52 protein-coding genes and 1 tRNA gene are annotated in these 46,988 nt (G+C 57.0%); 31 read left to right on the forward strand and 22 right to left on the reverse strand.

Features of this window, described 5'->3' with window-relative positions; translation table 11 throughout:
- From NP603_RS17425 to NP603_RS17450, 6 genes are all read right to left on the reverse strand, one after another.
- On the reverse strand, positions 1-181 hold a 181-nt coding region (locus NP603_RS17425), incomplete at its 3' end, for a hypothetical protein (protein WP_256612176.1).
- A 96-nt stretch (positions 182-277) separates the two neighbouring features.
- Positions 278-1,528 (reverse strand): tyrosine-type recombinase/integrase, encoded by a 1,251-nt coding sequence (locus NP603_RS17430; RefSeq protein ID WP_256612178.1) that lies wholly within the window; start codon positions 1,526-1,528, stop codon positions 278-280.
- 176 nt (positions 1,529-1,704) lie between these two features.
- Positions 1,705-1,780: transfer RNA gene (locus NP603_RS17435), tRNA-Thr, on the reverse strand.
- Positions 1,781-2,084: 304 nt separating this feature from the next.
- Positions 2,085-2,333: an EexN family lipoprotein gene (locus NP603_RS17440; protein WP_256612179.1), complete on the reverse strand. Its 249-nt coding sequence runs from the start codon at positions 2,331-2,333 to the stop codon at positions 2,085-2,087.
- A 310-nt stretch (positions 2,334-2,643) separates the two neighbouring features.
- Positions 2,644-3,096 carry a DNA polymerase III subunit chi gene (locus NP603_RS17445; protein WP_256612180.1) on the reverse strand — a complete coding sequence of 151 codons (453 nt, stop codon included), beginning with the start codon at positions 3,094-3,096 and terminating at the stop codon, positions 2,644-2,646.
- A 47-nt stretch (positions 3,097-3,143) separates the two neighbouring features.
- Positions 3,144-4,628, reverse strand: coding sequence for a leucyl aminopeptidase (locus NP603_RS17450; RefSeq protein WP_256612181.1), 1,485 nt, complete (start codon positions 4,626-4,628; stop codon positions 3,144-3,146).
- A gap of 96 nt (positions 4,629-4,724) precedes the next feature.
- Between NP603_RS17450 and lptF the strand changes: the two genes are divergently transcribed.
- Positions 4,725-5,861, forward strand: a complete 1,137-nt coding sequence (gene lptF, locus NP603_RS17455) for an LPS export ABC transporter permease LptF (RefSeq protein ID WP_256612183.1) — start codon at positions 4,725-4,727, stop codon at positions 5,859-5,861.
- Positions 5,858-6,925: an LPS export ABC transporter permease LptG gene (gene lptG / locus NP603_RS17460; protein ID WP_256612184.1), complete on the forward strand. Its 1,068-nt coding sequence runs from the start codon at positions 5,858-5,860 to the stop codon at positions 6,923-6,925. The genes lptF and lptG overlap by 4 nt, the downstream gene beginning before the upstream one ends.
- A 92-nt stretch (positions 6,926-7,017) precedes the next feature.
- Here the strand turns inward: lptG and NP603_RS17465 are convergent, their stop codons facing one another.
- The 3 genes from NP603_RS17465 to NP603_RS17475 are packed head-to-tail and all read right to left on the reverse strand — an operon-like array spanning position 7,018 to position 8,109.
- Positions 7,018-7,404, reverse strand: coding sequence for a hypothetical protein (locus NP603_RS17465; protein ID WP_256612185.1), 387 nt, complete (start codon positions 7,402-7,404; stop codon positions 7,018-7,020).
- 60 nt (positions 7,405-7,464) lie between these two features.
- Entirely contained in the window at positions 7,465-7,929 is a 465-nt protein-coding gene (locus NP603_RS17470) for an RDD family protein (protein WP_256612186.1), read from the reverse strand.
- Positions 7,930-8,109: a hypothetical protein gene (locus NP603_RS17475; protein ID WP_054762884.1), complete on the reverse strand. Its 180-nt coding sequence runs from the start codon at positions 8,107-8,109 to the stop codon at positions 7,930-7,932.
- A gap of 272 nt (positions 8,110-8,381) precedes the next feature.
- Between NP603_RS17475 and pcnB the strand changes: the two genes are divergently transcribed.
- From pcnB to panD, 5 genes are all read left to right on the forward strand, one after another.
- Entirely contained in the window at positions 8,382-9,734 is a 1,353-nt protein-coding gene (pcnB, locus tag NP603_RS17480; RefSeq protein WP_256612188.1) for a polynucleotide adenylyltransferase PcnB, read from the forward strand.
- Positions 9,731-10,234 (forward strand): 2-amino-4-hydroxy-6-hydroxymethyldihydropteridine diphosphokinase, encoded by a 504-nt coding sequence (gene folK, locus NP603_RS17485; RefSeq protein ID WP_256612189.1) that lies wholly within the window; start codon positions 9,731-9,733, stop codon positions 10,232-10,234. Before pcnB ends, folK begins: the two co-directional genes overlap by 4 nt.
- Positions 10,231-11,040, forward strand: coding sequence for a 3-methyl-2-oxobutanoate hydroxymethyltransferase (panB, locus tag NP603_RS17490; RefSeq protein WP_256612190.1), 810 nt, complete (start codon positions 10,231-10,233; stop codon positions 11,038-11,040). Before folK ends, panB begins: the two co-directional genes overlap by 4 nt.
- Before the next feature lie 3 nt (positions 11,041-11,043).
- Entirely contained in the window at positions 11,044-11,895 is an 852-nt protein-coding gene (panC, locus tag NP603_RS17495; RefSeq protein ID WP_256612191.1) for a pantoate--beta-alanine ligase, read from the forward strand.
- A gap of 98 nt (positions 11,896-11,993) precedes the next feature.
- On the forward strand, positions 11,994-12,374 hold the full coding sequence (gene panD, locus NP603_RS17500) for an aspartate 1-decarboxylase (RefSeq protein WP_256612192.1): 381 nt from the start codon (positions 11,994-11,996) through the stop codon (positions 12,372-12,374).
- A 42-nt stretch (positions 12,375-12,416) separates the two neighbouring features.
- Here the strand turns inward: panD and fliW are convergent, their stop codons facing one another.
- The 7 genes from fliW to NP603_RS17535 all read right to left on the reverse strand — a co-directional run bounded on the left by fliW (position 12,417) and on the right by NP603_RS17535 (position 18,328).
- Positions 12,417-12,875, reverse strand: coding sequence for a flagellar assembly protein FliW (fliW, locus tag NP603_RS17505; protein ID WP_256612193.1), 459 nt, complete (start codon positions 12,873-12,875; stop codon positions 12,417-12,419).
- Positions 12,876-12,972: 97 nt separating this feature from the next.
- The gene (locus tag NP603_RS17510) at positions 12,973-13,344 is read right to left on the reverse strand and encodes a hypothetical protein (protein WP_256612194.1); all 372 of its coding nucleotides are present in this window, start codon (positions 13,342-13,344) and stop codon (positions 12,973-12,975) included.
- Between the two features lie 231 nt (positions 13,345-13,575).
- Positions 13,576-14,781, reverse strand: coding sequence for a PepSY-associated TM helix domain-containing protein (locus NP603_RS17515; protein WP_256612195.1), 1,206 nt, complete (start codon positions 14,779-14,781; stop codon positions 13,576-13,578).
- A 188-nt stretch (positions 14,782-14,969) separates the two neighbouring features.
- Positions 14,970-15,944 carry a FecR family protein gene (locus NP603_RS17520; protein ID WP_256612196.1) on the reverse strand — a complete coding sequence of 325 codons (975 nt, stop codon included), beginning with the start codon at positions 15,942-15,944 and terminating at the stop codon, positions 14,970-14,972.
- Positions 15,945-15,997: 53 nt separating this feature from the next.
- Positions 15,998-16,513 carry an RNA polymerase sigma factor gene (locus NP603_RS17525; protein WP_256612197.1) on the reverse strand — a complete coding sequence of 172 codons (516 nt, stop codon included), beginning with the start codon at positions 16,511-16,513 and terminating at the stop codon, positions 15,998-16,000.
- Positions 16,514-16,658: 145 nt separating this feature from the next.
- Positions 16,659-17,891 carry a PepSY-associated TM helix domain-containing protein gene (locus NP603_RS17530; RefSeq protein ID WP_256612198.1) on the reverse strand — a complete coding sequence of 411 codons (1,233 nt, stop codon included), beginning with the start codon at positions 17,889-17,891 and terminating at the stop codon, positions 16,659-16,661.
- A gap of 215 nt (positions 17,892-18,106) precedes the next feature.
- Entirely contained in the window at positions 18,107-18,328 is a 222-nt protein-coding gene (locus tag NP603_RS17535) for a hypothetical protein (protein WP_256612199.1), read from the reverse strand.
- Positions 18,329-18,582: 254 nt separating this feature from the next.
- Here NP603_RS17535 and NP603_RS17540 point away from each other — a divergent pair, with 254 nt between their 5' ends.
- From NP603_RS17540 to NP603_RS17550, 3 genes are all read left to right on the forward strand, one after another.
- Complete coding sequence (locus NP603_RS17540) at positions 18,583-18,771, forward strand: hypothetical protein (protein ID WP_256612200.1); 189 nt, start codon at positions 18,583-18,585, stop codon at positions 18,769-18,771.
- Positions 18,768-19,073, forward strand: coding sequence for a type II toxin-antitoxin system RelE/ParE family toxin (locus tag NP603_RS17545; protein ID WP_256612201.1), 306 nt, complete (start codon positions 18,768-18,770; stop codon positions 19,071-19,073). Before NP603_RS17540 ends, NP603_RS17545 begins: the two co-directional genes overlap by 4 nt.
- Before the next feature lie 209 nt (positions 19,074-19,282).
- Entirely contained in the window at positions 19,283-19,426 is a 144-nt protein-coding gene (locus tag NP603_RS17550) for a hypothetical protein (protein ID WP_256612202.1), read from the forward strand.
- 1 nt (position 19,427) lies between these two features.
- Here the strand turns inward: NP603_RS17550 and NP603_RS17555 are convergent, their stop codons facing one another.
- Positions 19,428-19,598 carry a hypothetical protein gene (locus tag NP603_RS17555; RefSeq protein ID WP_256612203.1) on the reverse strand — a complete coding sequence of 57 codons (171 nt, stop codon included), beginning with the start codon at positions 19,596-19,598 and terminating at the stop codon, positions 19,428-19,430.
- Between the two features lie 340 nt (positions 19,599-19,938).
- On the opposite strand from NP603_RS17555, the gene NP603_RS17560 reads away from it, so the two are divergent.
- From NP603_RS17560 to NP603_RS17580, 5 genes are all read left to right on the forward strand, one after another.
- Complete coding sequence (locus tag NP603_RS17560; RefSeq protein WP_256612204.1) at positions 19,939-20,457, forward strand: RNA polymerase sigma factor; 519 nt, start codon at positions 19,939-19,941, stop codon at positions 20,455-20,457.
- Positions 20,458-20,519: 62 nt separating this feature from the next.
- Complete coding sequence (locus NP603_RS17565; RefSeq protein ID WP_256612205.1) at positions 20,520-21,485, forward strand: FecR family protein; 966 nt, start codon at positions 20,520-20,522, stop codon at positions 21,483-21,485.
- 166 nt (positions 21,486-21,651) lie between these two features.
- A complete protein-coding gene (locus tag NP603_RS17570) occupies positions 21,652-24,195 on the forward strand; it encodes a TonB-dependent siderophore receptor (RefSeq protein WP_256612207.1) in 2,544 nt (847 codons plus the stop codon).
- A 209-nt stretch (positions 24,196-24,404) separates the two neighbouring features.
- Complete coding sequence (locus tag NP603_RS17575; RefSeq protein ID WP_256612208.1) at positions 24,405-25,433, forward strand: GlxA family transcriptional regulator; 1,029 nt, start codon at positions 24,405-24,407, stop codon at positions 25,431-25,433.
- A 167-nt stretch (positions 25,434-25,600) separates the two neighbouring features.
- Positions 25,601-27,763 carry a hemerythrin domain-containing protein gene (locus NP603_RS17580; RefSeq protein ID WP_256612209.1) on the forward strand — a complete coding sequence of 721 codons (2,163 nt, stop codon included), beginning with the start codon at positions 25,601-25,603 and terminating at the stop codon, positions 27,761-27,763.
- Positions 27,764-27,788: 25 nt separating this feature from the next.
- Here the strand turns inward: NP603_RS17580 and NP603_RS17585 are convergent, their stop codons facing one another.
- Both NP603_RS17585 and NP603_RS17590 read right to left on the reverse strand, forming a co-directional pair.
- Complete coding sequence (locus NP603_RS17585; protein ID WP_256612210.1) at positions 27,789-28,784, reverse strand: Gfo/Idh/MocA family protein; 996 nt, start codon at positions 28,782-28,784, stop codon at positions 27,789-27,791.
- 25 nt (positions 28,785-28,809) lie between these two features.
- Entirely contained in the window at positions 28,810-29,223 is a 414-nt protein-coding gene (locus NP603_RS17590; protein ID WP_256612212.1) for a GFA family protein, read from the reverse strand.
- Between the two features lie 220 nt (positions 29,224-29,443).
- Between NP603_RS17590 and NP603_RS17595 the strand changes: the two genes are divergently transcribed.
- A complete protein-coding gene (locus NP603_RS17595) occupies positions 29,444-31,972 on the forward strand; it encodes a TonB-dependent siderophore receptor (protein WP_256612213.1) in 2,529 nt (842 codons plus the stop codon).
- Between the two features lie 27 nt (positions 31,973-31,999).
- Positions 32,000-33,223 carry an exo-alpha-sialidase gene (locus NP603_RS17600; RefSeq protein WP_256612214.1) on the forward strand — a complete coding sequence of 408 codons (1,224 nt, stop codon included), beginning with the start codon at positions 32,000-32,002 and terminating at the stop codon, positions 33,221-33,223.
- A 141-nt stretch (positions 33,224-33,364) separates the two neighbouring features.
- On the opposite strand, the gene NP603_RS17605 is transcribed toward NP603_RS17600, so the two are convergent.
- Positions 33,365-33,634: a hypothetical protein gene (locus NP603_RS17605; protein WP_256612215.1), complete on the reverse strand. Its 270-nt coding sequence runs from the start codon at positions 33,632-33,634 to the stop codon at positions 33,365-33,367.
- Between NP603_RS17605 and NP603_RS17610 the strand changes: the two genes are divergently transcribed.
- The 4 genes from NP603_RS17610 (at position 33,633) to NP603_RS17625 (ending at position 36,560) form a co-directional block, all read left to right on the forward strand.
- Positions 33,633-33,821 (forward strand): hypothetical protein, encoded by a 189-nt coding sequence (locus NP603_RS17610; protein ID WP_256612216.1) that lies wholly within the window; start codon positions 33,633-33,635, stop codon positions 33,819-33,821. The genes NP603_RS17605 and NP603_RS17610 overlap by 2 nt on opposite strands.
- 284 nt (positions 33,822-34,105) lie before the next feature.
- Complete coding sequence (locus tag NP603_RS17615) at positions 34,106-34,300, forward strand: hypothetical protein (protein ID WP_256612217.1); 195 nt, start codon at positions 34,106-34,108, stop codon at positions 34,298-34,300.
- A gap of 191 nt (positions 34,301-34,491) precedes the next feature.
- The gene (locus NP603_RS17620) at positions 34,492-35,640 is read left to right on the forward strand and encodes an acetyltransferase domain-containing protein (RefSeq protein WP_256612218.1); all 1,149 of its coding nucleotides are present in this window, start codon (positions 34,492-34,494) and stop codon (positions 35,638-35,640) included.
- A gap of 86 nt (positions 35,641-35,726) precedes the next feature.
- Positions 35,727-36,560: a thymidylate synthase gene (locus NP603_RS17625; protein WP_256612219.1), complete on the forward strand. Its 834-nt coding sequence runs from the start codon at positions 35,727-35,729 to the stop codon at positions 36,558-36,560.
- 90 nt (positions 36,561-36,650) lie between these two features.
- Here the strand turns inward: NP603_RS17625 and smbP are convergent, their stop codons facing one another.
- Entirely contained in the window at positions 36,651-36,986 is a 336-nt protein-coding gene (smbP, locus tag NP603_RS17630; protein ID WP_256612220.1) for a small metal-binding protein SmbP, read from the reverse strand.
- A gap of 202 nt (positions 36,987-37,188) precedes the next feature.
- On the opposite strand from smbP, the gene nth reads away from it, so the two are divergent.
- From nth to NP603_RS17655, 5 genes are all read left to right on the forward strand, one after another.
- Positions 37,189-37,824 (forward strand): endonuclease III, encoded by a 636-nt coding sequence (gene nth / locus NP603_RS17635; RefSeq protein ID WP_256612221.1) that lies wholly within the window; start codon positions 37,189-37,191, stop codon positions 37,822-37,824.
- 103 nt (positions 37,825-37,927) lie between these two features.
- Positions 37,928-38,482, forward strand: coding sequence for a hypothetical protein (locus NP603_RS17640; protein ID WP_256612222.1), 555 nt, complete (start codon positions 37,928-37,930; stop codon positions 38,480-38,482).
- A 31-nt stretch (positions 38,483-38,513) separates the two neighbouring features.
- Positions 38,514-39,077 carry a DedA family protein gene (locus NP603_RS17645; RefSeq protein WP_256612223.1) on the forward strand — a complete coding sequence of 188 codons (564 nt, stop codon included), beginning with the start codon at positions 38,514-38,516 and terminating at the stop codon, positions 39,075-39,077.
- Positions 39,078-39,080: 3 nt separating this feature from the next.
- The gene (locus tag NP603_RS17650) at positions 39,081-39,929 is read left to right on the forward strand and encodes an HvfB family MNIO-type RiPP peptide maturase (protein WP_256612224.1); all 849 of its coding nucleotides are present in this window, start codon (positions 39,081-39,083) and stop codon (positions 39,927-39,929) included.
- The gene (locus NP603_RS17655) at positions 39,929-40,687 is read left to right on the forward strand and encodes an HvfC family RiPP maturation protein (RefSeq protein ID WP_256612225.1); all 759 of its coding nucleotides are present in this window, start codon (positions 39,929-39,931) and stop codon (positions 40,685-40,687) included. The genes NP603_RS17650 and NP603_RS17655 overlap by 1 nt, the downstream gene beginning before the upstream one ends.
- Here the strand turns inward: NP603_RS17655 and NP603_RS17660 are convergent.
- Positions 40,665-41,000 carry an ASCH domain-containing protein gene (locus NP603_RS17660; RefSeq protein ID WP_256612226.1) on the reverse strand — a complete coding sequence of 112 codons (336 nt, stop codon included), beginning with the start codon at positions 40,998-41,000 and terminating at the stop codon, positions 40,665-40,667. The genes NP603_RS17655 and NP603_RS17660 overlap by 23 nt on opposite strands.
- Before the next feature lie 235 nt (positions 41,001-41,235).
- Here NP603_RS17660 and NP603_RS17665 point away from each other — a divergent pair, with 235 nt between their 5' ends.
- The 5 genes from NP603_RS17665 to NP603_RS17685 all read left to right on the forward strand — a co-directional run.
- Entirely contained in the window at positions 41,236-42,315 is a 1,080-nt protein-coding gene (locus NP603_RS17665; protein ID WP_256612227.1) for a methyl-accepting chemotaxis protein, read from the forward strand.
- A gap of 9 nt (positions 42,316-42,324) precedes the next feature.
- Positions 42,325-42,693, forward strand: coding sequence for a response regulator (locus NP603_RS17670; RefSeq protein WP_256612228.1), 369 nt, complete (start codon positions 42,325-42,327; stop codon positions 42,691-42,693).
- Positions 42,694-42,759: 66 nt separating this feature from the next.
- Positions 42,760-43,053 carry an STAS domain-containing protein gene (locus NP603_RS17675; RefSeq protein ID WP_256612229.1) on the forward strand — a complete coding sequence of 98 codons (294 nt, stop codon included), beginning with the start codon at positions 42,760-42,762 and terminating at the stop codon, positions 43,051-43,053.
- 3 nt (positions 43,054-43,056) lie between these two features.
- Positions 43,057-45,237, forward strand: coding sequence for a chemotaxis protein CheA (locus NP603_RS17680; RefSeq protein ID WP_256612230.1), 2,181 nt, complete (start codon positions 43,057-43,059; stop codon positions 45,235-45,237).
- 41 nt (positions 45,238-45,278) lie between these two features.
- Positions 45,279-46,988, forward strand: a 1,710-nt coding sequence (locus NP603_RS17685; RefSeq protein ID WP_256612231.1) for a PAS domain S-box protein, incomplete at its 3' end; no start/stop codon positions are given.

Raw genomic sequence — 46,988 nt, forward strand, 5'->3', positions numbered from 1 at the left:
TACAATCTGGAATTTGATTTTCATAGTACATTGCACGCGCATACAAAATACATTGGTCCCATAAGCAGATAAGAGGCAGGCTTCCCAATTGATCCCAACAATATTGCCAAAATTGTTCGTCATTATTCCGACTTCCTAAAGCAGTTTGAATAAGGTCAAAATTATGGCCTTCATATTCCATATATACACCACTAAATTAAAACCATTAAAAGAATACCAGCCCAAGCGGTTAATGATTCAGTTTCGCGCTCGCCGGCTTAGGCTGGTTCATAATGGTCTATAGACTGAAGTTTTGAGCTAACTCGTTGACGATCTGACGTTTTTGTTCACGCCCCTGATGAATATAGCGCATCGTAGTTTGAATGCTCTTATGGCCGGCCAGCTTGGCGATTTGATTGATTTCTTTGCCGGAGTCAGAAAGTGCAGAACAAAAGCCATGTCGCAGGCAATGAAAAGTGAACTTTTCCAGCTTGACACTACCATCTGAATTCAAAATATCCTTTTCGGAAATATCGGCCATTTTTAAAGCCTTACTCCACGCTTTGCGAAAATCCATTGGCTCTACAGGGTTACCACCGGCAAAAATAAGACCGCTGCCAACTTCCTGTAATCGCTTCAACTCAATCATAACAGCCGGCGGAAAGTGTAGCTCCTTGGCTTCGCCGTTTTTGGTGTCGGCAAGGTAGGTCGAATTATTTTTGAAATCAATGTCGCACCAGCGCAATTTCAACAATTCGCCCTTGCGTGCGCCAGTGGTCATTGCCATCAACACCAGTAAGTAAAGCTTGTCCCAATGTGATGCTCGGCAAGCATTTAGCAACCGTTGGCGTTCCTCTGCACTCAAAACCCTGTCACGTTGCTTGGTATCATTTTCGACCACGACATCGCGCACAACGTTAGTATCAATATAACCGCGACTCACTGCAAACTTGAATACGCTTGATAAGACCGCTTTTTTCCTGTTAATAGTGGTGCCGCGTATACCGTCGTCGATCATGCCATCGACATGTTCACGAATGTCGAAAACATCCAGGTCGGTCAAAAATCTGTCGCCGAAAACGTCGCACCAGTAACCAACCCTTGCAATTTGGTTGCGGTAATCCTTTTTGTTCCATTTTGACAAGTATTCGCTGCAGACCTCACGGAAGGTTTTGTATCTGATACGTTTGCCAGCTTGCAGGAACAGTTTAGCGCCGCCCATGCTCTCGATTTGTTGTGGTGACAACTGTAACAACTCTTTTTTGGATAAGGCGTTGATTGCTTCCAGCCGGGCTTGATTTCGAATCGTGAACAAATCAACGCCCAATTGTGAAAAAAGTTCCTCGCCGCCCATTGCATCAACGTCTGAATCGGATAAGGCAAGCAATTGAGCGGCATCCAGATTCGGAATTGTCTTAATACTGCGTTCGATCTTGTCCGCCCAAGCTTGTGCAAGCTTTTCGGAAGGAAAGGTTTTGTTTTTGACGATGCCTTTCATGCGGACATCGGCGCGGAAGTTTCCGTTTGCCAAGGGTCTGATGTAAGCCATCACACACCTCCAACAACGAAAAATGAAATCGAATTGGATAAATTTTTGGGAGTCATTGCGCCACCTCATTGAGCAAAGTTAAGCAGCACTGCGCCTAAATTTGCGCCTTGCTGCGGACTGTTGCTTCAACTCGACGGGCAATCTTGTTGAATACTTTTACAAATCAATCACTTAAATGGTGCCGGCAATAGGAATCGAACCTACGACCTTCGCGTTACGAGTGCGCTGCTCTACCTGCTGAGCTATGCCGGCTTTGGGGCTATTCTCGGGGGGCTAAAACCATAGGCGGGTTTGCTGTTGTCCCGATATGGAAGACAATTCTAATCAAAATAGCAGAACTGCTGCAATGCAACAGACGTTGAGGTTGCTTGGCAATGCCCTCTGACTAGATATGGTGGGTGCATTCTAACGCATTTGGCGACACCAGAAAAACTTAAGCGGGTTGTCGGAAAGAATGTGCTGAAAAAGTCTCCAGCCTTAGGCGACTTTGCATTGCGTAGGGGAGGCGCGATCTGCGATGTCGCGAAAGGCTGGAGTAATAAGAGTGAAGAGCGTATCAGTTTCCGCCTTTGAAACTGATTTCTAGTGCGTGCAGCGCATTCGCGCAATTTTCGTTGCTTTGGTTGTTCGGATTATCGTGGCAAGCTTGGTTTTGGGCTTTGGCTGCTTGGATATTGGCTACGTACCAAGCTACGGATTTTGCGTTCTCTTTGCCGGACTCATTGGCAATCGTCACGTTCATGGCGGCAGTTGAACCTAGCAGAACGATTACGGCGGCTATCAGCATCATGTGTGTTTTTTTCATAAAGACTCCTTGTTTATTAGATTATCGGGAATGGTTCCGCTCATGCGTGCCTGCATGAGGTGGCGATAATCTAGCAAAGAACTCTAACGTTTAAAATGTGGCCTATTGCCGCGCGACAATATGTCTCTGCACTAGGGGAAATCACACACTTTTCACATAAGGCATCGATTTTGCAACTGACTATGCGCGCTAAGCTGGGCGTGTATGTTTCGAGTATGGCACGGCAATTTGGAAGGAAGCCAAGGGTTTATACCAACCATTGTTAGATGGAGCGCGGGAGGGAGGGGGCGTGGGCTCTAGCTCGCCCTAGCTATATTTTGTGAGTGTTAATCGATAAACCCAGCTGCCGATAATGCCGGTAACGCAGGCGGCCGGCTTGCTTGGACTCTTCGCTGTTGTCCAATATTTCCAAAATCCGCTGGGTCGGCGCTTCGGTGGGAGGAAATAAAGAGGACAGGTTGACGATTACGCCGCGCCAGGCGTCCGGAATCTCGCTGCCGCCGATCAAAACCGTGCCGGGATATTGCGGCAGCAAGCCGCGGTAGGTCTGATGCGGTACGAAGCTGCCGGCGCGGAAGGTCCACAAGGCTTTGTCGATTTGCTCCGCCTGCTCGGCCGATTCGGCCAACACGTAGCAGAAAAAGCCGCTACGGTAGATTTTCTCGATCAATTTGCAGGCGAATTCCTGGCGCTGCTGCTGGTCGTGCGTGCCAAGCACGTAGAAACTGACTTCGGGCAGCGCGCTGTCGGTAGGGGCGGTCATGGCGGTTTAGGCGGAGCGGCGCGGCCGCCGCTCCCGGTTGGGTTGAATCAGGCCTGAGCCCGGTTCAACAGGTATTGCACCAACAATGGCACCGGCCGGCCGGTGGCGCCCTTGTTGGCGCCGGTGCGCCAGGCGGTGCCGGCGATGTCGATGTGGGCCCAACGATATTCCTCGGCGAATTTGGACAGAAACACCGCCGCGGTGATGCTGCCGCCGTCCGGACCGCCGATATTGGCCAGGTCGGCGAAATTGGATTTCAATTGTTCCTGGTATTCTTCCCAGATCGGCATCCGCCACAACAAATCGCAGGCGGTTTCGCTGGCGCCGATCAGTTCGTCGCAGAGTTTATCGTCGTTGCCGAACAAGCCGCTCGGTACCCGACCTAACGCGACGATGCAGGCGCCGGTCAAGGTCGCCATATCGATGATCACGTCCGGATTGTATTTTTTGGCGTAGGTCAGCGTGTCGCACAGGATCAAACGGCCTTCGGCATCGGTGTTCAAGATTTCGATGGTTTTGCCGGACATGCTGGTCCAGATGTCGCCGGGTTTGTTGGCGGCGCCATCCGGCAGGTTTTCCGAGGACGGCACCAGGCCGACGATGTTTAGTTTCAAATTCAATTGGGTCGCAGCGCGGATGATACCCAGTACGCTGGCGCCGCCGCACATGTCGTATTTCATTTCGTCCATGCCTTGGCCTGGCTTCAACGAAATTCCGCCGGCGTCGAAGGTCAGGCCTTTGCCGACCAGCACGATGGGTTTGGCGTTTTTATCGCCACCGCGGTATTCCAGGCAGATCAGTTTGGCAGGCTGGCGGCTGCCGCGTGTCACCGACAGGAACGAACCCATGCCCAGGGCTTCCATGTCGCTTTCTTCCAGAATTTCGCAACTCAACAGCTCGTGTTGGCCGGCCAGGGCCAAGGCTTGCTCGGCCAGATAGGTCGGCGTGCAGATGTTGCCGGGCAGGTCGGCCAATTGCTTGGTCAGCTCCACGCCCAGGGCGATCGCGACGCCTTGCTGCAATCCGGTTGTTGCGGCGGCTTTTTGGCTGTCGTTGGCGAGGATGCTCAGCTGTTGCAGCGGGATTTTATCGTCGACCTTTTTAGTGGCGCTGTACTGGTACAGGCCGTCGTTGAAGACTTCGACGATTTGCCGAGCCTTCCATTGATTGTCGGCGCCGTCGACCTCGATATCGAGCAATGCGCTGCTGGCGTTTGCCACTTTGCTGTCTTTGATCGTTTTGACTGCGGCGGCCAATGCCTTGCGGTATTGTTTGCGGCTGACTTTGCCGCGCTCACCAAAGCCGACCAGGACGATGCGGACGATATTACCGTCCGTCAGGTTGTTGACCAGCAGGGTCTCCGCGTTCTTGCCCTTGATGTCGCCGCGGGCGATCAGCTTGCCGATCAGGCCGCCATGCGCCGCATCCATGGCAGCGGCCGCCGGGCTGAGTTGTTGGTTTTCGTAGATACCCAGCAGCAGGCAATCGCTTTGCAGTTTGTCTAAGGGGGCGCTTTCTATAGAATAGTCCATTTGATACATCCACTATCAAGTGTCTTGGATTGAGGGTTTCTGCCGGTTGCAGCGGTATTGCGGCCGATTATACATGAGAATATCGGGAGAGAGTCTTTGAGCGTCGAGCGTGCAATGCCCAGCTCCGGCCGGCCGTTTCGGCTGCTGACCGTGCTGGATAAAATGATCATCAAGGAGTTGTTTTTCACGGTCACGGCGGTGTTGACCGTGCTGGTGGTGATTATCGTCAGCCGCAAATTCATCCGGGTGCTGGCACAGGCCATCGAGGGTAATATCGCCAACGAGACGGTGATGGCCTTGCTCGGCATGAAAATCGTCATTGCCACCACGGCCTTTTTACCGGCCGCCTTGTTCATGGCGGTGTTGATGGTATTGGGGCGGATGTACCGCGAGCAGGAAATGTCGGCCATTTCCTCGGCCGGCGGCGGGGCGTTCACGATTTACCGGTCGGTATTCTTGCTGGTGGTTCCGCTCAGCCTGGTCGGCGTAGGGCTGTCGATGTTCGCGGCGCCGTGGGCCGAGGCGCGGACCGAAGAACTGATGCACCAGGACAAGCAAAATGCCGATATCCGCGGTATTTCGGCCGGGCGTTTCAGCGAATACAGTGACGGCGAATTGATCTTCTATACCGAAACGGTGGACGATGAAGGCCACATGCACCATGTGTTCGTGCAGAATAAGCAGGGCGGCAAGCTCGGTGTGGTCAATGCCGAATCGGGTTGGCTGAAAAATCTGCCGGGCGGTTTGTATCTGGTGTTGGAAAACGGCCAGCGGGTGATGGGTGTGCCGGGCAATAAGGATTTCGTGATCGAAGCCTTCCAGGAATATTCGGTACTGATCGAGAAGAAGGTCACGGTGCTGAGTCTGGGCCGGGAGGCGATCCCGACCCGAACCTTGTGGGTGTCGCAGGAATTGCGCGACATAGCGGAAGTTCAAGACCGCTTGAATACGCCGCTGGGCGTCGTGTTACTGGCGGTTTTGGCGGTGCCTCTGGCCAAGCTGTCGCCGCGCGGCGGTATCTACGGCAGTATGCTGGTCGCCTTCGGCATTTACTTCGTCTACGGCAACCTGCAGCGGGTCAACCATAGCTGGGTCATCAGCGGCGCGTTGCCGGCCTGGGTCGGTTATTTTTGGGTGGATACGGCCTTGTTGTTGCTGGGAATAACGATGCTGGTCCGCCTGTACGGCTGGCGCTGGTGCTTGCAAAGTCTGACGGGAAAGGTTGCCGGATGAATGTGTTAACGCTTTATATCGTCAAGGAAGTGGTGAAAGGATCGCTGGTGGCGGTGATGTTGCTGCTGACCTTGTTCAATCTGTTCAGCTTCAGCGACGAATTAAAGGACTTGGGCCAGGGCGGCTACAATTTGCAGGCCATCTTGTGGTTTCTGACCTTGACTTCGCCGCGGGTATTTTACGAATTGGTGCCGTCTTCGGCGCTGTTGGGTAGCTTGTTCGTGGTCGGGGCGATGGCCAACAACCGGGAAATCGTCGCGATGCGCGGGGCGGGATTGTCGGTGGCCTGGATCATCCGCACTATCATGCTGGCCGGTTTGGTGTTGGTGGTGATTGCGGTGCTGGTCGGCGAATTCGTCGCGCCGCCGTGCGAGCGTGCCGCGCAATTGCTGAAAACGACGGCGCTGCACGACGGTGTCGTGATGCGCTCGCAATACGGCATGTGGCTGCGGGAAGGCAACAGCTTCATCAACGTTCGCAAAATTCTGGACGACGGCTCGCTGGCGGACGTGCGGATTTACGATGTCGGCGAAGACAAGCATCTGCAGCGCGTGACCCAGGCGGAGCACGCCCAATTTCTCGGCGACAAGCAATGGCGGCTCGAGGGAGTCAAACATTCGGAAGTCACCCCGCAGCAAATATTCGCCGGCGCTCAGGAGCAGAAGGCTTGGCGTTCGGGGATAGACTCCGATCTGCTGAAAGTGGCCGTGGTCAATTCCGATAACCTGTCGCTGTACGATCTGTTCATGTACATCGATTTTCTGAAGCAGAACAACCAGAAATCGCAAAGTTACGAGCTGGCGTTTTGGAGCCGGTTGATCAATCCGTTCGTCACCTTCGTGATGTTGATGGTGTCGGCACCTTTCGTGATCGGCATCGGCCGCGGCGTCAGTACCGGGGCGCGGATCATGATGGGCATCGTGATCGGCATGGCCTTCAATATTTTCGACCGGATTGCCGGCCACGTCGGTTTGGTTTACGACATGAATCCGATGTTGATGGCGATGTTGCCGAGTACGTTGGTCTTTTGTTGCGCGTTGTACGCGGTGAAACGGGCCAGCTAAAGACGGGTTAACCTTTAACGGAAGCGGGCACCGATGCGCCGCCTTGGTAGACGCCGGTTGCGCTAGGCAACCGGCTCGAGCGATAACGGAAGTTATTTGCGGGTCATGAACAGATAGAGAAATTTACATTTCAATATCATGTCCTTTTCGTCCATTTCCACGACGGCACAGTCTTCGTATTTTTCCCGCCCCGGAGTGACTTGTTTTTTGATCAAACCGTCGGCCACGCTGTATTTAATCGGAATCGTCATTTCGCCGATGCCGCTACGTGCGTCCTCACCAGTGGTGATCAAGGTGCCGTCTTTCTGAAACTCCCAGGTGACTTGGAGTTTTTTCTTCTCTCTGTCCAACGCCAGGGCTTCGGCGGTGACCTGCCATTTGCCCACTAACTTGGAATTGTCCGCCAACTTCACGTCGGCAACGGCATTGGCGGAGGCGAATACTGCAAACAGGGATAGGGCTATTGTTATTGTTTTCATCGTGTGCTCCCGGCTCATGAAGAAGATGGAGCCGGGAATATAGCACATCCGATTTTGGCTTCAGCGCTTTTCTTCGCAGTAGACGAGGCGGGTTTTGGACAGGCGGTCGTGCCAGCCTTGGCGATCCTTGTCGAACAAGCACCAAACAAATCCCAAGCCTAAGCAGACCCAGGATAACAGGGCGCTAACAAAGCGCAGCGCTGCGTGCGGCCAATCGACGGCTTGCTGGTTCGCGGAGACGAGTTTGATTTTCCAGGCGCGTAGCCCCAGGGTTTGGCCGCCGTGGGTCCAGAACCAGCCATAGAAAGCAAAGCCTACGGCCAACAGATAAATCGGATATAGAATTTGGTTCGAGGCGAAAGCTTGGCCTCCGTTTAGCGGAAGAGCCAGTGCGGTAGCGAGGAACAGTACGGCTAGCAACAGCAGACCGTCGTAGATTACCGCACCCATGCGGCGTAAAAAGCCCGGCGTCGTTGCTTGTTCGAGGCCGGGTTCTGCTTGGATGGGTCGGCTTGCTTTACGCAATTACTGTTCGAACGGCGCCAGTTTTTGGCCCATGTACATGCTCATTCCGACCAAAGCGCCAACCATGACGATGGAGAACAGGAACGGCGGCCGATGGAACAGCAATATCGCGAAATCGGCGATAAACAGGCTGGCGAATAAGGGACGGTCGACAAAACCCAGTAGAATCTTCTTAAACATACGCTCCACACTCCGAAGTAAAGTGCCCGCTGCCTGACGAATGGACGCGGGCTTGGCTGGTATTCAAGGTATTACGCCGTTACCCGACGAATGGTCAAATTCTACAGTCAACGCAAGGGAATGTAAAAGAAAGTGCTCGATTGAGCTTAATTCTGGCGAGGTGTTATGATAAAGCCTTCAAGCTGCGCGCCCCACAGCCTCGTGGTTTGGCAGGCATCATTAAATAAAGGAATACGGTTATTTTTAGTTTCATCAAAAAAATCTTTGCGCCCGTGAGTTTGGCTGCCCAATCGGCCGACGAGCCGGCTGTTGCCAATACCGTGAAGATTTATCCGCGTTCGGAGCATTGCATATCCCGGACCCAAATCAGCGAGAACGCACTCAAGGTATTGACGCGGTTAAAAAAAGCCGATTTCGAAGCCTATCTGGTCGGCGGTTGCGTGCGGGACTTGCTGCTGGGGCGGGAGCCCAAGGATTTCGATGTGGCGACCAACGCCAGTCCGGAGCAGGTGAAACAAATCTTCCGCAATTGCCGGATTATCGGCCGCCGTTTCCGCTTGGCCCATGTGTTTTTCGGTCGGGAAATCATCGAAGTCGCCACCTTTCGCGGCGGCGCCGATAACGAGGAATCGGACCGCCAAGTGGTGCACGAAGACGGCCGCTTGCTGCGCGACAACGTGTTCGGAACCTTGGAGGAAGACGTCTGGCGTCGCGATTTCACGGTCAACGCCCTGTATTACAACATCCGTGATTTTTCGGTAGTCGATTACACCGGTGGCATGCAGGACCACGCCGCCGGGGTATTGCGCCTGATCGGCGACCCGGAAGTCCGTTACCGGGAAGATCCGGTGCGGATGATCAGGGCCATTCGCTTTGCCGTCAAATTGGGTTTTACGCTGCATCCCGACACCGAGAAGCCGATTCATGCCCAGGCCGACTTGCTGAAAAGCATCCCCTCCGCCCGGCTTTACGATGAAGTCTTGAAGCTGTTTTTGGCCGGCTACGGTTTGCAAACCTTCGAAATGCTCAGGCATTACGGGCTGTTCGGAATTCTGTTCCCGGAGACCGAACGCTGTCTGGCTACTCAGGAACAGGACTTTCCGCGCCTGTTCTTGATTCGAGCGCTGGAAAATTCCGACCGGCGCTATAACGACGGCAAGACGCTGACGCCTTATTTTCTGTTGGCCGCACTGTTGTGGGAGCCGCTGCAGGTCGTCGCGCAAAAGCGCATCGGCAACGGCGAAAACGAGACTCTGGCTTATCAAAACGCCGCCAACGAAGTTTTGGCGCGGCAAATCAAAATCACCGCAATGCCCAGGCATATCACGCAGTCAATGCGCGATGTCTGGTTCATGCAGCCCAAATTTACCCGCACCGTCGGCACCCGGCCTTACCGGCTGTTGGAGCAGCCTAAATTCAGGGCGGCTTACGATTTCTTTCAACTGCGGGCGGAAACCGGCGGCGCCGATCCGCAACTGGTGGAATGGTGGGCGCAATTCCAGGAGGCCGACGAGGAATTGCGCAAACAAATGACTGCGGCCGGCAAATCCGGTGGCGGTAAACCGCGCAACCGCAAATCCGGGCGCTACCGTTCCCGAACCAAACCGGTCGCCAATCCGCAATGACGGCGCTGAATCCCGGCGTCGAAGCCTATATCGGCCTGGGAAGTAATCTGGACAATCCGGTCGAACAACTCAAGCAAGCGCGGGCCGAGATCGCGGCGCTAGCCGGCGTCGCCGAATTGGCCTTCTCTCCACTTTACCGTAGCGCGCCGGTTGGTCCTCAGGACCAGCCCGACTTTATCAACGCGGTGATGAAAATTTCCACGAGCCTGTCGGCAGCGGAGTTGCTGCGGCAATTGCAGGCCATCGAAAACGACCACGGCCGTTTGCGTCTGGTTCGCTGGGGGGCAAGGACGCTGGACCTGGATATTCTGCTTTACGGGCCAAGTATTATCGCCGAAGCCGAGTTGGCCGTACCGCACCCGGAAATGGCGAAACGGGCGTTTGTGCTGTATCCGTTGGCCGACATCGCGCCGGCCGATTTGCCTATCCCAGGGTTCGGGCCGCTGGCGGACTTGCTGGCTGCTTGCCCTAAGGCCGGCTTGCAAAGGCTGGAGCCATGAAACTTTACGCCGATACCGCGAAAAGTCTGACGATCAGCGATCTGGCCGCGATGAAGCGTAACGGCGACAAGATCAGTTGCCTAACCGCTTACGATGCCAGTTTCGCGGTGCTGTTGGATCAGGTCGGAATCGACGTGCTGCTGGTCGGCGATTCGTTGGGCATGGTGATCCAAGGCGCCAACAGCACCGTGCCTGTTACGGTCGACGACATGGCTTACCATTGCCGATGCGTGGCGGGCGCCGCGCAACGGGCATTCATCGTCGCCGACCTGCCGTTTGCCAGCTACGCCGAACCAACCCAAGCCTTGGCCAATGCTGCGCGCTTGATGCAGCAAGGTATGGCGCGGATGGTCAAGCTCGAGGGTGCAAAAATCGATGTAGTGCGTTTTCTGGTGGATCAGGGTGTGCCGGTCTGCGGCCATCTGGGTTTGCTGCCGCAATCGGTCAACCGGTTGGGCGGATATCGGGTACAAGGCCGTGACGCCGCGCAGGCCGAAGCTATCCTGCGAGAGGCGCAGCAACTGGAACAGGCCGGGGCCGGCTTGCTGGTGCTGGAATGCGTACCGGCCAGTTTGGCCAGGACAATCAGCCAGACGCTTGCCATCCCGGTGATCGGTATCGGTGCCGGCGTCGACTGCGACGGCCAGGTACTGGTGTTGTACGATATGCTCAACATCGGCGCCGGCAATCGGCCGCGCTTCTCCCGCAACTTCATGGCCGGCGCTGCCAGCATAGAAGACGCTGTCGCCCGCTACCATCAGGCGGTCAAAACCGCGCAATTTCCCGGTTTGGAACACAGCTACTAGCCCATGCAAACGGTTAATAACGTCGCCGAGTTAAGGCAAATCATCCGCCAATGGCGGCAAGCCGGCCAGAGCATCGGCTTCGTGCCGACCATGGGCAATCTGCACGCCGGACATATTCGTTTGGTCGAAACCGCCAAGACGCAAGCCGATAAGGTAGTGGTCAGCATTTTCGTCAATCCGACCCAATTCGGGCCGAACGAAGATTTCGATAGTTACCCGCGCACCGAAACCCAGGATGCGGAAAAATTGGCCGCCTGCAGCGCCGACTTGTTGTTTTTGCCCGGTGTCGCCGAAATATATCCGCAGGCTTCGCAAACCCGGGTGTCGGTGGCCGGGCTATCGGCGTTGCATTGCGGTGCCAGCCGGCCCGGCCATTTCGACGGCGTTGCCCTGGTGGTTTGCAAGTTGTTGAACATGGTCCAACCCGATCTGTTGCTGCTAGGGGAAAAGGATTTTCAGCAATTGACCCTGATTCGGCAGATGGTGGCAGATTTGAACATTCCGGTTACAGTCAGGGGTGTGGCGACGGTGCGGGAGGCCGACGGCTTGGCGATGAGTTCGCGCAACGGTTATTTAAACGAGTCGCAGCGGCAAACCGCTCCGGCTTTGTACCGGGCTTTGATTTCAGCCCGCGATACTGTGCTGGCTGGGGCGGCCGATTATCGTGCGGTGGAGGAGGGCGCTAAGCGTGCGTTGCAAGCGGCCGGATTTAACGTGGATTATTTTTCGGTTTGTCGTATCGCCGATTTGCAGTCGGCCGAACCCGGCGACGCGGAACTGGTGGTGCTGGCCGCCGCCAAATTAGGTTCTACCCGCCTGATAGACAACGTGTATTTTTGCATGCCAAGCGCTTGAACAAGCAGGGTTTTCGCGCAAAAATGCTAATGCTTAAATTTGATAGCCAATCCGATTTCAGGCATAATCGCCTGCCCTAGTATTGGAACTTGCTTACCATGAACATAAACATGCTTAAAGCCAAGCTGCATCGCGCCCGCGTGACCAATTCGGAATTGGACTACGAGGGTTCATGCGCGATCGACGGCAAGATTTTGGATTTTTCAGGGATCCGGGAATACGAGCAAATCCATATCTACAACATCAACAACGGCCAGCGTTTCACGACTTACGCTATCCGTGCCGAAGAGGGCTCGGGCATTTTCTCGATTAACGGCGCGGCCGCCCGCTTGGCATGCCCCGGAGATTTGATTATCGTCTGCGCCTTCGCCAGTCTCGACGAGAAGGAACTGAAAAACTACAAGCCGAATTTGGTTTACTTCGACGGCAACAACAAAATTACCCATTCCAGCCATTCCATTCCTGTTCAGGCCGCCTGATTCGATCGGCCGCCGTTTAAACACGGCGGCCGACAGCCTTTTTTAGGCTTCTGATACGTCGATTTCGCTGATTTTCTCGGTTAGCGTAATGCTCTGTTCTATCGCCACCAATACCTTTTGCATGCCGATACGTCTGTTGGCATTGATCAAAATCGGCGACTTAATCGAACCCTTGATGGTCGGTTTGCCGTTCTCTTGCTCGTTGTCCTTGTGCAGCAGGATCAGAATTACCAATTCATCGCCGGGCGCAATCTGTAGCAAGGCTTCTTCGGCGTCGGTCACGGTAAAGTTGTAATTGATATTGAAGTGGGCCGGATGCGCGACCGAAAAGGTTAGGTCTTCATTATCTACAGACTGTAGCCAATACACGATTTCGCTACCCTCCTGATGGAACAGTTTGAAGCGGGTTTGATCTTCAAAACCGGGCAGGCCGCGCGGAAAATTGATGATGGTTTCCGGATTGATTTCCTGGTTGCCTAATAACTTCGATTGAATTTCCATGGTCCCGCCCGTGTTGAATGAAATCTGAATCGGCAATTTCTGCCTAACGCACCAATGTATAGCATGGAGGCGGTTATTTGCAATCCCGCCTGCCGAACTAAGCGTTGCCTCGAGACAAAAGCAAATAAACGTGCAAGTTAAACAGACGCTGAAAATCTTGGAAACGGAGCGTAAGCAAAGTGAAGATTTTTAGCCCGCGATAGCCGGGGCGCCGGGCGGGTTTTCGTAGCGAAGCGGAGAAAACCTGCAAGACCTCGCGAAACGGCGTCAAGTCATGCGAGAGCCTAAGTTTCGATCCCCTTGTTGGGTCGAAACGAGGTGGCGCGGACGTATCGGGGTTGCCGAAGGCATGAGCGGTCACGTCCATTTCTGCTGATTTGTCGGTCAATGGATTCCGAAAAATCTTTCGCAAAAATAGCGACTCTCCGTCCGCCGGATTGGCGCGCGGCGGAGCGTGGTTCGACGTCAAATACGATTCCTACCTGCCCTTCGAGATGAGCGCCGGTGCCTGGCTTAACGGTATGCTGGCCCGCTATTAACTCATCGAATTCGGACTAGCTGACGCCATACCGCAAACTCGGGTCGTCAGTGGCCTTTTTTTCCACCTCTATCACCTTATCGGTGTGAGGCGAACCGCTTGCCCGCACCGCGTAAGGGACGAACTTTACTTGCCCTGGCATGCAATTGAGTTTAGCCGGGGTTATGCCCTGACCAATCGCGCCCGCCGCTTTTTCAACCAAACCACCACGCCGGTTACCGACAGCATGACGATGGCCAGACCGAGGATGCAGACCAAAATTCGGTAAGGCATGCCGAACACGTTGGCGGTGTGCAGCGCGGCTAGCCAACTGGTCACGGTATTGCCGGCATATTGGCCGCTGGGGAATAGCAGCAGTTTTTGCGCGCCGGTCGTGGCGTCCAATACCAGACGGGTATCTCCGCCTTTATCCTGAATGTCGACGCCGGTGCGGACGACGTAAACGTAAAAGCCCTTCGCCGGATTGAAACGAAACGATACCGGCTTTTCGATGGCGACGCCGCGTTCGCGGGCGGCCTGTGCCATCGATTCGCTGGCGATTCGGTACGCGTCGCGCCAGCCGATGGTTGGGTTTTCCAGCGGTTTGTCCAGGTCTGGAATATCGAGCCAAGGTTCGTGGTATTCGCCGAGCAGAGTCCGCGTCACCGGCGCATAGACGCTGTCGCTCAGGTTCATGTAAACGCTGGACCAGGCGAATGTCAGCAGCAATAGCCACAACCACAGGCCGCCGGCCCGGTGCAGATCGAAATTGATCCGACACGCGGAACCGCGCCATTTGATCTTCCAGGCTGGCGCCCAACGCGGCCAAAACGGCTTGGCCGGCGTCGTCGCGGCATGGCGCCGGCTGGACGGCAGCGTCAGGTAAAAGCCGACGAAGCTGTCCAGCGTCCATACCAGCGCGGTAATGCCCAAGATCCAGCCGCCGATGTCGTCCAGCGCCAGGGCGTAATGCAAGCGGTAGACGAACGGCATTAAATTGGTCAGGCCCTGGCCGAGGTCGCCCCATTTGCGCCGCCCCAATTCGTCGCCGTTGTAAGGATTCAACAGCATTTGGTCGAAATCCAATTCGTACGGTTTGCCGTTCAGCGGATTGGTCTTGGGTGCGACCCAGACTTCGACGGCGGCGTCGTTCAGGCTCACCGATTGGAAACGGGCGTTGGGCGCCAACGTTTCCACCCGTTCCAGGATGCTCGGTAAACCCATGCGCGCCCGGTTGCCGGCCGGCGCCGAGAATGCCGGGTTAAGCCAGGTATCCAACTCGTGGTAAAAGGCCAGCAAACTGCCGGTCAGGCCGACGATGACCAGAAAAACCGTCATCGCCAGTCCGGCGTAGCGGTGTACGACCACCCAAAAGGGGCGAAATTTCATAGGACACTCCTTTATTCCGAAACAGGTTTATATCCGGTAAGACGTATGGGCGCGGCAAATCCCTACATCGGCGCAAAAATCGCTGCGGCAGACTGGAAAGACGAGGGAAATCGGTTCGGCGTCGAAGCTGGCGGTCTGCCCGCTTCCGGGCCGGGAGCCTCGGATTCGGCGCAGTCGGGTGAGGGCGGTCAGCCCTGAGCGCCTTTGCCGATCAAGACCAGCCAGGGCGTGAGCCGGGTTACCCGGATCGGCAAGGTTTGTTGCAGCGACTCCAAGGCTTTGTCGGTATCGCGGATGTCGAAGCGGCCGCTGATTTTCAACTCGCGCAACTCAGCGTCGCGAACCAGCAGGGTTCCGCGCCGGTAACGGCCGAGCTCGGCGACGACCTCGGCCAACGTTACGTTTTCGAATGCCGCATAGCCCTTCAGCCAGGCGGCGGTGCCGCCCGCGGGATTGCGCTGAATATCCCCGCTGCGGTGGGCGGTAACCGAGATACTGTCGCCGGCTTGCAATAATGCTGGGTCGGCTTCGGGCCGGCCGACAGCCACCAAGCCGCTGGCCACGCTGACGCTGGTTTCGGCGCGGTCTTCCCTGACGGCGAAGCGGGTGCCCAACACCCGTACCGTACTGTAGCGGCCGCCGACTTGAAACGGCCGTTGCGGGTCGCGTTGCACGTCGAAAAAAGCCTCGCCCCGGTGCAATTCGACCTGGCGTAGACCGTTTTGCACGTTCACGCTGATGGCGCTGGCCGAATTCAGAGTCACTTCGCTGCCGTCGCCCAGCCTGAAGCTTTTGATCTCGCCGACGCCGGTGCAGTAATCGGCTCGCCAACAGTCGAGCGTCGGCCGGTAACCGGCGATAAACCCGATCAGGCATGCGGCGGCGGCCATGGCCGGAACCCCGCGCCAAACCCGCGGCCGCCGGCCCGGCGCCGATCCCGATGCAGCGTCGGCTAAAACCCAGCCGAATTCGGCATCGTCCCAAAAAGCTGCGGTTTGCGCATAGGCCCGGCGGTGGGCCGGATCGGCGCGGTACCAGCGTTGGAAATCTTCGCGCTCGGCCGGCGTCACCGTTTCGGCGCGCAAGCGGACGAACCAGGCCATGGCCTGTTCGGCGACGGCGTCGGCAGCGGCGGATACTGAAACGGGTTCATGAGCGGTCATGGCCGGATTATATAGTAGCGGCCGGGTATATCGGACGGGCGCCGGCCATGGCCTCAGACCTCATGGTAAGGGCGGTTGAAATGAACGCCCAGGCGCTTGCGGCAATGCGCCAAGCCTTTGATGATGTGTTTTTCGACGGCGCTTTCGGATATGTCCAGCAGCTTGGCGATTTCGCGGTAACCGCTGCCGTGTAATTTGTGCAAGATAAAAGCGTCCCGGCAGCGCGGCGGCAATTCGGCAATTGCCTGATGCAACAGGGCGCGCCATTGTTGGTCCGACAGTTGCGCTTCCGCATCGGGAAACAGCTCGGCTTCGCGGGCCGACCAAGCGGCGCGGTGCGCATCGACGATCTTGTTGTGCCGCAAATGGTCCATCGCCAAATTGCCGGCTATCCGGTACAAAAAACCGCGCGGATGCTCGATTGCGCCGGCGGCGGCGCTGCGGCTCAGTATCACGTAACTTTCCTGCAGCAGATCCTGAGCGGTATCCGGACATTGCACGATACGTTGCAAATGGTGCAGCAACTCGTTGCGGTAACGCCGGTAAAGGGCTCCGATGTCCAGACTCATGGTGGGCGGGATAGGAATGGGGATTGGCAGGCTACGTTGCCAGTTTCATGCCAGCAGGAAAACGCCTTTGCTATCAGTGCTTTGTCCAGGCTGCGCGGTAGCGCAATGTGCGATATCGCATAGCCGACCGGTTAAATGACGCAGTTTAGTTTTGCCTAACGGCCCTGGTTCCGGCACGCCGTTTTTGCAGCCAACGGATCAGTCCGGTCGCAAACAACACCGGGCAGGCCAGGCCGGTGATAAACACCAGAATCCTTCCCGGCATCCCGAAGGCCTGGCCGGAATGCAGCGGCCATTGCCAGTGGGTAAACACCTCGCCGGCGGTCGCAGTCGGCAAGCTGGGATCGTCCAGGTCCAAAATTTTGCCGGAATAGCGGTCCATCACCGTGCAACGCCGCTGCAAAATACTACCCGGCTCGTCGACGCCGTCCTGACACACGGTATAGGTTTGGCTTGGATTCGGCGCACCGTAAATCCAGTGCGGCCGGCCTTGCGGGTATTGTTTCAGCGCAATCGCCACCGCCTGGTCCATCGCAATGGCCGGCGCATTCGGGTAAGGCGGTTTGGATTGAAACCAGTAGCGGTAAGTTACCGGCGAAAACAGTTCCAGCACCGGCACCACGTTATGCGGCAACACCATGTAAATCCCAGAAAACAGCACCGGCAGCATCACCAGCGCGGTGTAAAAGCCGCTGGTTTTGTGCAGGTCGTAATTGAAGCGGACCTTGCCGGCGCCGAACTTGAAGGTCAAGGCATTGCGCCAGTGGCCGGTCAGCGGCCACCAGACGATCAAGCCGGTCAGGGTCGAGACGATCAACAGCGCCGCCGAGACGCTGACGACCACCGTGCTTACCTCGTTGGACGAAATCAGCAACGCATAATGCAGCTCGAACATGAAGTTGATGAACGTGGCCGGTAACCAGTCTGCGGACCGATCCAGCAGCATTTTCCCGGTAACCCGCGCCGTGTAAGGGTCGACTGCCACCAGCCATTGCTCGGTCTGCGCTGGGTCTAGCGGCAATTGGTAGCGCAACTTGAAGGCGGCGCTTGCGTTGCGCGGATAGGTGGCGAAGCTTTGCCGCGCTGTCGGCGGCATCGCGCTTTTGCCGGCCGCGAAGATTTCCGCCGGCGGCCGGTATTGGCCATGCGCCGGCTGCTCGACCACCAGCAATTGCGGATGCAACCATTCGTCGATCTCGGCGTAGAACACCAGAAAACTGCCGGTGATACCATAAATCGACAACAGAAATCCCAAGCCCAGGCCCAGCCACAAATGCACTTTCAGCCATTGTTTGCGGCGGGCATTCAGGCGGGACAGCGCAATAGAGCGGGTTTCGGCCGGAACGGACAGGCAAGGTTGCTGATTGGTTGCATTCATTGCGGTAACAAGAGTGAATTGAGAATTCGGCGAGTCCGGAGTTTGCCGCGCAACGCGGTTACGTTCAGCCTTAACTTGACGGCATTCGATTGCGGCGTAGGCCTCCGGAATGCCGTTTTTGCGGCATTTATCGGATAAGACGTTTCAAGGCGAAAAATCCTCACCGGCGAATTTCCCGGCATGTGCAAGTGCAAGATTGATTGAAGTGCGTGCGGCTATGCATACAAGCCCTTACTTGTAGCCGAATGCAAGCCTGCGGGGGCGATGACGGTTTGCGGCAGGTATTTGTTGGTGGCGTTATAGGCCTTGGTATTGGTGACGCTGTTGGTCGCCGTGGTTTTCTCGGTGACGGCGGTCGGCCGAGAAAACGCAGTGTAGCCGGCTGGGAAGCTGGTGTAGGCATAGGTCGTTACAGCGGCCGCGCCAGCGGCATCCAAGGGACGGGTGACGGTGGAAGGCAGACCTTGCGCGGTTTAGGCGTCGCTGGTCACCAAGCCTTTGGGATCGGTGACGCTGGCCAGGTTGTTAAACGCGCTCTCGTAGCTGTAGCTGGTCACCAAATTCGCCAGTCCGGAACCGGGGGTTTCGGTCTTGACGTTGTGGGTGCGCCTCGCGTAGGCTGGATCTCCTGAAATTTTGGAATGAGATTATGTCTCGCATGATTCAACAAGTGTCGTAAGGAGAAATCGAGATGCAGACAATTAAACAAATCGTTCATGACATTGCCGACCATCTACCGGAGCAGGCTACCTTCGATGATGCAATGTATGCGCTGTACGTGCGGCAAAAACTCGATGAGGGCCTACGCGATCTTGATGAGGGACGCTCCTACACACAAGAAGAAGTAGAACAACTACTGCTAGGCCAGCACTCCACGTGAAGGTCATCTGGTCACGTCGGGCGTTGCTGGACGTTGAACATCTCCGCGATTACATCGCTCAAGACTCGCCGGTTTATGCCAAGCCTTTCGTCGAACGCTTGCTGCGCGCTACTCGTCACTTACCACGATTTCCGCTCAGTGGCCGAGCGATGCCGGAGGCCGATAATGTACGCATCCGGGAAGTGATTTATCAAGGCTATCGAATCATCTATAGGTTACGCCCAGATACCATCGAGATAGTGATGGTGACACATGGCAGCCGTAATTTGGCCGGGCAGAATATTCCGCGGATTGATGAATAACGGGCTCCCCGTTAGGCGCTGACTGGTGTAATGCTCGTGTGCACCGTTGCCCCCGAGAGGGTAGCGGCCAAGCCGGTTTTATTGATAGCGGCCAGTTGGTCGAGGTTGTAGGCGGTAGGGGGATTCGGAGCGCAACGAAAATCCGCCAAACTCCCAACCGAGCCAATGACCATCGCAATAGGGTAAGCAATCATCATTCAGCCGCCATCATGGTGGATTGCCTATCGGCGAATCCACCTTACGGGTTGCCCAGTACCGTCACGCTGGGCAAAGTGGCTGTGCCTAAAGCCGATTGCGGATCGACGGCGGCCGATTTTTCCAGTGTGACGGTATTACCGTTGCTGAAACGGTAATTCAGGCCCGAACCTCGCAACAACTGTCGACACAGCCGACCTTGCGCGCCAGAAATTGGCGGATTTCCGCTTGGTAGCGCAAAAATGCGTCAAGTAACTGGGATTCGCCGACGGTTGGCATGCTGGCAGTAAACGGATGTAGGTTCGTTCCGGTCAGCAAATTACGGGCCATGCATTACGGCTCGGAGTCGGCCATGGCGCTTACGTCCGGCGCGGCAAGTCAAGTCGGTCGGCGAGAGAGTGCAGGATTGCAAGGTTGCCGGCCGGCACCACACGGAACCGCACCCCGGTTCGGCGCCTACATCGGCGCGCGCTGTTCGGGGCCGAAATTGCCGATTCGATCGGCGGCAGACTGCGGCAAAAGCCGCACAGGCTGAGGCATTTGCCGCAGTTTTGGCGGACGCCGCCCTGGCCGAGTCTCGCGCGCAGCTTGAGTTGCCGACAAAACGCCGAAATGGCACGAACACTGCTCGCGGCTTTGCTCGTCCGATGCGGGGGAGTGGCCGGTTTTCATGAGCATGTTTTTTTCCGAACAAGATATTTACCTGACATTTCTGAATTCCCGCCCCCACATCCAGCGGTTTCTGAATCATCGCCTGCATTGCCAGGAAACGGCGGCCGATTTGGTCCAGGACATCTACCTGCGCCTGATGCTGCTGAAACCGCCGCCGCGCAACGAGACCGAAGTGCGGGCCTGGTTGTTTACCGTGGCCGCCAACTTGTCCGTCGACCATTTGCGCCGGCAAAAGCGGCGCGGCGAATTGCTCAACCGCTATCTGGAACAAAACGAGGCCGACGATGCCGCCGCACCGGAACGTTTGGTGCAGGCGCGCGACCAACTCGGCATCGTACAGAGCGCGTTGGCGGAACTTCCCGACCAATGCGCCGAGATTTTATTTTTGAGCCGCGTCGAAGGGCTGAGCCACGCCCAAATTGCCAAGAACTTGGGTATTTCCTGCAGTTGGGTGGAGAAACAATTGGCCAGAGCGCTGCTGAACTGCCGGAAGGCTCTGGACCCGCCGGAGCGATAGTATGGCATTGCCTGTGCGGCTTTGGTTATAGTGGTCGCCCCCAACCGCCTAGCCTTACGCCGATGTCCGAAACGCCCGCACAACGCCGCGAACGCCTGCAGCAGGAAGCCGTAAACTGGCATCTGCGGCTGACGTCCGGCAGCGCCGACCCGGCTGCGGCGGAGGCATGCGCGCAGTGGCGACGGCAATCAGCCGAACACGACCAGGCCTATCGCGACTTAGAGGCGCTGTGGCAGCAACTGCCTGCGGCGTTGCAAGCCGATCGCCGTCGCCGGGGGCGGCCTGGCCGTCGGCGCCCGGTCTGGTTGCGGCACGGGGTGGGGCTGGCCGCGGCCGCCTCGCTGTTGGTCGCCGCCTTGGCCGGATTCTATCCCGATTATTGGCAGCAACCCTGGGCCGATTACCGGACCCGAATCGGCGAACAGACCTCGGTCGCCCTGGTCGACGGCAGTATCGCCCACTTGAACACCGATACCGCGCTGGACGTGGTTTGGAACGATAACGAACGCCGCGTGGTATTGCTGCGCGGCGAAGCCGAATTCGAAGTCGCCCACGATCCGCAGCGGCCGTTCCGGGTGGTCGCAGGCACGACATCCACCGAAGCGCTCGGTACCCGCTTTGTGGTGCGCTACGACGGCAATTCCGGATCGGTCAGTCTATTGCAGGGCAAGGTCCGCGCCAGTCGACCGTCTCCGCACGGCGCGCAAGCCGACAGCGCGGTGTTGGCGCCGGGCCAACGCCTGCATTTCGGCGCCAGCGGATTAAGCGCGCCGGAAGCGGCCGATAGCTCGGCCGTCGCCGCCTGGCGCCGCGGCCGCCTGATCGCCAATTTCATCACGCTCGGCGAGGCGGTCGCCGAAATCAACCGTTACCGGCGGGTGCCGATCCGCTTACTGGACGCGGAACTGGCACAGCGCCCGGTCAATATCGCCGTCGATCTGGAACATATCGACAATTGGCTAGATGCCCTGCAACAAACCCTGCCGCTAACGGTGGTCAAAGCCGGCCCTTGGCTGTTTTTGCGCTGATAACCTGCCCGCTATCGAAAAAGTCCAAAGGTTCTGTCCGATTGCGGCATGCGCTCGGCTATTCGCATAGCAGCACAAACCGCGACAATTTGCCGCAGATTTTCAGTACGGCTTTCCGTATTGCCATGCGTATTAGCCTTGGAATCAACTAAACACCAAGGACAATATGAAACCTCTTCCTCTCCGCCGCAGCCGTAACCGCGCCGCCGCCACGCTATGCCTGGGCCTCAGCGCCTCAGCGGCGATTCAGCCCGGCTTTGCCGAGCCGGCAGCAGCCAATTCCGCCGCGGTTTACCAATTCGAGATCGCCGCGCAACCGCTGTATTCGGCCTTGAGTCGATTGGCCGAACAAACCGGAGTCCAGTTCGTCTACGCGCCGGATTTGGTCAGCAGTTTGCAGGCGCCGGCGCTGTCCGGCCGCATGAGCGCGGCTCAGGCCTTGCAGAAGTTATTGGCTGGCAGCGGCTTGGCGCACAAGGCCGGCCAGGGTAATTCGGTGATTCTGGAAAAAACGGCAGTCAACGATCCGCAGTCCGCGCCCGGTTCGACCACGTTGCCCAGCGTTACCGTGGTCGGCAAGTCGTCTTACCTCGACGACAACGATCCGCGCAGCCGGGAGTACGCCAAAACGCATAGCGCCGCCGCCACCAAAACCGATACGCCGATCTTCGATACCGCCGCGTCGATCCAGGTCGTGCCCCGCGCGGTGATGGAGGACCAGAAAAACACCCGGATCAAGGATGCCTTGGAAAACGTCAGCGGCGTCCGCGCCCAACCTACGCTGGGCATGGGTACCGGCTTTATCGTCCGCGGCTTTAAAGTGGACCACGTCTTCCGCAATGGCTTGATCACGACCCAATCCAACGGCTTCAACAGCGAATTCGATATTGCCAATCTGGAAAGCGTCGAAATTTTGAAAGGGCCGTCGGCGATGCTATACGGCCGTAGCGAACCGGGCGGTTTGATCAACGTCACCACCAAAAAACCGTCGGAAACGCCGTTTTATTCGTTGGAGCAGCAGTTTGGCTCCTACGATCACTATCGCACCCAATGGGACGCGACCGGCCCGCTCAACGACGATAAAACCTTGCTTTACCGCTTCTCCGGCTCGTACCAGGACAACAATTCGTTCCGGGATTTGATCTTTACCGACCGGGTCAGCGTGTCGCCGAGCATCACCTGGAAGCCGAGCGATGCCACCGACTTTACCTTGAATGTGGAAGGCTTGAAGCAGGATTACCAAGCCGATTTCGGTATTCCCGCCGTCGGCACCCGCCCGGCCGATATCCCGATCGGCAACAGCTTCGGCGACCCCAACGATCCGGTCGACCATCTAACTAAGGTTCACTTGGGCACCGAGTTCAACCACCGTTTCAACCAGGATTGGGCGATTCATAACCGCTTCCTAATGAGCCGGGAAAACAACGACCAAGTGTTTATCAACCCGTCGCCGGCCTTCGATAACGCGTTGCTGGCCGACAACCGCACGCTGGGCCGCAATATTTTCTCGCAGGAGAACGAAGTCGAGGCCTACACCACCAATCTGGATTTGACCGGTAAATTCCAGCTGTTGGGGATGCAGCACGACGCCCTGGTCGGCTTCGACTACACCCTGTCGCACACCATGTACCACACCCAGGGCGACTGGCAGAACCGCAATCCGGCGCTGGATATCGATATTTTTAATCCGCGCGCCAGTTATGGCATCCCGACTTCGTTATTCGATTCGACTTTGGCCACTTACGTCCAGCCCGGCCGCGAATATTCGATGTTCGTCACCGAATGGTACGGCGCCTATTTTCAGGATCACATCACGCTGTGGGACAAACTGCATATCTACGGCGGCGGCCGTTACGATTGGGCCGAAGTCGGCCGCGGCCGCGGCGCCACCGAAGCCGCTGCGGAAAATGCGCTGGACTATTCCAATCCGTCGGTCAAGCGCAAGGACGAGGCCTTCAGCCCGAGAGTCGGCATCCTCTACCAACCTTGGCATTGGCTCAGCGTATACGGCAGTTGGAGTAATTCCTTCGGCGCCAATAACGGCATCACCGCCGCCGGTCAGGCTTTGGCGCCGGAAACCGGCGAACAATTCGAAGCCGGCATCAAAACCCAGTTGTTCGACGACCGCCTGTTGGCAACGCTGGCTTATTACCACCTGACCAAGAACAATATCATGACCGCCGATCTGAGCACGCCGGACCCGACCGACAATGCCGCAATCGGCGAAGCGCGCAGCCAGGGGATCGAGCTCGATGTCAGCGGCCGCTTGAGCGACAACTTCAGCATCATCAGTAGTTACGCGTTTACCGACGCCCGGATCACCAAAAACAACGACGGCTACGAAGGCACCCGGCTACCCAATGTGGCCGAACACTCCGGCAGTTTGTGGCTCAGATTCGACGCCAACGGTTACCAGGCGGCGGAAGGCTTCAGCATGGGTCTCGGCGGCGTGCTGGCCGGCAAGCGTGAAGGCAATTACGCCTATTACGGTAGCCCGTTCCAGTTGCCCGGCTACGTGCGAGTGGACGCGTTTGCCGCCTACAAATGGAATGTGCATAGATTACCGGTCACGGTCCAATTCAATATCCGCAATTTGTTGGACAAAACCTATTACGAATCGACCGACCCCGACGCCAACGTCTCGCCGCGTAACGGCGTCTACCCCGGCGCGCCGCTGATGGCGATCGGCTCGGTCAAGGTGGAGTTTTAAACCGGGCTGGGAGCCGGCTGGTTGCGGCATAGGCCGCAACTCCTCGATCTATCCCGGGTAACGTCGCGGAATGCGGCCGAGCGTCCACCGGCAATCGTTGGCAGGCCGGCCGTAAATTGCTTTGGCAGAAAACGAGGGAAAGTTGTCATTGAATCCTCCGCCAGAACGAGTAGGCTTGGTAGCGAGACCAGCTAACGGGGGAAAGTGTCATGACGGCATTTAGCTTTGCTCATCCGGAGAACTTCAAATATCAATCGCGCACTGTCGGCATCGTCGCGTTTCCCGGCGTGGAATCGCTGGACATCACCGGGCCGTTCGAAGTGTTCAACTTCGCCAATCTCGGCTTGGGCCAACACGGTATCGACTGCGAGCCGATTTACACGATCAAGCTGTTGGGTAGCAGCCCCGGGCCGGTAGCGACCATGTCCGGCCTGCAAGTCGTCGCCGAAGACATTTACGGCGATAGTTCGGCCGAATACGATACCTTGCTGATTCCCGGCGGCGACATTTCGCGGGAAGTGCACAACCGGGAACTGTTGGACTGGATCGCCGCGATGGCGCCTAAGGTCCGGCGCATCGCCTCGGTGTGTACCGGCGCCTTTTTGTTAGCCGAGGCCGGCCTGCTGGACGGCCGGATTGCCACCACCCACTGGCATTACAGCCAGCAATTCGCGCAATGCTATCCGAACATCCAGGTCGAAGCCGACCGGATTTTCATCAAACACGGTCATATTTTCACCTCCGGCGGCATCACCTCCGGCATCGATCTGGCTCTGGCCATGCTCGAGGAAGACTGGGGCCGCGATTTGGCGCTATATGTTGCCCGCTTCCTGGTCGTGTTTCTGAAACGGCCGGGTGGCCAATCCCAGTTCAGCAGTTATTTATCCAACGAAGCGTTCCAACGCACCGACTTGCGCGAATTGCAATCCTGGATTGTCGCCAATTTGCATACCGATCTGAAAGTGGAAGCGATGGCGGAACGTTTGGCGATGAGTCCGCGCAATTTCGCCCGGGTGTTTCTGAACGAAACCGGCATGACCCCGGCCAAGTTCGTCGAAACCGCCCGCATCGACCAAGCCCGGCATTTTCTGGAAACTACCGAACTCTCCATCGAAAGCGTCGCCGATAAGACCGGCTTCAAGGACCCGGAGCGCATGCGGCGCACCTTCCTCCGCCAGTTAGGAGTCAATCCGCAAAACTATCGACAGCGATTCAGTCGAGCCACATCTCTGCATTGACCAAGCCCGGATAAGGCCCGGCAACAGCACCGACGTTAGCCGCCAGATTTCCTTCGTACCCGGAGCGTTATCGGCTGGTGCTGAATTCCCCCCAATAACCGCGGCGATACCGCCGGCCGGACAGGCTACCGCTATGTCCGGCAGTAACCACTCCCAGGAGAACCGTCATGCGTATATTATTGATTTCAACTGCCTTTTCTGGGCTGACTCAACGTTTTTACACCGAGTTGGACGACGCCGGTTACGACGTCTCGGTGGAATTGCACCTCGGCAACGACGCGCAACTGATCGAAGGCGCGGAATTGTTCAAACCGGATCTGATTCTGTGTCCATACCTGACCCGGCGCCTGCCGGAAACGCTGTACAGCAAGTATCTCTGCTTGATCGTGCATCCCGGTATCAAGGGCGATCGCGGCCCGTCGTCGCTGGACTGGGCGATTCAGGAACGTCTAGCGGAATGGGGGGTAACGCTGCTGGCCGCCGACCGGGAAATGGATGCCGGCGCGATTTGGGCGGCGAAACGTTTCCCGCTACGCCGGGCCAGCAAGAGCAGTATATTCAATCGGGAGGTAGCGCAGTGCGCGGTCGACTGCCTGTGGGAAGCCATGACCTATCTGGATTCGCCGCATTTTCGGCCGGAACCGCTGGACTACAATCGGGCCGACGTCAAAGGCCGGCTGCGGTCGGCCATGAAACAAGCCGATCGCCGCATTGACTGGAGCCGGCACACTACCGCCGAAATCCTGGCCAGAATCCACGCCGCCGACGGCAGTCCCGGCGTGCTGGACGAGCTGTGCGGCCGGCCGTTTTTTTTATACAACGCCGCGGCCGGCGAGCGCTTCGGCGGCAAACCCGGCGAGATCGTCGCCGTTGCCGACGGCCCGATTTGCCGCGCCACGCTCGACGGCTCGATCTGGATCGGCCATCTGAAACCCAAAACCGACGATGCCAGTGCGATCAAGCTGCCGGCGGCAACCGCATTGGCCGATTTGCTGCCGAAACCGCAATCCGGTCTGTCGGGCTGGTTCGGCAAATCCGTCAAGCGCATCGAACTCGATTACACCCAGCCAGACCGGCACTATCCCTGGCAGGAAGTTTGGTACGAAATCGCCGGCCAGGCCGCGTACTTACATTTTCAGTTTCACAACGGCGGCATGTCCACCGAGCAATGCCGCTTGCTGTTGCGGGTTTATCAACACGTGGCGACGCTGGATGTGAAAGCGATCGTCCTGAGCGGCGGCGAAGATTTCTGGTCCAACGGCATCCATTTAAACCGGATCGAGGCCGCGGCCAATCCGGCCGACGAATCCTGGGACAACATCAACGCCATCGACGATCTGATCCTGCAAATCATCACCACCATGGACAAGCTCACCGTTGCCGCAGTGGCCGGCAACGCCGGCGCTGGTGGCGCGATATTGGCGCTGGCGCCGGACAAGGTGTTTGCCCGCGACGGCGTGGTTTTCAACCCGCACTACAAAAACATGGGCGAGTTGTACGGCTCCGAATATTGGACCTATTTATTGCCGAAGCGGGTGGGGCACGCCACCGCGGCCGAATTGACCGAACAGCGCCTGCCGCTCAGCGCGCGCCGGGCCTGGCACCTGGGCATGGTCGACAAGGTGCTCGATCGGCAGCATGCGATCTTCGTCGCGCAAATCCGCCATTCAGTCAACACCTTGATCGCCGACCCGGCCAATCTGCAAAAAATGTTGGCCGAAAAGGCTGCGATCCGTTGCCGAAACGAGGCCATCAAACCGTTGGCGGCGTACCGGAAATTCGAGCTGGCGCAGATGCACGCCAACTTTTACGGCAGCGATGCCTACCATCAGGCCCGTAAAGCGTTCGTATTCAAAAAATGCGACGACAAAACCGCGGACTACCTCGCCAAACATCGCCAACCGGCCGGCGTGGCCAAGGCGGTGCCCGGCAGCATGGCGCATTGCGTGTGGCAGGATTGTTATGCGATGGGCGACCCTCAAGTGGACAATCAACACAAAGATTTCTTCAAAATTGCCGACAAACTTTTGGCGGCCCGCAACAAGGACGAACGCCTGGACCTGATGTTCGAGCTGTACCAGCACGTCAAGGAGCATTTCGCCGAGGAAGAAGCGTTGATGAAAAAATCGGGTTTCCAGCATTACCCTAACCACGCCAAGGAACACAATCTGATGCTGGAGAAGCTGATGGAAATGGACAAAAAAATTCAGCACGACCAACTGGCTCAAACCGACCTGCCGGAATTCATCGAGCGCTGGACCAAGCACATTGTCAACTCCGACATGGCCTTCAGCCAGCACTGGAAGGAGATGAACGTGTTCAGTGTGTAGCCGTTTGCTTGGCAAGGGTGGCCTTTCACCCCAAATGCCCGCAGATCGCGTCCATTACCCAGTTGGTTCTGGCCGCAGTTTCGCCGGTGGACGGCGCGCGGCCCAAGCCGCGCAATTCGGCGACAATCGCTTCGATCAGGTGCAACTGGATGTTTTCCGGGTTCGACGGCAGAAATTGCCGGGTTCCGGCAACGTTTTCCAGCACGATCGGAGTAAAGGCGAAAGTGGAAAAGCGCAGCGCACCGGCGCTGCCCAGAATTTCGACGCTGTCGTCTCGGCAGGATTCTGCGGCGGCGAAACACCAAAAGCCGGAGCCGGTTGCGCCGTTGGCAAAGCGAAACGCTGCCGCAACGGTGTCTTCCGCTGCATAAAGGCCGCCGCGATTGGCGCAATGGCCGGTGACGTCGACGATCGGACCCAAAATGAAATCCAGCGCGTCCAGCGTATGGCAGGCCAGATCGTAAAAATAGCCGCCGCCAGCGATATCCGGAATGACGCGCCAGGGCAATTGCTTCGGATTGCGGTCGGCCGGGCGCTGCGCTTGCACCAGGCGGATGTTGGCGGCCAATACCGTACCGATCGCGGCGGCGTCGATCAGCGCCTTGATCTGCAAAAAATACGGCAACGCGCGGCGGTAATAGGCCACGAACAACGGCAATCCGGCGTCGCGGGCGGCTTGGTTCATGGCCAGACAATCGGCATAACGGCGGGCCATCGGCTTTTCCACGTAGACCGGCTTGCCGGCGCGCAAGGCTTGCAGCGCATATTCGGCATGGCTGGATGGCGGTGTCGCGATGTAGACGGCGTTGACTTCCGGATCGGCCATCAGCTTTGCCGCGTCGGTATACCAGCGCGGCACGCCGTGGCGCGCCGCATAATCCGCCGCTTTCTCGGCGCTGCGGCCCGTCACCGCGACCAGCCGGGAATGGGCGACCTTGTTGAAGGCCGGCGCACTTTTTCGTTCGGCGACCGCGCCGCAGCCGATCATGCCCCAGCGGACTTCGTCGAGTAGGATTGCCATCGGCTTGAAATCGCGGACAGATGGTTCAGGCCGGGTATGTGGCGTAGCGCGGCAAATCGTCGCCGGCGCAAGACCAGTCGGCTCTTGAATCCCAGAAAATCCGGGCTTGCGGCTGGATCGGAGCGTCGTCGTCCAAGGTGCCGGCCGGAATCAATACCGCAGCCAATTCCGGCACGAAACGGGCGACGGCGCAGCCGCATTCGCTGCAAAACTGGCGGGCAAAGCGTTGAGCTTCGGGTACTTTATAACGCTTCAACAAAGTTTCGCCTTGGCTAAAGTTTAGTGTCGCGTTGCTGAGGAATAGATTGCTGGCATGGCCGGTGCCGGAGGCTTTGCGGCAGCGTTGGCAATGGCAGTGGTAAAAGCGTTGCGGTTCGCCGCGGACTTGAAACTTTACGGCGCCGCACAAGCAACTGCCGTTTAACGTGGTTTCGGACATGGGGCCTCCTGTATTGTCGATCGCCGGAAAGCCGGTTTCGGCGGGCGGTGAATCCGCGGCAGCATGCACCGGCACCCGTAACGACGTCAAGCGACGGCGCGAACGGTCGGCTAAGTCTGCCGAAAAAATCGCCGGAAGTATTGAGGGAATCGTCCGCTGGCCCGTCTTCATTGCAGCTTCAAGGTTTGAGGCATCTTTCGTATCGATTAAGGAGATAGCAATGGCCAGCCGAAACAGCCGCAGCTTGCGCGGCGTATTCCGTCCTTCCCCGTTTATGTCGCGGACGCTGCCGTTGGCGGCGTTGGCGTTAGCCAGCGTCCCGCCGGCGTTTGCCGCCGAGCGGGCCCAGGCGTTCGATATCCCGCCGCAGGCGCTGGCATCGGCGTTGAACGCGTTTGCCGACGCCAGCGGCATGGCGCTGAGTTATCCGGCGGAACTGGCGGCTGGCCTGCAATCGCCCGGCGTGAACGGCCAGTTCACCGCGCGGCAGGCGCTGCAAAGGCTATTGGCCGGTTCCGGGCTGGTGCCGCGCACGACGGCAAACGGCACCATCACGCTGGAAAGGGCGCCGGCTACGTCGGCCGAGGTTTCGACCTTGTCGGCCGTAACAGTGTCCGGTTCCCGCAGTTACGGCGCGAGCGATCCGTACAGCAAGGACTACGCGGTCGATAAATCCTTCGCCGCGACCAAAACCAATGCCCCGATTTTCGAAACGCCGACTTCGATTCAGGTGGTATCGCGGGCGGTGATGGACGACCAGAAAACCACCCGGATCAAGGATGCACTGGAGAACGTCAGCGGCGTGCGCGCCAATCCTTCCCTCGGCGGCGGAACCGGATTCATCATTCGCGGCTTCCGTAACGGCAACGTCTATCGCAACGGCCTGATGGCCAGTGAAGCCTTTTTCGGCGATTTCGACGCCGGCAATCTGGAAAACGTGGAAGTCATCAAAGGCCCGGCTCAACTCTACGGCCGTACCGAGCCGGGCGGCATGATCAATCTGACCACCAAACGCGGCCTGGATAGCGCCTATTACTCGCTGGAACAGCAGTTCGGCAACTACGACCATTATCGGACGCAATGGGACGCTGGCGGTCCGCTGACGGCGGACAAATCTCTGGTCTACCGTTTCTCCGGCGCTTACCAGAGCAACGGTTCGTTTCGGGATTTCGTCTCGGTGGACCGAATGGTGTTCAATCCCAGCATTACTTGGCGTCCCAGCGATGCCACCGATCTGACCCTCGACATCGAAGGCACCGATAAAACTGCGCCGGCCGACTTCGGTATTCCGGTAATCGGCAAGCGACCGGCGGCGATACCGATCAGCCGCAACCTGGGCGATCCGAACACGCCGATGGGCGAGCAATCCGGCGTCAAAATCGGTACCGAAATCAACCACCGCTTTAACCAGGATTGGGCGATCCACAATCGTTTCCTGGCCAGTCTGGCCGAGGGCGGCACTACTTTCGTCAATCCGGGGCCGGCCTTCAATGCGGCGGCGGCCCTGAACCAGACTACCGGACTGATGCAGCGCAATATTTTTCGGCAAATGACTGAACAGGAGCATTACGCGGCCAACCTGGATATCACCGGCAAATTTCAAACCGGCGAGTTGAAGCATGACCTGTTGCTAGGATTCGATTTTTACCGCACCTTCAACAAGTACGGCGGCGACGGCCGTTGGAAGAGCGCGAATCCGGCGTTGGCGATCAATATCTACGATCCGTACCCGAGTTACGGTATTCCGCAAGCGACGTTCGACAACGCCTTTGCCACGGTCGGCGACACCTTCGGCACGGCTGCCAATGGCGGCATCGGTAACCGCGCCTCGATTTACAACGGCTGGTACGGCGTGTATTTTCAGGACCAGATCACGTTGTGGGATAAGCTGCACGTCATGGGCGGCGGCCGTTACGACTGGACCGAGACCGGGCGCGGCAACGGTTTCGATTTCGCCACCGCCGAAAGCCGGGTCGACGCCTTCAAACGGGAGGACCAGGGTTTCAGCCCCAAAGTCGGCATTGCCTACGAATTGTTCGACGAGTTGAACCTGTACGGCAACTGGACCACTTCGTTCGGCGCCAATAATGCGCCGAGCGCCGACGGCAGAACCTTCGATCCGCAGATCGGCGAACAATTCGAGGCCGGCATCAAGACCCGCTTGTTCGACCAGCGCTTGTTGGCGACCTTGGCCTATTACCACCTGGAAAAAGACAATATTTTGGTCAACGATTTGAGCACGCCGGACCCGTTCGACAAGATCGCCAACCTGCAGCGCAGCCAGGGTATCGAGCTGGACGTGACCGGTTACCTGAGCAACAACTTCAGCTTGATCGGCAGTTATGCATTCACCGACGCCAGAATTCTCAAGGACTACGGCGGCGCTACCCGCGGTAACCGCATGAACAACGTGCCGGAACATTCCGGCAGTTTGTGGTTACGCTACGATGCGAACGGCTATGCCGCCAGGGACGGGTTCAGTGCCGGCCTCGGCGGCATAGCCGCCGGACAGCGCGAGGGCGACAATGCCAACAGTTTCCAGATGCCGGGCTACGTGCGGATGGATGCGTTTTTGGCGTATAAACACAAAATCGGCGGTTCCAGGATTACCGCCCAATTCAACATTCGCAATTTGCTGGATAAGGAATATTACGAATCCACCGATCCCGATTCCAACGTCGCGCCAGCGCTCGGCGTTTATCCGGGCGCGCCGCTGACCGCGGTCGGTTCGATTCGGGTGGAGTATTGATCCGGCTGCGCTGCAGAGGCACAAGGTATGAACATATTTTCCCGGACCGGAACGGCCACCGTTGCACTTTTGGTTTTATTGGCCGGCGTCAGCTCCGCGGCCTTCGCCGACCGGCCGCTGCCGTGGCGGGAATTGGCCGCGCCGGCCGCCGACAATAGCCAACAACACCACCTGGAAAAAACCGCGGCGGGCGAGCTGATCCTGAGTTGGGTGGAAACCGATGGCCGGACCAGCACCGCCAAATTTGCGGTGTTGGAAAAATCCGGCTGGAGCCTGCCGTTAGCGGTAATCCGCGAGGAAGGCAAACTGGCCGATCCGCCGGTGGTGTTGGGTTTGAGCGACGGCAGCTTGGCGGCCGCCTGGATGCCGTACCCGAAGCAGTCGGCGGACCGCTACGCAGCGGATATTTATCTGGCGCGCTCGATCGACGGCGGCCTGAGCTGGAGTCCGCCGCTGAAACCCTACGGCGAGGCGGCGCGAATCTATGATGCGCAAATGTCGCTGGCGGCGCTGCCGGGCGGGCGTTTGGCGTTGGTCTGGACCGATATGCGCTTTGCCAGCCACGACCCGGCCGCCGATCCCAAAGCCAACCGCTACCAACTGATGTCGACCGTGATCGATAGGGATTGGCGGGCGAACCCCGAGCAAATTCTGGACAACGACGTTTGTTCCTGCTGCCGCAGCTACACTGCGGCGCTGGGCGAACGCTTGCTGACGGTCTATCGGGATCATGCCGCCGGCGAAATCCGCGACATCGGCGTCGTGCGCTGGCAACCGGTTAGCGCAACGCCGCAAATCGGTGGTGTTCATGCCGACGGCTGGGTGATAGGCGGTTGCCCGAGTAACGGGCCGTCGGTCGATCTGGCGCCGGCCAATGCGGTGGTGGCCTGGTTCAGCGCCGCCGACGGCAAAGGCCGGGTCAAGGCGGCGTTCTCGCACGACGGGGGCGAAACGTTCCGGGCGCCAATCGAACTGGATGCCGACGCCAGCGGTTACGCCAACGCCGTGTTGCTGGAAGACGGTTCGGCGCTGGTCAGTTGGCGCGGCCGGCAGGGGCCGGACGACGAATTGCGCGTCGCCAAGCTCGGCGAGGACGGTAAAATCAGCCGGCGCACCACGCTCTACCGCGGCGGCTTTCCGAAATGGCCCAGCAAGTATCTGGCGACGCAAGTGATCGGCAACCAAGCCTACGTGGCCTGGACCGATCCGGTCTTGAAGCGAGTGCGGCTGGCCGTGGTGGAATTGAACTGACCCGCCCGCAATTTTCGCAGGATGGAGGGTGGCGCGGAGCGATAACCCTGTCGCGCGACCGATCATTGCGCTAAGCCGGTATTAAGCTGAATAGCCAACAATTTTCCGCAACTGAAACAGTCCGCAAAGGAGGATATATGTTCAGGTTGCTAACGATTGCTTTGTTGTGTTTGGCTTTTTCCGGCGTTGCCGCCGCACACGGGGATTGGGGACATCGGCGCCACCATGGGCACCATCACCACCGTCATCATCACCATTACGGGCCTTACCGTCCGGCATATTTTCCGCCGGGATGGGGTTACCATCGCTTGCCGCCACGCTACCGTGAAATGCCGCCGCCCAGAGATTACCGGCAAGATTGGTACGCGCCTCACCCCGATTATGATTATCGGCGCGGCGGGTGGTAGTCATGAGCAGGAACATACGCTCGTGGTTAGTGATGGCCGGTTTGGTTTGGCTTTCCGGATGCGTGGCTTACGTCCCCTACGGCCATGGACAGGCCGGCTATTATGCGCCTCGCCGCGGTTACGGCTACGACGCCGGCCCGCGCCACGGCGGCTGGCATCATCGCCATCACCGCCACCACTGGCATCACTGAGAATCGGCAATTGTTGTCGCTGAACACGGTGTCGGATTATTTGACGGCGTAAGCAGCGTGCGCCGGACTCCAATGCCAGCTTCGCCGCAGCGGTGTTGGCAATTGTCGAGTCAGGCGACCGTTAAGGGAAGGCTGTGGGCCCATTGGCCGTGTCGCGGTTTTTGACACTTGTATTTGTCTCCGGACTTTAGCTACGGTGGCGGTATTGATTTTTAAACGGTTTTATAGCTGGGTTCGCTTTATGCTGGTATTTTGAAGACACAATCAATTTACCGGGGGCGATTATGAACACCTTCAACCACAATCCCAAAGTCGCGGATTTTGCCCAGGTTGCCGTCATTCAAGCCAAAGCCATCGATGGGCATAAGGTTTACGCTTATCTGGCTTCTTTTGCCGACGTAGCGGTCGGCTTGACCATTTTGATCTCGATCTGCTGTTCCAGCCTGTTGCTGCTCTGTACCAGCTTGGGCGTGATTTGAACGCGAAACCTCAGCTCAACCGGGCTCAAGTCTAGGGCGGTCAGGCGCGGTGGCGGTGGACTTTATCCGACGCCACCGGCAAGCTTTACAGAACTAACCCGTAGTGCGGCAAGACTGTTTGAACAGGTTTGTTTGACTTGCGTCGTTGCGCCGCTAAGCTAGGCCCTTTGGGCTAGTCGGTTGCGCTTTTTATGAGTCAACGTATTGCTTCTTTGGATAATTTGCGGGGATTGGTCATGGTGTTGATGACGCTCGACCATACCCGCGATTTTTTCAGCATCTCTCACTTCGATCCCACCGATTTGCAGAAAACATCTGCGGCGTTGTTTATCACTCGCTGGATTACACATTTTTGCGCGGCGGTGTTCGTGTTTCTGGCCGGCACCAGTGCTTGTTTGTGGGCGGCTAAGCGCGGCGCGCAAGCGCCGGTTAGCGGTTTTCTCGCCAAGCGCGGATTGTTGCTACTGGCTTTGGTCTGCACGGTAGAAGCCTGGGCCTGGAATTTTCGTGCCGATTTGCGCCATATCGATGGCGGCGTGTTGTGGGCGCTGGGCTGGTCGATGATCGTTTTGGCTGGACTGGTGAAATTGCCGTTGGGCTGGGTCGTCGCGATCGGTGGACTGACGGTTGCCGGGCATAATCTGCTCGATCCGCTTAAATCGGCCGACCTGGGTTGGTTCGCGCCGTGGTGGTCGGTGCTGCATACCGGGGACGACATCGATCTGGGCGGCGGTTGGTTGTTGAATCCGTACTATCCGCTGGTTCCCTGGATCGGCGTGATGGCCTTGGGCTACGGTTTCGGCCATCTATTGCAGGCAGAGCAATGGCGGAAACCGCGGCGACTGGCGTTGTTGGGCGGCGGCTTGTCGGTTGCGTTCGTCTTGTTGCGCTACAGCAATTTATATGGCGATCCACAGCCATGGCAAATCTACCCGGATCCGGTATTCACGCTGCTGTCGTTTCTAAATTGCCACAAGTATCCGCCCTCCCTGTCGTATCTATTGATGACGCTGGGGCCGGCGCCGGTGTTCCTGGCGTTTGCGGCCCGGTCGATACCGCTGCTACAGGTTTTCGGCAGAACTCCGCTGTTTTACTATTTGATCCATCTCTACGCGATCCACGGGCTGGCGGTGCTGGTGGCGCTAATTAGTGGTGGGCCGGTGACGGTGGTGATGGGCGGCGGGATTTGGCAGAAGGACTGGCCGGCCGATTACGGCTTCGCTTTGCCCGCCGTATATGGCTTTTGGTTACTGATATTAATGATGCTGTATCCGGTTTGCCGTTGGTTCGAGGCGTTTAAAGCCGCGCGACCGCAATGGCGTTGGTTGCAGTACTTGTAGCTGGCCGTTGTCGGATACGGCAGAACCGTTTCCGCTCAGAACCGTATCCCCGATATACTGCTGCTATTTTTCCTGTTTAATTCCCTATGCAAGCCTACTTAGACCTTCTGGCCGACATCATGGCCAACGGCGTCGATAAAAACGATCGTACCGGCACCGGCACTCGTTCGGTTTTCGGCCGGCAAATCCGTTACAACCTAGCCGACGGTTTTCCGTTGTTGACCACCAAAAAACTGCACTTCAAATCGATAGCCTACGAGTTGCTGTGGTTTCTGCGCGGTGACACCAATATTAAATATCTGAACGACCACGGCGTTACGATCTGGGACGAATGGGCGACGGCGGACGGCGAGCTGGGCCCGGTCTACGGCGCGCAATGGCGCAATTGGTTGGGGCCGGATGGAACGCGTTACGATCAGATCGAGATTCTGGTCGAAGGTTTGAAGCGCAAACCCGACTCGCGCCGGCACGTGGTCAGCGCCTGGAACGTAGGGTTTCTGCCGGACGAAACGATCGGGCCCCGCGAAAATGCGGCGGTGGGCAGGATGGCGTTGCCGCCGTGCCATGTGCTTTACCAGTTTTACGTGGCCAACGGTAAATTGTCCTGCATGATGACTCAGCGCAGCGCCGATTGCTTTTTGGGCGTGCCGTATAACCAGGCCAGCGTTGCACTATTGACGCACATGTTGGCCCAGCAATGCGGCTTCGAAGTCGGCGAATTAATCATGTCGTTCGGCGATGTGCACGTCTACCGCAACCATTTTTCGCAAGTCGAGTTGCAATTGAGCCGCCAACCTTTGCCGCCGCCGCGTTTGCAGTTCGGGCGCCGGCCGGAGTCGATTTTCGATTACCGATTTGCCGATTTTCAATTGTTGGATTACCAGGCGCATCCGCATATTGCCGGGGCCGTGTCGGTATGATGGATTGCGGGTAGAGGCGCAGTCGATTGCGTCTCTACCCGGCGGCCTCAATAATTGGCCGTTGGAGTCGGACTACAGAAATTTGGCGGATTATTTGTTGCCGGCCTTGATGTGTTCGACGGCTTCCTCGGCGGCTTTGGTGGCAACGTCGGCATGGCCCATTTTGCCGTGTTCTATTGCGCTTTCCAAAGACTTGACGCCGGCTTCCATGTGGGTTTTGGCGTCGCCTTTGGCAACTTCGGCACCTTTTTTGGCATGGGGCAGAGCGGCTTCGGCGTGTTCTACCAATACCGAGGCATGGCCGGCTTTGCCGTGGGTGACGGCCTGGTTGGCGTGTTCCAGAGCGGTGGTGGCGTGCTCTTCGGCGAAGACGCCGGTGGCGGCAAACAATAAGGCGCTGACGGTAATTGCTGTTAATGTTTTCATAAATCCCCCGATTTTTGTTGTGTGTGGAGTTGCCCCCTCTGGTGGTGGCTAGTTAAAGACTTGAGTAGCGAGGAATGGTTCCATTAAATTTAGCCGCAGCAAGGCAAGCGCTGCCAGCTGGTCGCCGCGTAGATCGGCCGGATCCGGCTTGCCCAATCTCGAACGGCCTGGAACACTTCACCCCGACTTTTGCCAAATTTAGATGAATAGCGAAAAACGCCTGACCATATTTCAACGCCTGGCCGAGGCCACGCCGAATCCGACCACCGAATTGAATTACAGTACGCCGTTCGAATTGCTGGTGGCGGTGGTGCTGTCGGCGCAAGCTACCGATAAGGGCGTCAATAAAGCGACCGCCAAATTGTTTCCGGTCGCCAATACGCCGCAGGCAATTTTGGCTTTGGGCGAGGACGGTCTGAAAGACCATATCAAAACCATCGGCTTATTTAACAGCAAGGCGGCAAATGTCATAAAACTTTGCCAAACTCTGCTGGAAAAGCACCAAGGCGAGGTGCCGCGCGATCGAGCGGCGTTGGAAGCGCTGGCCGGCGTCGGCCGTAAAACGGCGAACGTGATTTTGAATACCGCGTTCGGCCAGCCGACCATAGCGGTCGATACCCATATTTTCCGGGTCGCGAATCGAACCGGCCTGGCTCCCGGAAAAAACGTGCTGGAGGTAGAGAAAAAACTGGAGAAGACGGTGCCCAAACTTTACAAAAAAGATGCGCACCATTTGTTGATTCTGCACGGACGCTACATTTGTATTGCAAGAAAGCCGCGCTGCGGGGCTTGTTGTATCGCCGATCTTTGCGAATTTAAGGACAAGAATCCAGCTTGAGTATGCAATAATCAGGATCGAAGCAGCAGGACGTTTGCCATTCGTAATGCGGTCGGAATCAGGCCGGATAACATAATTACAAGAACGCACGAGAGGAATCTACATGAAAAAATTCAATAAATCTCCGTTGGCCGCTGCAATGGGCGGTGCCCTTTTGTCCGGTATTGCTGTGAACGCGCAGGCCGAGTCCAATCCGTTTGCGTTGTCGGAGCTGTCCGGCGGTTACATGCAGGTCGCCACCTCCCACGCCGAACATTCCAACGGCAAGATTAGCCAAGGTGCCTGCGGTTCCAATGCGATGGACAGCAACGGCAAAAAAGTGGCTGCCGGCGCCAAGAAAGCCGAAGCCAAGCAGACCGAAGGGTCCTGCGGCGAAGGCATGTGCGGCGGCATGATGAGCGGCGGCAAAATGAAGCCGGGCATGGAAAACATGTGCGGTGCGATGATGAAGGGCAAGGAAGGCGCCTGCGGCATGGGCATGATGGGCGGCATGGACCATGGTAACGCCGACAAGCCGAAACAAGCCGAAGAAGGTAGCTGCGGCGCGATGATGAACCCGGATAAAAAAGCCGGCGAACATAGCTGCGGCGCCATGATGAAAGGCGGCGAAGGCAGTTGCGGCAGCAAAGTGGATGCCGACAAAGCGGCCGGCCATTAATTCTCCGACCAGACGGTATTGAATCGACGTTATGGATTTTCAGGATATACAGCAGCTGGTTATCGATTACGGTTATCTGGCCTTATTCATCGGTACCTATCTGGAAGGCGAAACCATTCTAGTGATTGCCGGCTTTTTGGCGCATAGCGGTTATTTGGCGCTGGAGTGGGTGATGTTGACAGCGTTCCTCGGTACCTTTGCCGGCGACCAGACCTTTTTTTATCTGGGACGCTGGAAAGGTATCTCCTTTTTGGAGAAAAGGCCGCTCTGGCACAGTAAAACCGACAAAGTGTTCGATCTACTGCACAAGCACCAGATACCGGTGATTCTCGGTTTCCGCTTCCTGTACGGCGTGCGTAACGTAACGCCGTTCGTAATCGGCGCCAGCAAGATACATCCGCTGAAATTTTTTGCCCTGAATTTCTTGGGTGCTGCGATCTGGGCCATAGCCGTCGGTTATCTGGGCTATACCTTCGGCCAGTTTGCCGAATCCATCATGGGACAGGTCAAAAAATACGAAATGTATATCCTGGGCGTGCTTGTGGCAGTCGGTGTGGCCTTGTTCTGGCGTTCGACGCATAAACCGGAAGAGTAAACGATGCAAAGCGTCCGCAATCTGGTTCACGGTGCCGGTCTGGGTTTGCGCCGTTCGTTTCTTAGCGAGATTGTCGATCAGCCTCCGGTGCAAGTCGGGTTTTACGAGGTGGCGCCGGAGAATTGGATGCCGATCGGCGGCAAATTCGGTAAGCAGTTTCGGGCCATGACCGAGCGTTTCGACTTTGTCTGTCATGGCTTATCGCTGTCCATCGGCAGTAGCGATCCGCTCGACGAGCATTTCGTGCGCGATCTGAAACGGTTCATGGCCGAACACGGCATCAAGTTTTACAGCGAACACCTGAGTTATTGCAGCCAGGACGGACATCTTTACGATTTGATGCCGATGCCGTTTACCGAGGATGCGGTCAAACATGTCGCAGCGCGCATTCGCCGGGTACAGGACATTCTCGAACAGCGTATCGCCATCGAAAATATTTCTTACTATGCCGCGCCAGGTCGTGAGATGGCAGAGATCGATTTCTTCAATGCCGTCGTCGCCGAGGCCGATTGCGATGTGCTGCTCGATATCAATAACATCTACGTCAACAGCGTCAACCACGGTTACGACGCCGCAGCCTTTCTGCGGGCCATGTCCGGCGACCGTATCGCTTACGCCCACATCGCCGGCCATTATGTAGAAGCCGAAGACTTTTTGGTCGATACTCATGGCGCGACGGTCATTGATCCGGTTTGGACGCTGCTGGAGACGGCTTACCACCTGTTCGGGGTTTTCCCAACCTTGCTGGAACGGGATTTCAACATTCCGCCTCTGGCCGAATTGTTACGGGAAGTGGACACGATTAGCGCCATTCAACAGCATGCCGTTGCCGCCGAAAAACGGGTGGCTTGATGGCGGCGCCCTTTCAGCTCACGCAGCAGCAGTTTGCCGGCCATATCCGCGACCCGGAGCGCAATCCGCCGCCGGCCGATGTCGAGCCCAGGCGGATGGCGATGTACCGGGAATTGTTTTTCAACAATATCGATAGTTTCATCTCTAGCAATTTCCCGGTGATCAGGGCGATTCTGGACGATGCCCAATGGCTGGAATTGACGCAGGATTTTTTTTCCCGCCACCGTTGCCGAACGCCGTTTTTTTCCGAGATTGCCGAAGAGTTCTTGGAGTATTTGCAAAACGAGCGCAGCAATCCGGATGATTATCCCTTCCTGCTGGAGTTGGCGCATTACGAGTGGGTGGAAATGGCGCTGTCGATTGCCAAGGACTCTCCGAATCGAGGCGACCAAGCGTTTTTGGCCAACCTTTCCAGCCAAAGGATTGCGCTGTCGGCGTTGGCCTGGCCGTTGTTGTATCGATATCCGGTACACCGCATCGGCCCCGATTTCCTGCCGTTGCAGTCGCCCGAGCAGGCCACTTGTCTGGTTGTTTATCGCGACGAGACGGACCAAGTCCACTTTTTGCAGGTTAGCGGTCTGACGCTGAGCGTGTTGCAAATCCTGCAAGACCGGGGACCAATGCCCGCCGCGCAATGTTTACAAAGCGTGGCAGCCGAGTTCCCGCAGATCGAACCGCAACTGATTCAAAGCAACGGTCTGTCTATGCTGCGGGAACTGGCCGAAAAAGGGATTGTTATTCCGGCTGGCGACGCTTGAAGCAATGTAGCCAGACTAGGCCGTCTTCGTTCCATTCCATGCCGCTGTGCATGCGTAAGATTAAATCCTTGTATACCTCCAAATTGGGATAGCCCTCGGCGCGGGCGTCGGCGTCGGTCATATCGCCGATACGCTGCCGCTCCACGGCGGTAACCTCGAACTCAACTCCTTCCAAAACGAACGTTTCTCCAGGATAGGCGTACAGGCCGTCGCGGCGTTGTTGGGTCTTTTCGCCGGCCAGCGCCGCCGCTACCAGCTTAGGGTGGCGGATCAGTCGGTCGATCTCGCAAGTCTTTTCCGGATAGTCGTTCATAGTCTTATTCGATTGCGCAAAAACGCGACACTTTAAGAGCGTTGCTTGAGCATTACAAGCCTCACCCGTAACTGGCCCGCAAATATCACGGTTCGATTGCGGTGCGTCGGACACTTCCTATATTTCTGCATTAGTAATGCGTGATTACCCGACTATACTGCTTGACAGATGTTTGCTAGCCAGTCTTTGAACGGCTTCGAGCATTGAGAATAAAGGTAAAAGGAGGCTAAGCTCAGTGCCCATATTCCAAGTTTTACTGTTGCTGTTGGCCGGTTCGTTGTGCAGTGCGTGGTTTGCGAGCTCGTACACCAAGCGCCGCCTAATCAAACATCAGGCGAATCAGCCCACGCCTCCAGCGTCACTACCGCTTTCCGATTTGGAAAAATACCTTGCCGGAATCGGCAAACTGGCCAATGACGTTGCTCCGGTTTGGTCCAGGCACATCGAATCGTCGCGCCGGGAAATGGAACAAGCCATCGGCGAACTAACTGGGCGCTTCGCCTTGATTACCAGTGGTCTCGATGGCATGCTCGGTGCATCGAACAACCCGGCGTTGGGCCGTGGCGAAGACGTCTTTTCCAGGAGTAACGCCAATTTGCAAGAGGTTGTCGGTTCGCTGGATTATGCCTTACAGGAAAACGTGCAGGTGCTGACCAAAATCCGCTCCTTGGCCGGGTTTATAGACGAACTGAAAACCATGGCCAGAGAAGTGGCGCGGATCGCCGAACAAACCAACTTGATTGCGTTGAATGCGGCGATAGAAGCCGCTAGGGCGGGCGAGGCTGGCCGAGGTTTTGCCGTGGTGGCCGACGAAGTGCGCAAGTTGTCGAATTTATCCGGCGAGACCGGCAAGCTAATCGGAGCCAAGGTCGACCAAATCAGTGCCGCGATACAAACCACATTGGCGGCCGTGGAGAAAAGTGCCGAAAACGAAACCGCTGCCGTTGCCGCATCGCAAGGCAATATCCAAACGGTGATGAGCGCATTACACGGCGTGTTTGAAACACTGCGGCGGCATTCTGACGACTTGGACAATCAAGCCCGCCAGATCAAACGCGAGATCGACGAATCGCTGGTGCAATTTCAATTTCAGGACCGGATCGGTCAAGTTTTATCCCACGTTCGAGACAGCATCAGCAACCTGCCTCGCCATATCATGCGTAGCCACGGCGAGGGCGTTTTCGAACTCAAACCGTTGGCAACCGACGATATCCTTCGTGAATTGAGCAGCACGTATACGATGGCTTCCGAACACAGTGCGCATGGCGGTGCCATGCCTCACGAACAACCTGCTACCGATATTACTTTTTTCTAGGATCAAACAATGGCAAAAACAATTCTAGTGGTCGACGACTCCGCCTCTGTTCGTCAAGTGGTCAGCATTGCGCTGAAAGGCGCCGGTTACGACGTTATAGAAGGCGTGGACGGCAAAGACGCCTTGAGCAAACTCACCGGGCAGAAAGTGCATCTGGTAATTTCCGACGTCAATATGCCGAATATGGACGGTATTACTTTCGTCAAGGAGCTCAAACAACTACCGGCTTACAAATTTACTCCGGTCATCATGCTGACCACCGAGTCGCAAGAGAGCAAGAAACAGGAAGGTCAAGCAGCCGGGGCCAAAGCCTGGGTGGTCAAGCCGTTCCAGCCGGCGCAGATGTTGGCTGCCGTCGCTAAGCTGATTTTGCCTTAAATACGTTCGCCGGTTATTGCTGTTGAGTGCTTAAGGCAAATCAAAATTAAGGGCAAGGTTTCGACGATGCAAACTCTAACGATAGAAGATGAATTGACCATCTTTACCGCGGCGGAGCAAAAAAACAATTTATTGAGTTTTCTGAACTCGGGCGACGATTTGGAAATCAATCTTTCCCAGGTTACCGAAATGGATACCGCCGGTCTGCAGTTGTTGGTTCTGGCCAAGCGGGAGGCGGCACGCACCGGAAAAACCCTGCGTTTCGTCATGCATAGCAAGGCGGTGCTGGACATCCTGGAACTTGCCAATCTGACCACGGCATTTGGTGACCAAGTGGTCATTTCGCATAGCGAGGGTTAGCCGATGAGTATCGATGCCGAAATGAAAGCCGCTCTGATCACTTTCACGATCGAGAGCCTGGAGCTGTTGCAAGACATGGAAGACAGCCTGTTAAGCCTGGAAGACGGCGCTGACCCGACCGAACGGATCAATTCGATCTTCCGTGCCGCGCATACCATCAAGGGCTCGTCCGGTTTGTTCGGTTTGGACCACATCGTTAAATTCACCCATGTGGTCGAAAGTGTCTTGGATGCGGTTCGCGAGGGAAAAATCGACGTTAGTTCCGATCTGGTGGCAGTACTGTTGCCATGCTGCGACCACATTGCGCTATTGATCCGTGCGGTGGTGGACGGCGATGTCGAGGAAAATCCGGATATGACGACGGCCGGCGATGCGCTGCTCGCCGAACTGCGGCCGTTTCTGGAAGGCAATCCTTCTAGCCCGGTGGCAACTGTGGCGCCAACGCCGGATCGGGTCGAAGCCAGCGGCGGCGGCGAGGTCGAAACCGGCAACTGGCACATTTCGCTCAGGTTTGGCGAGGATTCGTTGCGCAACGGCATGGACCCTTTGTCTTTCATCCGCTATCTGACCACGCTGGGCGTCATCGTCAATCTGACGACGATCACCAACCGGATTCCAGCCGTCGCGGAAATGGACCCGGAGACCAATTATCTGGGCTTCGAAATCGACGTCAAGAGCGATGCCGGTAAGGAAGCTCTGGAAAACGTATTCGAATTCGTCCGCGCCGACAGCATCATTCACATTTTGCCGTTGGAAAGCGCGATAGCCGATTACATCGAATTGATCCGTTCCTTGCCGGAAGATGACGCTTATCTAGGCGAATTGCTGGTGAAAAGTGGGGTACTGACCAAGCGCGAGCTGGAAGACGGCCTGAGCAAGCAAAAATCCGACTCTGAAGCTAGCCAGCCGGCGCAGCCCATCGGCGAGATTCTGGTTGAGCAGCAGGTGGTGCAACAACCGCTAGTCACGGCGGCGCTGGAGAAGCAAAAGCAGATCAAAGACAACAAAGCCCGCGAAAGCCAAAGCATCCGGGTCGATGCCGAGCGCTTGGATAAGTTGATCGACTTGATCGGCGAACTGGTGATTTCCAGTGCCGGCGTCAATCTGCGCGCCTTGCAAACCACGCAAACCGCATTGCTGGAAGCCACCGGCGAAATGATGCGGCTGGTTGAAGAGGTGCGCGACAGCGCATTGCAGTTACGCATGGTACCGATCGGCACCACCTTCAGCCGTTTCCAGCGCGTGGTGCGCGACGTCAGTAAGGAATTGGGCAAGGACATCAATCTGGTCATCACCGGCGGCGACACCGAAGTTGACAAATCAGTCGTCGAAAAAATCGGCGATCCGCTGATGCACTTGGTGCGCAACGCGATGGACCACGGTATCGAACCGGCCGAAGTCCGCCTGCAAAACGGCAAGCCCAGCCAGGGCACGCTGCGGCTGAATGCCTACCACGAATCCGGCACGATCGCGATCGAAGTCAGCGACGACGGCGGCGGCTTGAACCGCGAACGCATTCTGGCCAAGGCCGTCGAAAAAGGCATGGTGGCAGCGGATGCCAAATTAACCGACCAGGAAGTCTACGCCTTGATCTTCGAGCCCGGCTTTTCCACGGCGGCGCACATTTCCAACCTGTCCGGCCGCGGCGTCGGCATGGATGTGGTAAAGCGCAACGTCACCGATTTGCGCGGCAGTATCGAAGTCGATAGCACGTTGGGCGTCGGAACCACGATGCGGATCCGCTTGCCTTTAACGTTAGCGATTATCGACGGTTTTTTAGTCGGTGTCGGCAAATCCTCCTTCGTGATACCGCTGGACCGGGTGGTCGAATGTGTGGAACTGACCAACGACAACGGCAACAACGATTACATGGACTTACGCGGCGAAGTGTTGCCGTTTATCCGTCTGCGCAACCTGTTCTGCATCAACGACCAGCCCCCGCGGCGGGCGAATGTGGTGGTGGTGGACGTGGCCGGTGCCAAAACCGGACTGGTCGTCGATCGTTTGCTCGGCGAGTCTCAGACCGTGATCAAACCGCTGGGCAAGCTGTTTGCCCATGCCCAAGGCCTGGGGGGATCGACCATACTCGGCAGCGGCGAGGTCGCCTTAATTCTCGACGTGCCGGTGCTGGTCAGTTCGTTCGAACACAAAATGCAACGCCATGCCTTGTCGATATCGGCATGACTAATTAGTGATCATTCTCTTTGCGAATCAGGAATTGAGCCATGAGAAATAATCAACCCGTTACCGATGTCGAACTGCATTTCTCAGTAGACGAAATATTGAGCTCGACGACCGATTTAGAAGGGCACATTACCAGCGTCAGCCCGGCCTTCGTCAAGTTGAGCGGATTTAGCGAAGCGGAACTGATCGGGCAACCCCATAACATCGTCCGTCATCCGGACATGCCGGCAGAGGCTTACGAGTGGATGTGGCGCACCATATCGGCGGGCAACACTTGGCGCGGGCTGGTAAAAAACCGTTCGAAACAGGGTGATTTCTATTGGGTGGATGCCAACGTTTCTCCCGTCTATACCGACGGCAACATCGTTGGGTACCGCTCTTTGCGGTTCAAACCCAATCGCCAGGAAGTCCAAGCCGCCGCAGCGCTGCATGCCGATATCAAGGCCGGCCGCATAAAAAATCCATTTCAACCGAAAACATTCAATACTATGCTGAGTAATATAAAACTGTGGCAAAAATTTGTCGTGCTGATTGTGCTGGCCGTCATCATGTTTGCCGTGCCGACCTATCTATTAGTCGGGCGCAGTATCGCGGAAAAAGAATTGGCCTTGAAAGAAAAACAGGGCGTCGAGTACACCGCCGCAAGCATCGACCTGATGAAACTGGTAGTCGAGCATCGCGGCTTGAATGCGATGGTGATTGCCGGTAACAAGGATAAAATCGAGGGTCGGGAGGCGAAACGTGACGAAATCGAGCACCAGCTTGCTGCGGTCGCCCAAGTGGACAGTCGTTTTGCCGGACTAGGGTTAACGTCGGCCTGGAAAGCCGTGCAGATTCGCTGGCAAGCCGTGGCGGCCGCAGTCGGTCAAATGGATGCCCGAGCTAACATGGCCCAGCACGGCGAATTCATAGAACAATTGCATGCGTTCAACCGCAAGGTAGCCGATGCCAGCGGCCTGTCACTAGATCCGGAAAATGACACCTATTACGCGCAAGTTCTGGCGATTACCTTATTTCCCGACCTGTCCGAGCAGTTGGGTATGTTCCGGGGCATCGGCGCGCCTATTCTGCAACGCAAAATCATTACACCCGCAGAAAGTGCCTATCTCGGCCAGTTGGTCGCCAATACCGAAGAAACCCTGGCGATGATCGACGAAGATGTTGCCAAAATCAGCGCGATGGACGCCGCTACGCGTTCGGCATTGCTAAAAGCGATTGCCGATGCCAAACAAGTGCTGGCCTTGACCCAAACCGATATTTTGCAAGCCGCCAAGCTCGAGTTGGCTGGCACGGACTATTTCCGTACGGTAACCGACGCCATTCAACAGAATTTTTCGTTATCCACTGGATTCAGCCAACTGCTAAACAGTGCGCTGGATGCCCGCGTGGTGCGGATTGAAGACACCATCAACACAACGCTGGCGGTCGTGTTCCTATTTCTGGCGGGATTTCTGGCATTCAGCTGGTATCTGGTTACGGGCGTGTTGCGCCCGGTCGATTCGATGATCAATGCGATGACTTTGCTCGGACGCGGCGAAATGCCGCCGCGCGACGATAAAAACTACGGTCCGGAATTCAATCAGCTCAACGAAGGCATCAAGGCTGCGGTATTTTCGGTGCAAGCGCTGATAGCCGATGCCGGCATGTTGGTACAAGCCGCAGTTGAAGGTAAGTTGTCGACCCGAGCTGATGCTAATAAGCACCAAGGCGACTTCCGTGCAATCGTCCAAGGCGTCAACAACACCCTGGAT

The organism is Methylomonas aurea, from assembly GCF_024505045.1.
Classification (GTDB): Bacteria; Pseudomonadota; Gammaproteobacteria; order Methylococcales; family Methylomonadaceae; genus Methylomonas; species Methylomonas aurea.

Bases quoted from the DNA above. Each gene is read 5' to 3' on its own strand.
- NP603_RS17640 (WP_256612222.1), top strand. From the start codon at position 37,928: ATGAAAAAATTCAATAAATCTCCGTTGGCCGCTGCAATGGGCGGTGCC.
- NP603_RS17605 (WP_256612215.1), bottom strand. From the start codon at position 33,634: ATGACTACCACCCGCCGCGCCGATAATCATAATCGGGGTGAGGCGCGT.
- NP603_RS17615 (WP_256612217.1), top strand. From the start codon at position 34,106: ATGAACACCTTCAACCACAATCCCAAAGTCGCGGATTTTGCCCAGGTT.
- nth (WP_256612221.1), top strand. From the start codon at position 37,189: ATGAATAGCGAAAAACGCCTGACCATATTTCAACGCCTGGCCGAGGCC.
- NP603_RS17570 (WP_256612207.1), top strand. From the start codon at position 21,652: ATGAAACCTCTTCCTCTCCGCCGCAGCCGTAACCGCGCCGCCGCCACG.
- NP603_RS17670 (WP_256612228.1), top strand. From the start codon at position 42,325: ATGGCAAAAACAATTCTAGTGGTCGACGACTCCGCCTCTGTTCGTCAA.
- NP603_RS17610 (WP_256612216.1), top strand. From the start codon at position 33,633: ATGAGCAGGAACATACGCTCGTGGTTAGTGATGGCCGGTTTGGTTTGG.
- NP603_RS17575 (WP_256612208.1), top strand. From the start codon at position 24,405: ATGACGGCATTTAGCTTTGCTCATCCGGAGAACTTCAAATATCAATCG.
- panC (WP_256612191.1), top strand. From the start codon at position 11,044: ATGCAAACGGTTAATAACGTCGCCGAGTTAAGGCAAATCATCCGCCAA.
- NP603_RS17440 (WP_256612179.1), bottom strand. From the start codon at position 2,333: ATGAAAAAAACACACATGATGCTGATAGCCGCCGTAATCGTTCTGCTA.
- NP603_RS17620 (WP_256612218.1), top strand. From the start codon at position 34,492: ATGAGTCAACGTATTGCTTCTTTGGATAATTTGCGGGGATTGGTCATG.
- NP603_RS17475 (WP_054762884.1), bottom strand. From the start codon at position 8,109: ATGTTTAAGAAGATTCTACTGGGTTTTGTCGACCGTCCCTTATTCGCC.
- NP603_RS17540 (WP_256612200.1), top strand. From the start codon at position 18,583: ATGCAGACAATTAAACAAATCGTTCATGACATTGCCGACCATCTACCG.
- NP603_RS17645 (WP_256612223.1), top strand. From the start codon at position 38,514: ATGGATTTTCAGGATATACAGCAGCTGGTTATCGATTACGGTTATCTG.
- NP603_RS17465 (WP_256612185.1), bottom strand. From the start codon at position 7,404: ATGAAAACAATAACAATAGCCCTATCCCTGTTTGCAGTATTCGCCTCC.
- NP603_RS17580 (WP_256612209.1), top strand. From the start codon at position 25,601: ATGCGTATATTATTGATTTCAACTGCCTTTTCTGGGCTGACTCAACGT.
- NP603_RS17655 (WP_256612225.1), top strand. From the start codon at position 39,929: ATGGCGGCGCCCTTTCAGCTCACGCAGCAGCAGTTTGCCGGCCATATC.
- NP603_RS17555 (WP_256612203.1), bottom strand. From the start codon at position 19,598: ATGGCCCGTAATTTGCTGACCGGAACGAACCTACATCCGTTTACTGCC.
- NP603_RS17445 (WP_256612180.1), bottom strand. From the start codon at position 3,096: ATGACCGCCCCTACCGACAGCGCGCTGCCCGAAGTCAGTTTCTACGTG.
- NP603_RS17515 (WP_256612195.1), bottom strand. From the start codon at position 14,781: ATGAAATTTCGCCCCTTTTGGGTGGTCGTACACCGCTACGCCGGACTG.
- folK (WP_256612189.1), top strand. From the start codon at position 9,731: ATGACGGCGCTGAATCCCGGCGTCGAAGCCTATATCGGCCTGGGAAGT.
- NP603_RS17525 (WP_256612197.1), bottom strand. From the start codon at position 16,513: ATGAGTCTGGACATCGGAGCCCTTTACCGGCGTTACCGCAACGAGTTG.
- lptG (WP_256612184.1), top strand. From the start codon at position 5,858: ATGAATGTGTTAACGCTTTATATCGTCAAGGAAGTGGTGAAAGGATCG.
- smbP (WP_256612220.1), bottom strand. From the start codon at position 36,986: ATGAAAACATTAACAGCAATTACCGTCAGCGCCTTATTGTTTGCCGCC.
- panB (WP_256612190.1), top strand. From the start codon at position 10,231: ATGAAACTTTACGCCGATACCGCGAAAAGTCTGACGATCAGCGATCTG.
- panD (WP_256612192.1), top strand. From the start codon at position 11,994: ATGAACATAAACATGCTTAAAGCCAAGCTGCATCGCGCCCGCGTGACC.
- NP603_RS17585 (WP_256612210.1), bottom strand. From the start codon at position 28,784: ATGGCAATCCTACTCGACGAAGTCCGCTGGGGCATGATCGGCTGCGGC.
- NP603_RS17550 (WP_256612202.1), top strand. From the start codon at position 19,283: ATGGTGGATTGCCTATCGGCGAATCCACCTTACGGGTTGCCCAGTACC.
- NP603_RS17530 (WP_256612198.1), bottom strand. From the start codon at position 17,891: ATGAATGCAACCAATCAGCAACCTTGCCTGTCCGTTCCGGCCGAAACC.
- NP603_RS17565 (WP_256612205.1), top strand. From the start codon at position 20,520: ATGTCCGAAACGCCCGCACAACGCCGCGAACGCCTGCAGCAGGAAGCC.
- NP603_RS17650 (WP_256612224.1), top strand. From the start codon at position 39,081: ATGCAAAGCGTCCGCAATCTGGTTCACGGTGCCGGTCTGGGTTTGCGC.
- NP603_RS17430 (WP_256612178.1), bottom strand. From the start codon at position 1,528: ATGGCTTACATCAGACCCTTGGCAAACGGAAACTTCCGCGCCGATGTC.
- NP603_RS17595 (WP_256612213.1), top strand. From the start codon at position 29,444: ATGGCCAGCCGAAACAGCCGCAGCTTGCGCGGCGTATTCCGTCCTTCC.
- NP603_RS17450 (WP_256612181.1), bottom strand. From the start codon at position 4,628: ATGGACTATTCTATAGAAAGCGCCCCCTTAGACAAACTGCAAAGCGAT.
- NP603_RS17680 (WP_256612230.1), top strand. From the start codon at position 43,057: ATGAGTATCGATGCCGAAATGAAAGCCGCTCTGATCACTTTCACGATC.
- NP603_RS17660 (WP_256612226.1), bottom strand. From the start codon at position 41,000: ATGAACGACTATCCGGAAAAGACTTGCGAGATCGACCGACTGATCCGC.
- fliW (WP_256612193.1), bottom strand. From the start codon at position 12,875: ATGGAAATTCAATCGAAGTTATTAGGCAACCAGGAAATCAATCCGGAA.
- NP603_RS17675 (WP_256612229.1), top strand. From the start codon at position 42,760: ATGCAAACTCTAACGATAGAAGATGAATTGACCATCTTTACCGCGGCG.
- NP603_RS17590 (WP_256612212.1), bottom strand. From the start codon at position 29,223: ATGTCCGAAACCACGTTAAACGGCAGTTGCTTGTGCGGCGCCGTAAAG.
- NP603_RS17625 (WP_256612219.1), top strand. From the start codon at position 35,727: ATGCAAGCCTACTTAGACCTTCTGGCCGACATCATGGCCAACGGCGTC.
- NP603_RS17600 (WP_256612214.1), top strand. From the start codon at position 32,000: ATGAACATATTTTCCCGGACCGGAACGGCCACCGTTGCACTTTTGGTT.
- NP603_RS17520 (WP_256612196.1), bottom strand. From the start codon at position 15,944: ATGACCGCTCATGAACCCGTTTCAGTATCCGCCGCTGCCGACGCCGTC.
- NP603_RS17560 (WP_256612204.1), top strand. From the start codon at position 19,939: ATGAGCATGTTTTTTTCCGAACAAGATATTTACCTGACATTTCTGAAT.